This window comes from Acinetobacter sp. SFB (assembly GCF_001647545.1).
Taxonomy (GTDB): Bacteria; Pseudomonadota; Gammaproteobacteria; order Pseudomonadales; family Moraxellaceae; genus Acinetobacter.
Window position 1 is genome coordinate 519,041 of record NZ_LSZH01000011.1, and the last position, 57,671, is coordinate 576,711.

A 57,671-nucleotide genomic window follows, 5' to 3' on the forward strand; every position below is an offset into this window, starting at 1 on the left:
TCCATCATGGCAAGATTAAAGCTGGCACGGTTGTCACCATGACTTGCAGCTTTTTCAAAGTATTTACGCGCCAAAGTTTCGTCTTTTTTGGTGCCCATACCATCAGCCAGCATGCGACCGACATTCAATTGGGCAGCAGTCAGACCTTGGTCCGCAGCGGCTTTGTACCATGCAAAAGCTTGCTGTATATCTGTTTGAATATCTTTGCCGAGTTGATATTTGGTCGCCAAATAAAACTGCGCAGCGGCTTGACCAGATTTTGCTGACTTAATCAGGCTATTAATATCCATGACAGAGTATTGTGCAGCTTGACTGGAAATAGACGGTGCTGGTGCAACATAATCCGCATGGGCTTGAATGCTAAAAAAACCAAACAATAGTGTGCTTAATAATATTTTTTTCATAGTGCGCTCACTCGATAAATAGCGACTTCACCAAACAGATTCGGGACATGTTTACTGAGTAAACTACCTTGTTGATCCCCATTCACGGCGAGTCGATTAATAATCCGGATATCATTTTCAGCACAAAGTGCTTCAAAATCACGGAAAGTACATAAGTGGATATTAGGTGTGTTATACCACATATAGGGTAAAGCATTGGAAACAGGCATCATTCCTTTTAAAGCCAAGAAAGAACGCGTCTTCCAATGCGCAAAGTTTGGAAAGGTAATAATTGCTTGTTTCCCCACACGCACCATATCACGCAATAATACGTCTGGTGCATCAACTGCCTGCAAAGCCTGTGCCATCACAACATAGTCAAATGACTGGTCTGCAAAGCGGCTTAAACCGAGATTCAAGTCTTGTTGGATGATATTTAACCCTCGACTGACCGCAATTGCAATCTTTTCCTGATCAATTTCCAATCCATAGGCACGAATATTGTGCTTTTTACCCATATGAGCCAGCAGTTCACCATCGCCACAACCTAAATCGAGTACGCTTGAATCAGGTTTAATCCAGGTCTCTGCCAATTGATGATCGATACGCATTACACAGTCTCCTTAGGGGTTGTTGCAAGGTGTTCTACACCACCTAAAAATGCCCGTAATGATTTAACGTAAAGCGGAATAGGGAACAGGAACGAGTCATGGCCTTGTTCTGCATCAATATCGACATAGCTGACAGGCTTATGATTGGTGATCAGCGCATCCACAATTTCTTGTGAACGCTTCGGGGTAAAACGCCAATCCGTGGTGAATGAAACCACCAGAAAACGGCATTGGGTATTCGCCATCGCCTTGGTTAAAGACAACTCATATTCACGTGCAGGATCGAAATAATCCAGTGCTTTGGTCATAATCAGATAGGTATTGGCATCAAAGTTACGGCTGAATTGCTCACCTTGATAACGCAAATAGCTTTCGACCTGGAATTCGACGTCAAAACCATACATAAACTTGCCCGACTTTAAGTCACGGCCAAATTTCTGTTTCATGGCTTCTTCAGATAGGTAGGTGATATGACCGACCATACGCGCCAAAATGAGGCCACGTTTTGGATAGCTGTCATTTTCCAAATAACGGCCGTTATGGAAATCTGGGTCCGATAAAATCGACTGACGCGCCACTTCATTAAAGGCAATATTCTGTGCCGACAGTTTGGGTGCACTGGCAATGATCACGCAATTTTTTAGACGGTCAGGATAATCCACTGACCATTGCATGGCTTGCATCCCCCCAAGCGAACCGCCAATCACCGAGTACCACACCTCAATCTCTAAACGGTCAGACAGCATGGCTTGGGTTTTGACCCAGTCACGAACGGTGACCAAAGGAAAATCTGGACCATAAGGGCGGTTTTCATTTTCAGGATTAGGCGAGATCGGGCCGGTAGATCCACTGCAACCCCCAATGTTGTTGAGGGCAACAACAAAGAATTTAGAGGTATCAATCGCTTTGCCGGGACCAATACAGGCATCCCACCAACCTGGTTTTTTATCATCTTCATGATGATAGCCTGCAGCATGATGATGCCCGGACAACGCATGGCAAATCAGAATCGCATTGGATTTATCTGCATTAAGCGTACCGTAGGTTTCAACCATGATTTCGAAACGAGGGAGAATGCGACCACATTCAAGCTCTAACGGCTCTTCGAATGAGAACTTTTGTGGGGTAACGAGACCCACTGAGTCAGTTGGAAAAGACACAGGAATAATTCGCCTTAAATCTTTAGGATGTATAAACAAAAGGATACCACTTGAGGGTATCCTTCTAAAGTCATTTTAGTGCTAAATATTATTGCTAATACTTATACGGTAGCCACAGCAACCTGTTCTGTGCTGAGTACACCTTGCTCGATTAAACGGTTGGTGCAGGCAATGATCGCTTCGATTGATGCAGTCACAATATTGTCATGAACACCTGCACCGAATGCAGATTTACCAGTGCCTTTCACTTGAAGCTCAATTAAAGCCAATGCTTTGGCATGCGCACCCGAGCCAATGCTACGTTCTTCATAGTTCAACACATCAATTGGCAATTGTAATGCATTCAAGATGGCAGAAATTGGACCGTTACCTTCACCGCGTAATTGCTGGGTTTCACCATTAATGCCGATATCTAGCTCAATGACCTGATTGCCATTTTCATCAGACAATTTGTAGTTTTTGGTAGAATAATGACCATCTTTAGTTGCAACATAATTCTGTTTGAACAAAGCCCAAATATCTTGTGCTGAAACTTCTTTAGCTTGCTCATCCGTTACTTGCTGCACCGCTTGCGAGAATTCAATTTGTAAACGGCGCGGTAACACCACATTGTAATTTGATTCTAACAAGTAAGAAATACCGCCTTTACCTGACTGTGAATTGACACGAATCACCGCATCATAATCACGACCTAAATCTTTAGGGTCAATTGGCAAGTAAGGCATATCCCACATTTCTTGGGTTTTCTGGAACTCGAAACCTTTCTTGATAGCATCTTGATGCGAACCCGAGAATGCGGTGAATACCAAGTCGCCAGCATACGGATGACGCGGATGCACTGGCAAACCTGTACATTCTTCAACGGTCGCAATGATTTCGTTGATGTTGGAGAAGTCCAAGTTTGGTGCAACACCCTGGGTATACATATTCAAGGCAATCGCTGCCACATCGACGTTACCGGTACGTTCACCATTTCCAAATACACAACCTTCGACACGGTCAGCACCGGCCATAATTGCCAATTCTGAAGCGGCAATACCACAACCCCGGTCATTGTGACAGTGAACTGAAATGATTACGCCATCACGACGTTGAATGTTGCGGTGCATCCATTCAATTTGGTCGGCATACACATGCGGACCTGACACTTCTACTGTCGCAGGTAAGTTTAAGATCACTTTATTGGTCGGCGATGCTTCCCAGATTTCAGTCACCGCATCACAAACATCTTTTGCCACTTCTAATTCAGTCGCTGTGAAGCATTCTGGACTGTATTGGAATACAAATTCAGTATTTGGATATTGCGCTGCATATTCTTTTACTTTGGTCGCTGCATTTACTGCCAATTTTTTGGCACCGGCAACATCGACATTCAACACTTTTTCACGGAAAGTCGGGGAGTTTGAGTTGTAGATATGCACGATCGCACGTTTTGCACCGATTAAAGATTCAAAAGTACGTTGAATCAAGTGATCACGCGCCTGAACCAAAACTTCGATGTAAACGTCATCTGGAATATGATTTTCTTCAATCAATTTACGGGTGAAGTCAAAGTCAATTTGCGATGCAGAAGGGAAACCAATTTCAATATGCTTAAAGCCAATTTTTACCAACATCTGGAACATTTTAAATTTCTGTTCCATATCCATTGGTTCGAAAATCGCTTGGTTACCGTCACGAAGGTCGGTACTCATCCAAATGGGCGCTTTATTGATTTCATTATTTGGCCATTGACGGTCTGGCAAGTCTACACGTTGATACATGCGACGGTATTTTTTACTTGGATCAGCCAACATCATGAGGTAACTCCTTGTGTAGCATGCATTGCTTAAGTCGTGGATAACGGCAACGTACTACGAATATAGATTGTGTCTATTCTAGCAATTTACAAGTCTGTCACTGGAAGACATTAGTCGAAAGTTGTAATAAAACCAATGCATTCTGATGATTTAGCTTTAGCGCAGATCTTGCAAATCTATAACTAAATATTAATCCACTTATTCCGAAAATAATTTTCTATTTTTGCGTTTACAGCAGCTTTGTAGAAAATATTTTCCATTAATTTGGTTAATTGTGAAAAATATAATCGAAAGAGATCTGGTTTAATGTCACAGTTCCTGCTAAAGCCATGCTACTCTCAAATTCTTCCTTTAAAATTTTAATTACATACGCGATGCCTAAAGCACCTGCTACGGCTAAACCAGAAATATAAGGTCGAGCAATACAGACCGCTGTTGCAGCTAAAGCAGAAGCAGAGACACTGCTATAAGATATGGGTTTATATAGACCACCGAGTTTCCAGCTAAGCAGGGTGTCATGTGCTGAAAGCATGGTTGGTATAGGGGTAATCGCAAGTGTGGTTGCATCCGTATTGACAGTTAGTGCATCGTAATAATCAATACGGCCCCCCCATTTAGCTGGAAGCGTTCACCGAATTTAAGCGTATCAAACAAATAAGCAGCAGCAGTATCCGTTTCACCGTTGGTGTAGCCACCGTTATAAATAAACCGGTTAATATCTGATTTCGATCAGGATGATATAAATTTGTCGGGGGGTGATGGCGGTTTGTCCGGACATTTGTGGGGTCATGGTTTTGTTATATTGCTGTTCTTTTAGAAACTCTAGACCTGCAAACACATCATTTTCAATGGCGCCAGTTTTTAAAGTTAAATTTAAAGTCGTCTGGTTCGCCAGAATCTTATTTTCCTGATCCACCCTTGACGAGAACGGCTTAGTTTCCAGTCATTCTGATTGCTTGAACTGTTAGTACTCAGGCTATTAATCCCGGTTAATACACGTTACATATGGGTTTTGCCTAAACAGGTCATATTGGTCAGTTTTACATTTTCCGCGAACTCAGTTTCAATCTTTGCCGTGAACATATCCGCATCGACATCTTCATGATCATTTACCTGACCATAATAATTTTCACGGTTGACGTTAGGTGCTGAAGTTAAAGCTGCATCTGTATTGTAAAAATTTTTCATTGCTACGGTGGGAATACCGCCATCTGGAATATTACGTTGACGGACATGTTGCGAATAGAGATACAGGCGTGTAGGGCTATCTAAGCCAAAGGCAATTGAAGGGACAATAGCCCAGCTATTATTTTCAATATAATCGCGACCGTCCACACCGCCGTCTTGTCCCATTGCATTTAAGCGAAAAGCACTGCCATTATTAATTACCTCGTTAATGTCGGCAGTCAGACGTCCATGCTTAGCGGTCTTATAAGTTGCAGAGATTTCTCGACTATCTTCTGTCTGAGGAAGTTTTTTGGCGACGTTAATATAACCTGATGCCGATCCACGACTTGCTTCTGCACCAGAAAGACCTTTGACGACTTCAATGCCATTTTAACGTGGGTAAAATAACAGCAAAAGTGGAAACATTGTTATGGCTTGTAATGTTATGGCTTGTAATAATTAATGCGAATTATTATTAATAGTGAGAATTGCTTAATTATTATGAGGTTGGATGGGAATATGACTTAATTTAGATTTTTTTATTAGCTAAGATATTAATTTTTAAATAGAAATAAGATACTAGTAAAGTTGAATTTGACTCAAAAATAAAATTATTAAAAATCCAATACTTATAATTTAAGGGTGAGGCTACCTGATATTAAGTTGCAGCAGCCTTTTTCTTTTTTGCATTATTCAAGCTTAAAGTTCAGCCCATTTACGCATTAAATTATGATAAAGATTGGTCAGTTTGATCACTTCGTCATGTTGATCACCCAGCTGTATGCGTAAGTTTTGAATAGATTGATCTAAATTAAACAACATATGACGATTGGCTTCATCACGAATCATACTTTGTAGCCAAAAAAATGAGGCAATACGGCAGCCTGAGGTGACAGCTGTCACTTCATGCAAACTGGTCGATGGGTAGAGAATCATGTCGCCGGCCGGCAGTTTGACTTCATGGTAGCCATACGTGTCTTCAATGACTAAATCGCCCCCTTCATATTCTTCTGGCTCGCTTAAAAAAACCGTACAGGACAGATCAGTTCTTAAGCGCTCATTGGTTCCTCGGATTCGACGAATTGAATTGTCGACATGAAAACCAAAGGCTTCATTATTTTCATAGCGATTAAACAGCGGAGGAATAATGTCTAAAGGAATGGCGGCAGACAAAAATAAAGCATGCTGTCCTAATGATTCTAAAATAATGGTACTTAAATGATGGGTTAGCGGAAGATCTTCCGGAAGCTGTTGATTTTGTTTGACTGTGGCCGAAAGCGTACCCGCAGTGACTTTACCATTGACCCATTCAATTTTACTCATTTCTTCACGGAAATATTGAACTTGTTCTTTAGTCAGTACGTTAGGAATATGATGGATCACGGCAATACACCTTTGCAAGAATGAATTCTTTTAGCTATAAAAATAGCCTCATTATTATGAGGCTATTTTAGATTAAATCCATAATTAATTTATGGTTTTAATTGAACTTAGTATTTGAAGTTCAGCGATAATACTGCGCTACGACCTTCTGCTTCAGTTGCATAGTGAGATGCATATGCCTTGGTGAAGTAGCGTTCGTTAGACAGATTGTTTACGTTAAGTTGTAAATCAACATTTTTATTCACGTTATAACGCGCCATTGCGTCGTAGCGAACATAACCTGGAACAAATTTAGTATTTGCTGCATCACCATAGACTTTGTCCATTGCAATTGCGCCAACACCTAAATTAAGTTGCGGGTGTACTTGGTAAGTTGTCCAAAGTGTTGCAGAGTTTTTCGCCACGTTTTGAACTTGGTTGCCATTTGTTGGGCTTGGTACATATACCGCAGGTTGACCAGTTGCAGCAGTATTTACAAATCCAGCATCAACAATTTCACTGTCTAAATAAGTATAACCCGCCGATACAGCCCATTTATCCGTTATATTGCCGTTCGCACCAAGTTCAATACCATCCACACGAGTTTTACCAACATTACGAGTAAAACCATCAGTATCTAATGCACGTGTATTTTCTTTTTCAGTACGGAAAATAGCTGCGGTTAAATTTAACTTATTATTCAGCACATCCCATTTTGTGCCAATTTCATAAGTTTTAACTTCTTCTGGTTTTAGGTTGTTAATAGCTCTAGATTGTTCATCAGTTGTATTTCGACCAGGAACACTTATACCTTCTGAGCCATCACCTGCATCAACACCAACAGGGTTTGCAGAAGTCGCATAGCTTGCATAAATACTACTATTCTCAGTAGGTTTGAATGTTAAACCAGCTTGATAGTTAAAGAAATCATTGCTTGAGTCATAAGCTGTACCAGCTTTGATTGTTCCAGAATCTTTATTGTACTTAACATCAGTGTCAAATTTATCCCAACGCACACCCAAATCTAATAGCCACTGTGGCGTGATTTCAATATTATTTAGGGCATAGATAGACTGTGTTTTAGATATAATATTGGTTACATTTGGATTTGCTGTAATATTTCCTAACCAAGAGTCTTTAGAGTTAGGGTTAAATGCATCTGTACACCAACCATTTGAATTCGCTAAAGTACATGCGTTAGTTGTACCACTACCACCAATTATAGATGTATTTGGATCGGTAACGATGTTGGTACCACGATTAGAATCTTGTTTACTGTATTCAGCGCCCACATTAAAGCTGTGCTTAAGTGAGCCTGTATTAAATTTACCTGCTAAAGATAACTGATCAGTAAAACTATCAGTAGTTGTTAGATTGGTATTAACACGACGCCAAACTTTACCATTTGCAATATTCTTTTGACTATCATCGGGTTGAGTCCAAAGATAGTTATTATCTGATTTACTATATACCGCAGTATTACTCAATGTAATATTTTCAGTTATATCGTGCTCTAATTTAATAGTACCACTTTGATTTTCTTGTTTTTGGAAATCACGATCTAACCAGCCATAGTAAACACCTTGTTTTACATCTAGCGGTTTACCTGTCGCTGTATTATCAGAAGAATTCCAATATGGAACACCTGAATCTGGAGTATCATCAGATTTTAAGTAGTAGTAGCTTAAAGTGGCACGAGTTGGGGTATCTAAGCCAAAAGTAATGCTCGGTGCAATACCTGCACGTTTGTATTCAGCACCATCGGCTTGACCTGCTTTTTCATTGTGATGACCTAAAACTGCAACACGAGCTGCAATACCATTACCAAAATCCTTGTTACCATCTAAGGTAATACGCTGGTAATTGTCTGTACCTGCACCAACAGAACCTTCTAAAAAGTCACCTTTTTTAGCAACCTTAGAAATCATGTTGATGCTACCACCCGTTGTACCCGCACCACCCATTGCAGATGCAGAACCTTTAGTCACTTCAACCTGTTCTACGGCAAACATTTCACGGTTTTGCGAAGTTGAGCTACGCACGCCATCCACATACATTGAACTTTCAGAGTTATAACCACGAATAAATGGACGATCGCCATTTGGGTTCCCACCTTCACCCGCACCCAAAGTAATCCCAGGTACAGTACGCAACGCATCGCTTAAAGTTGTGACTTGAGTATCGGCAATCAGCTGTTTAGAAATGATAGAAACTGATTTAGGCGTATCAAGCAGGGGAGCGACAAACTTGGAATTCGCAGATTTATCTACTTTTAGTGTTTGTTCAGCTTCTGCTTGCATACGAATAGTATCAAGTTGAGCAACTTGATCTTGTGCAATTACATTCCCTGCCATGACTGAAAGTGATGACACAATCGCAGAAGATACGATTTTTTTGCGTGTTTTAATGAAGGCCATTTCTTACTCAAAATGTGTACTGTGAAAATGTATGAGAATAATAATGATTCTTATTTTGTATAACTATTGATTTTAATTGTAGTTTGCGATCATTATATTTTTATTGATCTATTTATTAAATAAAAGAATGTAGCAATATTTAGCTAAGTTTTTGATTTTAATTTTATATCTATAAAAACATTTAATTTTAGATTATTGATTGTGAATTTTAATCATGCAAGTATTGAGAACTTTTTAAGCAATTCATGATGCCGAACCGTTAATTTAATGTTACATCGTGTTTACTAGATCGAGTAGGTTGCATTTATTTGAAAGATTTTGATTTAAATATCAAAATATAGACTCATTACATGTATTTTGAATTCGAGACTCATGCCAAAAGTAAAAAGTAAGCTTAGCTTCAAAATACATGGTCTTATTTTCAGAAAATTTCTATGAGCTGAATAACTAAACAAATAAGAGGCGATTCAACTTCAATCTAGAGCTCTGTAATTAAATTACACAAAGTTCAGCCGTTTTGGCTTTAGATGATAAATATGAAAAGGATTCTAGAAAGACCACATAAAAAAATGACTTTCAATGAGCAGGATTGTGGCAAGTGAAAGCACATTTTTTCTATTGTGAACAGGACGTGATGTAACTCTAATATTGGATGCATAAATTAAATTAAAAAAAAAGAATCAAAATGAAGCAAACTTTAAAAAAATTACTATTAAAGCTAAAGCGCATACAAAATGAAGGTGTTTGGTCAGTGAAATGTGAGGAAATTGAAATAAAAACGGATTTTTATCGGAAGAAAGCTTAAAATTTAATGGTTAAATCATCCTGTTTTGTATATCTTCCAATGTTGTCATATAATATGGCACTTTCAAAATTGCAATTACTATTTCTATATCGAGGAAGCCATGCAAGTAACTTCTGAAGCGGTTTCGGGCGTTGCCCGTCGTTTAAATGTATCTGTACCGACGAGCCGTGTGAACGAGCAATTTGAAGCTCGTTTAAAACGCACTGCTAAAACTGTGAAGATCAACGGCTTCCGTCCAGGTAAAGTGCCTTTGAATGTTGTACGTCGTGAATATGGCGCGGGTATTTATCAAGAAGTTGTGAACGATGTAATTCGTGACACAGTATTCGAAGCAATTCAGCAAGAAAAAATCAATGCTGTTGGCATGCCAAACATTGATAAAGTTGAAAATAAAGAAGATGCTCTTGTTTATGAAGCAACTGTAGAAGTTTATCCAGAAGTTGAAGTGAAAGCTTTTGACGCTTTGGAAGTTGAACGTAAAACAACTGAAGTTAACGACAAAGACGTTGACCAAATGATTGAAAATCTTCAGAAACAGCGTCAAGGTTGGGCTGAAACCAAAGGCATGGCTAAAAAAGACATGCAAGTAACTTTCGATTTCGAAGGTACTGTTGACGGTGAAAAGTTTGAAGGCGGTACTGCTGAAGACTTTAAACTTGTTTTAGGTTCTGGTCGCATGATTCCTGGCTTCGAAGACGGTATTGTTGGAATGAAGAAAGGCGAAGAGAAAGTGATTGATGTTACTTTCCCTGAAGACTACCAAGCTGAAAACCTTGCTGGTAAAGCTGCACAGTTCAAAATTACTGTGAAACTGGTTGAAAAACCAAAACTTCCAGAAATTGATGCTGAATTCTTGAAAACCTTTGGTTTAACTGAAGAAGAAGGCGTTGAAAAATTAAAAGCTGACGTTCGCAAAAACATGGATCGTGAAGTGAAGAACGGTCTTCGTAATCAAGTTAAAGCTGCGACTTTTGATGCGCTTGTAGCTGCAAACGAAGTTGAAGTTCCTGAATCTATGTTGGCTCAAGAAATTGACCGTCAACGTCAACAAATGATTCAACAATTCACTCAACAATTTGGTGCTCAAGGTGCGCAAGCATTTGACAGCAGCATGCTTCCAGATGACTTGTTCAAAGAACAAGCTCAAAAAGCAGTTAAATTGGGTGTGTTGGTGAGCAAAGTTTTAGCGGATGCTAAAATTGAAGTTGATCCTGCTCGCGTTGAAGCTTACATCGACGACATGGCTTCTTCTTACGAAGACCCGACTGAAGTGATTGAATACTTCAAAAATGACAAACAGCAACGTGCTCAAATCGAAGCGGTTGTGTTAGAAGATCAAATTGTTGATCACATTTTAGCGTCTGCTAAAGTGACTGATACAGCGGTAAGCTACGAAGAATTGTTGAAAGAGCAACAAGCTCGTCAACAAGGCTAAGTTTAGCTGATCGAAAAAAGGCGCATCATGCGCCTTTTTTTATGCATTGGCTTATACTGAGCGTGGCTTGTATTAATAATGCGTATGCAAAAAATATCTGTTATTTAATTGGGAATATTTTGCAATTTCGACAATTATCCCTCATATTGTGACTATGAGTTGAGTAACAAAAAATTTAGGAATAAATAACGTATGTATGTTCCAACAATTAATAGCGCTTTAGTACCAATGGTCGTAGAACAATCGTCTCGTGGTGAGCGTTCTTTTGATATTTTTTCACGTCTTTTACGTGAGCGTGTCATCTTTATGAGCGGTGAAGTTGAAGACAACATGGCGAACTTAATTGTTGCGCAGATGTTGTTTTTAGAAGCAGAGAACCCAGATAAAGATATACACCTTTATATTAATTCACCAGGTGGGTCTGTAACTGCCGGCATGGCCATTTATGACACCATGCAGTTTATTAAACCAGATGTAGTAACTTATTGTATGGGTCAAGCGGCATCTATGGGTGCATTCTTGTTGAATGCCGGTGCAAAAGGCAAACGTTATTGCTTGGAAAATGCCCGTGTCATGATTCACCAACCACTCGGTGGTTTCCGTGGTCAAGCATCGGATATTGAAATTCACGCACGTGAAATTCTATTCATCAAAGAACGTTTAAACCGTTTAATGGCAGAGCATAGTGGTCAAGACTATGAAACTGTTGCTAGAGATACTGACCGTGACAACTTTATGACAGCACAAGCTGCTAAAGAATACGGTCTCGTGGATGAAGTGTTAAGTAAACGTCCATAATTTTCAGATTTTAATATTGGAGTAAATATGTCCGAACATCCTCAAGGACAAAAGCATTGTTCATTTTGCGGTAAAACGCAGTCTGAAGTCGGGAAACTGATTGCAGGTGAAGACGCTTACATCTGTAATGAGTGTGTGGACGTATGCTTAGATTTAGTCCAGACCAGTCAACAAGTAGAATCGGGTGATTGGGCAACTAAGCCTTTGCCAAAACCACATGAAATTCGTGCTGCATTAGATCAATATGTCATTGGTCAAGATGTTGCGAAAAAAACGCTTTCAGTTGCAGTGTATAACCACTACAAACGTTTAAAAGTCACCAATTCAGGTCATAAATCTGATGAGGCGGTAGAACTTGCAAAAAGTAATATTCTGCTGGTTGGACCTACAGGTTCAGGTAAGACTTTACTTGCACAAACTCTAGCACGTCTTCTAGATGTTCCATTTGCCATGGCAGATGCAACGACTCTAACCGAAGCAGGTTATGTGGGTGAAGACGTTGAAAACATCGTACAGAAACTTCTTCAAAAAGCTGATTACGATGTAGAAAAAGCGCAAAAGGGCATTATCTATATCGATGAAATCGACAAGATTACCCGCAAGTCTGAAAACCCGTCGATTACCCGTGATGTATCGGGTGAAGGTGTTCAGCAAGCGTTATTAAAAATGATCGAAGGTACGGTTGCTTCAATTCCACCCCAAGGTGGTCGTAAGCATCCGCAACAAGAGTTCATTCAGATTGATACTTCGAATATCTTGTTTATTTGTGGCGGTGCATTTTCAGGTTTAGAGAAAATTGTACAACAACGTCAAGAAAAAGGCGGGATCGGTTTCACTGCAGACGTGAAGAAAAAAGACGAAAGTAAAAAATTGTCCGATTTATTCCGTCAAGTGGAAGCAAATGACTTGGTGAAATTTGGTTTAATTCCAGAATTCATTGGTCGTCTACCGGTTATTGCAACTTTGGAAGAGTTGGATGAAGAAGCCCTTATGCAGATTCTGACCGAGCCAAAAAATGCCTTAACCCGCCAATACCAATATTTATTCGATATGGAAAATGTTGACTTGGTGTTTGAAGATTCTGCATTGCGTGCTATTGCGAAAAAAGCCTTAGAGCGTAATACAGGGGCACGTGGTCTGCGTTCAATCCTGGAAAATTCTTTACTTGAAACTATGTATGATTTACCAAGCCGTACCGATGTTGGTACCGTGATTGTAAATGATGCGGTGATTAGTGGTGAAGGAAAGCCAGAGTTAAAGGCAGAGCGTCAACCTAAAACAGAGACTGAAGCTGCGCCTAAAGTAGATTTTAAAGTTATAAATTCTAAATCTGCTTAACTCGCTATTCGTCTGAAACGTGCGGAAAACTGGTCTTTTCGCACGTTTTTTATTTCCAAAAATAAAACTCAATGTTAATCTCAATCACTAGGCGTGAATGCCTAAATAAAATCAACGAAGAAAATTAATGTCGCGATCAATATAGCGAAAAATTAAATGTTTAATTGAGTACAAAAATAAAAAATACGCGGTGAGGGAAAATCATGCGTGGAGTCTGTATTGCGGTCTGTGCAAGTATTATTTTAATGGGTTGTCATGGCAAGTCTGCTGTTGAACATGCTCAAGTAACATCAACCTTAAAACCTGTAGACTTTAACAGCGAACCTGGCTTTATTGAGCAGCACCGTCTGGGGATGTTTACCATTGGGGCTTGGGTCAATCAAAAATTAGGACAGCGCTTTCAGCCTGTACAAGCACAAAATGATCAAGCTGCCATTGTGTATATGTACCGCCCTGACAGTAAATGGAATCGTCAAGAAATTGTGGCATCCAGTCTTTTTGTTAATAGTGAGCGTATTCCAAGTCTCTTGAATAATCACTATTACTGGATGGAATTGCCCACAGGAACCTATCGTTTATCGAGTAGCCGTCCACTAGGTGCACAGCATTTTCAAAAGCCTAAATATTTAGATTTTACCGTGGAAGCGGGGCAGTCTTATTTTATTAAATATGATGAAGAAAATTTAAGTACCCGTCGTGAGGTTTCTGGACCATTGATGATTGTGTCTGAAAAAACAGGCTTAAACGAAATCGCATTCACCCAGTTAAAGTCGGAAAGTTATAATTTTGTGGCCCAAGATTCAAATACAGGTAAGGTACGTAAAAAAGCGCAAAAACTTAAACCGGTAAAATATGATCCTGCGGAAGATGTTCAACTGACTGCACCCTTTAAGATGTGGGATCCGCGAACGTGGTAAATACATATTTCTGAATTTGAAAAGAAAGACGAATTATTGGTTGAGTAAGAAATATTTTTTTATAGAAATAAAAAAGCACCCGAATGGGTGCTTTTTTCGCTTGGAAAATTAAACCGCAGCAGCATCAACTACTGGAATTTTACCAATTTTCGCTTGCCAGATTTTTGGTGCAGTTGCGTGAATAGAAGTACCATTCACATCTACTGCTACAGATACAGGCATATCTTCCACTACAAATTTGTAGATCGCTTCCATACCCAAGTCAGCAAATGCAACAACGTCAGCTTGACGAACAGCTTTAGATACCAGGTAGGCAGCGCCACCGACAGCCATCAAATAAGTTGCTTTGTTATCTTTAATTGCTTCAATAGCAGTAGGGCCACGATCCGCTTTACCAATCATACCGAACAAACCAGTATGTTCTAAAACTTGACGTGTGAATTTGTCCATACGTGTAGCCGTTGTAGGACCAGCAGGACCAACCACTTCATCACCAACAGGATCGACAGGGCCAACGTAGTAAATGAATTTACCTTTAAGGTCTACAGGAAGCTCTTCACCGTTATTGATCATGTCAACCATACGTTTGTGCGCAGCATCACGACCGGTATAGATTGTACCGTTAAGAAGTAATGTGTCACCTGGTTGCCAAGAGTTCATTTCTTCTTGAGTAATGTTATCTAGGTCAACGCGTTTAGAAGTAGAAGAATCCCAAGTTACAGCAGGATAGTCAGAAAGTTTAGGCGCCTGAATATGAGCAACACCTGAACCATCTAACTGGAAGTGGGCATGACGCGTTGCAGCACAGTTCGGGATCATACCGACTGGTTTGCCCGCAGCATGGCAAGGGTAATCTTTGATTTTGATATCGAGAACAGTCGTTAAACCGCCAAGACCTTGTGCACCAATACCCAAAGCATTTACTTTTTCGAAGATTTCGATTCGAAGTTCTTCAAGTTGGCTTTGTGGACCACGACGAAGCAACTCGTCCATGTTAATTTCTTCCATCAATGCTTCTTTGGCAAGCATCATGGCTTTTTCAGCAGTACCACCGATCCCGATACCGAGCATACCAGGAGGACACCAGCCTGCACCCATGGTTGGAACAGTTTTAAGTACCCAGTCCACGATTGAGTCAGATGGATTTAACATCGCAAGTTTAGATTTATTTTCTGAACCGCCACCCTTAGCAGCCACAGTAATATCGACTTTGTCACCCGGTACGAGTTTGTAGTGGATCACAGCAGGTGTGTTGTCTTTGGTGTTCTTACGACCAAAAGCAGGATCCGCTAGAACTGATGCGCGAAGAATGTTCGAGTTTTCTAAATAACCCTGACGTACCCCTTCGTTAATCGCGTCATCCAAGCTCATGCTTAAATCAAATTTAACGTCTAAACCAACTTCAAGAAATACGTTAACAATCCCGGTATCCTGGCAGATCGGGCGATGACCTTCTGCACACATACGAGAGTTAATTAAGATTTGTGCAATAGCATCTTTTGCGGCTTTGTTCTCTTCACGATCATAAGCACGGCTCATCGCTTGGATGAAGTCTTGTGGATGATAGTAAGAAATGAACTGAAGCGCATCTTTTACTGATGTGATCAAGTCATCTTGCTTGATAATAGTTGTCATATCAAATATCTCTTGAGCGGGCTGTTAGCTAGCGGGCTAAATTATAAGATAAAAAGCAAGTTCTGTGGGTGTTTTGACTGCTTTTTGGCCAAAAGTTTAATAGCGAATTTCAGCTCCAGTTCACTTTCATTTTTGTCAGGGTATCTGTCATAAATTTGAAAAAAGGCTGTCATATTTGAGGCTAAATAGAGTATTTAAAATATTTATTAAAATATTATGAGGTTGTTTTTATATTAAGTATTTGAAAAGTATAAACTAATATAGTGATTTCAAGTTGTGTAAAATATGACAGTATTGTCATAAAGTTGTCATAAAACTTTTACATAATAAGCTCATCAAATCTAGAGTGTAAGAAGCATATGATTACTGCAGTTGTTTCAGTTGTTGGTTTCTCTTTATATATCGCAGCGACATGGATTTACGGTCAAAAAGAAGATCAGGCTTAAGCTCTATCTTCTTTTTTTTTGCTTTAGTTTTTTCATTCTAATAACTTCCTATAAATTCAAATCTTCAAATGTCGATCTAAATCTGCGTATACTATTTTAACAATATGAAAACTTCGCTGATGAAAGATCACTCCTAATATGCACAAAATATAATTGAAATCTATAAAAAACATGCCCGTGCATGGACAGAATTGCGTGGTCAATTGCTTTATGAGAAAGCATGGCTCGATCATTTTCTTTCACTTATTCCAGAACACTCAACAATCCTTGATTTAGGCTGTAGTTCAGCAAAACCTATTGCTGCCTATTTAATTGCACAAGGTCATTCCGTAGTGGGTGTGGATAGTTCTGAAGTCATGATTGAAATGGCACAACAAAATTTTCCTGAACAGAGCTGGATTCAGGCAGACATGCGTCAGATAAGTTTAAGACAAAAGTTTCAAGGCATTTTAGCGTGGGACAGTTTTTTTCATCTGACTCCTGATGATCAACGAGCGATGTTTTCAATATTTCAGCAGCATAGCAAGCCCAATGCTGCATTGATGTTTAGCAGTGGGTCAAGTCATGGAGAAGCCATTGGAGAGCTGTTTGGCGACGCTTTGTATCATGCCAGTTTGTCGCCAGATGAATATACGCAGTTATTGAATGATCATGATTTTAAAGTCGTGAAAATGGTTGCGGAAGATCCCGACTGTGCCGGGCATACAGTGTGGCTGCTAAAGAAAAATTGAGTCCCATCTTTTTTATCAATATGGTCAAAGTCAAAGCTGAATTGATCAATTAATGTTTCTAATTCTATATTCAAGGTGCTATAGATCAGCTTTGCACATACCTGATCTTACTGAAAAGAATGTTGCCTATAAAAAATTCTAAAAGCATTCATGCTGATCAATGAGAAAGTCTATTATATGTAGTGCTTGTTCTTTTTCAAAATAAAACTCTTCACCCCTATCCATAGCAATTAAACGCATAATTTCATCATGAGCACTGTCATAGAATTTAGAGAAATTATGATAAATATTCAGGCATAAGCTTGCTGTCTCAACAGGATCATAGTCCGTGTTTATCCGGGTCCTAATATTTTTAAGCTCTAATTTTAAATTAAGCATGAATACAATGAGTTGTTTTCAATCTTGATGAGTTTAAAATCAGCCTATACATCATAAAAAAACCACCCGATTTTTCAATCAGATGGCTTGGAAAACTAAAATTTAAACGTTATTGAGCAGCTTGTTGCTCTGCTTGAATCGCTGTTAAGGCAATTGTGAACACAATATCATCCACCAAAGCACCACGAGACAAGTCATTGACCGGTTTATTTAAACCTTGCAGCATTGGTCCCACACTTACTACATTTGCAGCACGCTGTACGGCTTTGTAGGTGGTGTTACCGGTATTTAAATCCGGGAAAATAAACACATTGGCACGGCCGGCAACTGGCGAACCTGGTGCTTTGGATTGGCCTACACTTTCAACGGATGCTGCATCGTATTGAAGTGGACCATCAATCAGCAAATCAGGACGACGTTCTTTAGCAATGCGTGTTGCTTCAGCCACTTTCTCTACATCTGCACCTGTACCCGAAGTACCGGTTGAGTAAGAAATCATGGCAATACGCGGGTCAATGCCAAAGGCTTTGGCAGAATCGGCAGATTGAATTGCGATTTCAGCTAGTTCTGTGGCATCTGGATCTGGGTTAATTGCACAGTCACCGTAAACGTAGACTTCATCCGGTAACAACATAAAGAACACAGAGGATACCAATGAGTAATCAGGTGCGGTCTTAATCAGCTGGAAGGCAGGGCGAACTGTATTGGCAGTGGTATGTACTGCGCCCGATACCAAACCATCAACTTGATCGAGGGCAAGCATCATCGTACCGAGTACCACGGTATCTTGTAATTGCTCACGCGCTTGTAATTCGTTAATTTTACCTTTGCGCAATTCCACCATTTTCGACACATAGTTTTCACGAATGAGGTCAGGATCGATAATTTCAAGATCGTGCGGCAATTCGATATTACGCGCTTTGGCAATTTCAATCACAACTTCAGGTTTTGCCAATAACACACAGCGTGCGATACCACGCGATTGACAAATGGCAGCCGCTTGAATAGTACGTGGTTCATCACCTTCCGGTAAAACAATCCGTTTTTTTGCTGTAATGGATTTTTGAACCAACTCATGACGAAAAGCAGACGGCGATAAACGAGGCTTATAAGAACCATTTAGCAGTAGGGCAATCCAGTCTGCATTCAGGTGACTTGATACGAAACGGCTGACTTGCTCTGCGCGTTCAGTATCATCAATTGGAATTTCATTGCTTAAATTTGAAAGTCTTTGTGCCGTTTCAAAGGTACTGAGCGGTGTATGCAGAATCGGTAAACCATTTTTGATAGCAGTCTGGCAGAAAGCTAAAACCGAAGCATTTGGCTCATGGTGTTCAGTTAACACCAAGCCGGCTAGAGGAATGCCGTTGCTGCTAGCGAGGCTACTTGCCAGTAAAACATCTATACGGTCAGAGGCACTAATAATCAGTTCACCGGCCACAAATTTATTCAGTTCATGTTCAATGTTTGAGGCAATTAAACTGCTGTGCAATACACGACGCTTTGATGCTTCACCCTGGTTAATCCATTCAGCTGAAATATGCGAAGCCAGATCCGAAATTCGCGGGACACTTAAGGTGTCGCTGAAGGGCACTAAGCCAATCACTGGAAGTTTTTCGGAACCCAGATGGGGATGAGTTTTTTGAATTGCTGTAACAAATTTTTGGGTCTCACCAATCAGGCGTAAACTGGGGTCAAATGTGACCGGCACCTGAGCAGAATCTTCATGCAAGCCTTTGGTGCGCATAAACAAGATGCCCGCCATACGGGTAGAAGAGGCACCGCCAAAATAGCGTAACTGATTTTCGACTTTTTCCGCGCTCAATTCCGGCGTATTAATATCGGCATTGCTGACAATAATGACTTTGGCATCGAGTGCTTGCGCCAAAGTCGCATTCATTTCAGAAGCAAAAGCATCCCGACTGTTCGGTAGTAAGCCTTCAACAATAATCAAGTCGTGATTCTTGGCAATCTGACGATGCAGACGTACTGCTTCTTCGAGTAGCTCATCACTTTCATCTTGATTAATTTGCTGAATTAATTTGGCATAAGAAATCGGTTCAACTGTTTCACTATTTGATAAATGACGATACAGCGCTGTTGTACCATCTGGTTGTTGATTTTGTTCTTGTGAAAATGGTTTAAGAAAACCGGCTTTTACCCCTTGGCATTCCAAAGCATAGACTAAACCCAGGCTGGCTGAAGTTAACCCTACGCCTTCCCCGGTTGGAACTAATAAAATTGTTTTCATAGCTTGATTCTAAATAAAAAGGATTCAGTGATGAGCATCATAAAATGTGCGATGGCTTAAGCCATCGCAACATCTGCTTCAAACTTTTTTGCAGCGGCTTGACTCACCTCATTCACAACATTTTCAGTTTCTTGTGCAATGCGACCTTCTTCATCGGTAGGAACAACCCAGATTTGAGGACCGGTACCTGCGTCTATACGACCCTCTGTTCCGCGTTTCAAGTTGTCGTTTTGTTCTTTGCTTAAGTTGAAACCGAAGTGCGGGAGGTATGCCAATGTTTTTTCACGGATATAGGCAGAGTTTTCACCGATACCACCGGTAAAGAACAGACCATCGATACGCGGCAAGCCACAGCTTAAGGCTGCAAGAGATTTAGCGAGGCGGTAGCAGAATACTTCAATGGCAATCGCGGCATCTTCATTGCCCTGTTCAGAGGCTTCAATTAAGGTGCGCATATCATTGGATAGATTATTCGATAAACCCAATAAACCACTTTGGCTATTTAGCATTTTGTCAATTTTATAAATGTCCCAGCCTAGGTTGCTGGCCAAGAAACTATGGATACTTGGGTCAACATCACCACTACGGGTTCCCATCACGATACCTTCAAGCGGAGTGAGACCCATAGAGGTATCAACACTTTCACCATTCCAAATCGCACACGTCGAGCTGCCGTTACCGAGGTGAGCCGTTAACCAGCCGCCTTGTTTGAAGCTGCCTGCCAGTTCTGAACCGCGTTCCGATACATAGGCATGGCTTGTGCCGTGGAAACCGTAACGGCGGACATTATGCTCGGTATATAAGAATTTTGGCAATGCATAACGGAAAGCATGTTCCGGCATGGTTTGGTGAAAAGCTGTATCAAATACGGCGACTTGCGGTAAGTCGGGGAAAAGACGTTTGGTTGCTTCAATACCGACTAAATGTGCAGGGTTGTGGAGCGGGGCAAGTGGCGTTGCTTCACGAATTTTTTCAATAATATCATCAGTCAATAATTCAGCTTTGGTGAGCGTACCACCATGCACAATACGATGACCGATTGCATCGGGTTTATAATTGGCTAGACGTTCTAAACCGACTTCTAACGCTTCTTTGTGATCAGCATTCGGAATACGAATATCCACAGGTTCATTGCCTACAGTCACGCCCTTGATGCGCGCTTCAGGCGTACCCAAGTTTTCAGCCAACCCATAGATGCGGAATTCTTTATCTTCAAGCAAAAGTGCAAACTTAATTGATGAAGATCCGCAATTGATGACGAGTACTGATTTAGGCATGACGTATTCCTTAACTGAAAATTATCGTACTTGAATTGTTGTATTACCCCTGATCGTTAACCTTTATTTTGCTAGGCATCATCCGATCTATTTAATAGTTGTACCATGTTGGTTTTTATAGCCACAAGCTAGACTTTAGCAGATTAGACTTAAGCACTATCGACCGCTAAGACAATAATAATTAAAATTTGTCAGTTGATAGATTTCATTTATTAATGAAATAGTACTTAATTATAAGATATCTGTTTGGCTTTACTCTAATCTAGCATGCATGGTCAATTGTGAGCAGGGGATAAGCGTTGTTTTAATATTTACTTTTGATACTTTATTTCTGACCAACGTACAATCACATAGGCAATCAGCGCCACCATAAAAAATACCAGCATCATCCAGGCCAAGCCCTGTAGGGTTTCAATAATCGTTCGATAAATTTCCAGTACCCAGCGTTCCTGTGTGAGCTCAATGACAATTTTTTTATCATTGTCGGTATAGGTCAGTGGGGTGATGTATTTTTCCATATCGTAAATACGAATGCCGGACGATGTACCGACAACCATGCCGGCAAATTTGGTGTATTTTGCCCAGGCTTCATGAATGGGATCGTTAATGATTCGCGCCAGAATCTGATTAATAGAATGAGAGAAAATTTTCATTACCGCAAATGAAACCAGTAATGCCAATAAAAATGTACTGATCATTAAATAATAAAACATCACATTTTCCCTTTTATGATTATTTTTATCATCTTATAAAATTTAGCTTAAAAATAATGTAGTTGCTGTGTCCACCCTCATTATTGAAGCTGAACATAGCACTGATTTTATTAAGGGTTGTACTTATTGGCGAATTTGACCATCCCCAAACACCACCCATTTTTGTGAAGTCAGACCTTCAAGACCAACTGGACCACGGGCGTGAATCTTATCAGTGGAGATGCCAATTTCTGCACCTAGGCCATATTCAAAGCCATCGGCAAAACGGGTAGAGGCATTGATCATCACCGAGCTTGAATCAACGCGAGCCAAGAACTGGCGAGCAAGACTATAGTTTTCAGTAATGATGGCATCGGTATGGTGTGAACCATATTTGTTGATATGATCAATCGCCTCATCAATACCGCTGACCACTTTGACCGCCAAAATTGGACCTAAATATTCGGTGTACCAATCTTCTTCGCTGGCAGGTTTTACAGTTGAACCTAGAATGCGCTGCGTTTCGCGGCAGCCACGCAGTTCAACCTGTTTTTCTGCATAGAGTTCAGCAATGCTTGGCAAGAAGTCTTCCGCGACTTTCTCATCGACCAACAGGGTTTCCATGGCATTACATACGCCATAACGATGGGTCTTGGCATTCAGCGCGATCGGTAAGGCTTTTTGCAAATCGGCTTGTGCTTCAACAAAGACATGGCAATTGCCATCTAAATGCTTGATCACCGGAATACGTGCTTCATTGCTCACGCGTTCAATCAGCCCTTTGCCTCCACGTGGAACAATTACATCCACATATTCAGACATGGTAATCAGATGACCGACCGCGGCCCGATCAGCTGTATTGATCACTTGCACTGAAGTTTCAGGTAAACCTGAAGTTTTTAATCCATGTTGAATCGCTTCAGCAATGGCTTTATTTGATTGCAGTGCTTCAGAACCGCCACGTAAAATAATGGCATTGCCTGACTTGAGCGCAAGTGCTGCTGCTTCAAGGGTAACATTCGGACGCGATTCGTAAATCATGCCGACAACACCTAAAGGTACACGCATTTTACCGAGTTGAATTCCGGAAGGGCGGAAGGCTAAATCGGTGATTTCCCCAATAGGGTCGACCAGACTCATGACATCTTTTAAGCCGTGCAGCATGCCTTTAAAGCGTGTGGGGGTGAGTTCTAAGCGATCAAGTAATGCACTGTCCAAATTGTTGTTACGACCTTGGGTCATATCCAGTTGGTTCGCAGCTAAAATCGCAGCTTCACTGTCTTGTAAAGCAGTGTAAATTGCAGATAAAGCATTGTTTTTTATTTGGGTAGAAGCGCTTGCTAACACGCGAGAAGCTTGGCGTGCTTGTTGTCCTACCGTTTGCATATATTGTTCAATTGAATCTTGCATAGCGGTTGATCACTTAGAAATTACACTTCGATAGTAACAGTCTAGAACAAGACAATGAAGCATCTATCTGGAAAAAAGCGCTGAAAATTTTAAAGCACTCAATATTTTGAAATCCTTTTGTTTGTAAATTTAGATGAGTGGTCATGGAATAAGTTGCGTGTCAAATGATCCTCTGTATAGAATAAAAAATAGTGACATTGATGTCTGATAATTAAAGCAAATGAATGGATGCAGTGCAGAAATTCAATATTTATTTTCTTGAAAAATAAAAATAAGGCAAGATGGAGGAAGGGATATGAATTCCATGATCCAAATGGACTCGGAAGTACAAGAATCAAACACGAGTTTTGGCTTTTTTGATCTTTACCATAGAAACAGTTTTAAACAACCTGCACGTACAACGTGGATCAAGGGCTGGAAAATTGAATATATGGCGATTACTCAACCTGAAACGATTCACAACACTCCAATCGTCATTGTTGGCGGGGCATTTCAAAATTTTAACTCTTATAAATATTGTGTTGAACAATTGCTGAGTGCAGGTCCGATTATCCTCATTGATTTACCTTCTATGGGTGCCAATCAGCAAATTACCAATCGTGATACAGGGGTTTCCGCAGGAACTTTGGAATTGCCAGATTTGGCACGTATGCTCGGTGAATGGCTGGATATAGAAAATTTGTCCAAAGTTTCAGTCATGGGGATGTCTTTAGGTTCAGTAGTGGCTTCAGGCTTGGCTCATCAACGCCCTGAATTGATTGACCGGATGATTCTGATGGGCGTGATGCAAAAAACCCGTAAAAGCTGGCGTATGTTGCTGGAAGAATCTTTGCATTTAATGAAAGAACAGCGTATGGATGAGTTTGGTCAAGCGGTGATTTTGTATTTGGTCAATCATGCCAAAATGGATAAAACCCGCATGTCACCGACTGCAAAACGTTTATTCTTTAAACAGATGGCTGAATTTACTGCAACCGAGCAAGATCGCTATGAAATTAACTGTAGTCGATTATTGCGTTTAACCGATGTCCCTATTCCGCAATGTAAAGTCCTGGTCGCATGTGGGCAATATGACAGTTTTACCTTGCCGCATGAAAATGCAAATTTTGCCTTGCAATGTCCCGACATGGAATTTGCAATGATTGCCAATGCAGATCATGTGCCGCAATTACAGCGCCGTAAGGAAACCATGAGTTTGTTTGCAACTTTTTTGCAGGGTCAATCGATTGATCAGGTGGAAGGGATTATTTCAATGACACGGGCGCAGTTGTTGACTTTGGAACGTCGCGGTGAAGAACGGATTGCGGTACAAAGCCCAATGACTGTATTGACTCATCGTCATTCAGCATTGCAACTGCCTACTCATATTATTGATCTAAACTTCTTTGGGGTTTTACTTGAGTTTGCTGAAGGCTTAACTAAAAAAGCTGAACAATATCCGCGTGATTTGGCTTTGCATTTGGAAGATGATGAAGGTCAGTTTAAAATTGAATGTTTAATATTTTCAGTCGACTCAACACAAATCCGTGCCCTATTTAAACATGGCAGTTTCGAGGTGGCAGACCGTTTATTGCGTTATGTACAACGACAAAAAGAAGCGATGCTGGTACTGGAATCAGTCAGTTAAGTGCTTCCTTGCCAAAATGAAAACAGCGTTATTCAACGCTGTTTTTTTTTGCTCGCATGGATCATCCAAACCAAATCACCCAAGTGTTCATCGCTAGGTAATTGGTGGTTTTTCTGATTCTGAAAATACTGCTGAGGTTGAACAACTGTGGTCTGTTCAAAACCGGCTTGCTGGAAAAAATCTTGCGCTTGTTGAGGGTTGATGAAATGGAAACTAAATGCGCTACGCGACATCCATTTCAGTAACTTGCTGCTGGCCCAAATGAAATTGGCTAATTTATTTTTGACTGGTTCCGGGTAAACATCGGTCAGATAATGCAATTCTTTGAAGTCCTGACCATAATGGATAATTGCTTGCAGCAATTGCAATAGCATGTCTTTGTTAAAGTAGTTAATTAGTCCTTCACTAATCACCACCAATGGGCGAGTTGGGTCAAATACCTGAAATGCCTGTGCAAAATCTGCCGTGAATAAATCAACTGATAAAACCTCAGGGCTATTCACATCAATTTGTTTCAAGGCTTGAGTTTTGACTTTTGCCATAGCGGGTAAATCGAGTTCACGATAATTAATGTTGGGATACTTTTGTCGAAAGTTCCAACCGCGTGGTGATAAGCCACTGGCGATTTCAAGGACCTGTAAATCTGGATGTTGCTCAATTAATTGCGTGAGATGCTGATCAATCATACTGTGACGCTGTTTCAGCGTGGTACGCATACTGCCACCGACAAATTTTTCAGCCCAACTTTCTAAAGGATGTACCAGTTTGGCGAGCATTTTGCCTTTAGAAGTTGCAAAAACGGGATGTGAAATTCCCATGGTGTACCAAATATAGCCGGTATAATGCGCAGTAAATGAAATGTGGCGATGTTCTGAAAGCGGTTGTGTCATGTCATCCTGACCTTTTATGTTTTTGTAGTTTTAAATAGAGAAGTCATTGTTTGATAGGTTTCTCATATGACTGATTCATATCCTTTAAGAATGAAGATCAGCACATATGTACAGCAAGTCTATAACTTTATTTTTGATTATCATAAAGAAAAAGGAACACCTTGTCGTGTTCCTTCTGTCGTATTAATTAAATGAATTTTTAAAGTTTTCGATCGTATCGCGAACTTTTTGCCATTCAGTACCCAATTCTAGTGTTTCGCCAACCGTAAGTTCAGGAATTTTTCCACGCATACGCTCTAAACGCTCCTGATTGGGTAAAGGTAAGTCACAAATTCCATCTAAAGCAGTACACGCTGCCGCGCGGTCGTTACAGACCAAGCCCATGTCGCAGCCGGCTTTGAGTGCAGCCTGAATGCGGGCATCAGCACCACCGGCTACACAGGCAGCTTGCATGGTTAAGTCGTCTGAGAAAAGCACGCCATCAAAGTTCAACTCTTGACGTAATATGGTTTGAATCCAGTATGGCGAGAAACCGGCAGGGTTAGGGTCGACCTGATCGTAAATCACATGCGCTGGCATGAGCGCATCCAGTTGCGGCATGAGCTGAATAAAGGTCTGCATATCCTTATTGTAGATTTCGTCATAAGAACGTGAATCTACTGGCGCTGCCACATGCGAATCCGCTTTGACTGAACCGTGACCTGGAAAGTGTTTACCGGTATTGGCCATGCCCGCACGTTTCATGCCTTTTAAAAATGCACTTGCCAGCGGGACAATATCTTGAATATTTTTGGCAAAGCTACGATCACCTATTACATCGCTGACATCATTTAAGTCCAAGACTGGGGCAAAGCTAAAGTCGATACCCACAGCCAGAACTTCAGTTGCCATCAGCCAACCACATTGCTCAGCCAAATCAACCGCCTGTTCAGGTTCAGTTAAATACAGTTCACCTAAAAGACCCATGGCAGGAAGCAGGGTAAAGCCCTGTTTTAAGCGTTGTACACGCCCGCCTTCCTGATCCACCGCAATTAAAATGTCGGGTCTGATGCGACGCATATGATCGGTTAAAGCACGAACTTGTTGTGGTGATTTTATATTTCGCGAAAATAAAATCATGCCACCTACTTGCGGTGTTCGTAATAGTTCAATATCTTCTTGAGTAAGTTCTGTGCCAGCGATGTCTAGCATCAATGCGCCAATCATATCGGTGTCCGTGTTGGAATTTTATAAAGAAAAAACAATACCCGAATTCTGCAATGATTTGCTACATTTTGACAGTACAGAATATGATAAAACTACACGTCATACACATATTAAGTTGTTTAAGATTTTGAATATACTGCATTCATGTTGAAAAACGACGTTGCAATATTGGTCAAAGACCAAGGAATTACGAATTATTTATGAAACTTCAAACATTAGCTTGTGCAGTTGCAATTGCGACTGGCGGATTTTTCTTTTCTCATGTAGTGAACGAGGCCATTGCAGCTAATGATACAGTTGCAGTTTCTCAATCTATCCAACCCACGCAAGAACAAGCGCTGGTATCACGCCAGTTGGCGACCTTGGTTGACCGTCAGCATTACCTAAATCAGCGCTTAGATGCAGCGACCTCCAATCGAATTCTTGATTTTTATCTCGATAGCCTGGATGCAGATCATTCATTATTTTTAGCACCTGAAGTTGAACAATATAAGAAAAAGTATGGTGCAAATTTTGGTGCTGCGCTAAAAGCAGGGGATTTGTCGGGTCCATATTTAATTCATGCCCAATATCGTGAACGTTTAAAACAGTTTTATGAGTTCATGTTGGCTGAATTGAAAAAACCGCAAAACTTGAAACAAACCAATGTTTATATTGATACCGATCGGGAAAAAGCGCCTTATTTCAAATCTGCAGCAGAGCAACATGCACATTGGCAAAAAATGTTGGTGTCGCAGCTGATTAACTTAAACATTAGTAAAGAAGAAGAGGCTGCAAAGCAGAAAGCACTCAAAGACAATCCTGCTTTAGCCAATGGTCAGGACTTAACGAGTCCTGAAGATTTAACTCCAGTGCAAACTTTGACCAAGCGCTATACCCGTCAGCTTGAACGCATTAGCCGTGTTAAAAGTGATGATGTCTTGGACAAAACTTTAAATGCGATGATGTTAACCTATGATCCGCACAGTAACTATTTTCCGCCTGTCGATGCGATGGAATTAAACCGTCAAACCACCTTGCAATTAGAGGGGATTGGGGTTTCGATTCGTCCGGAACGCGGTAATGAAGATTACACCAAGATTGAAACCATTGTTGAAGGTGGGCCGGCCAGTAAATCCGGTCAGATTAAATCGGGTGATCGCATTATTGGTGTAGCACAAGACGGCGATAAAATGGTCGATGTTGTGGGTTGGGCAAGTAACGAGGTAGTGGGTTTAATCCGCGGTAAACGTGGAACCAAGGTCAGCCTGCGTTTACTCGGTCCTGGTGCATCCATGAGTCAGGCGCGTACCGTAAGTCTGGTTCGTGACGTGATTCAGGAAGAAGATGCAGGTGTACGTTCTCGTACCGTGGATATTAAGCGTGATGGTAAAAACTACACTTTTGGTGTGATTGAAATTCCATCGTTCTATTTAAACTATCGCGCGCGCCGTGCAGGCACAGATTATCGTTCGGTTTCTGAAGATACCAACAATGCTTTAAAAGCATTGGCTGCGAAAAATGTGTCCGGGATTATTATTGATTTACGTAACAATCCAGGCGGTTCACTTGAAGAAGTGGCTCGCATGTTGGGTCAAGTGATTAAGTCAGGTCCCGTGGTGCAAATTCGTGATGGCAATGGCAATGTCAGCGTGTTTGAAGATAACGATGGCGGTGCGCAAACCTATGCAGGCCCACTTGCAGTCATGGTCAACTTGGCATCAGCATCAGCCAGTGAAATTTATTCTGCTGCCATTCAGGACTATGAACGCGGTATCGTGATTGGTAGTACAACCACCGGTAAGGGTACAGCGCAAGTTCAACTGGATACTCTGGCGCATGGTCAGGCGACTTTAACACAACGTAAGTTCTATCGCGTGACGGGTGGTAGTACTCAAAATAAAGGCGTAGTGCCGGATATTAAACTGGTGGATATCTACAACGAAGAATTTGGTGAGCGTAAAGCCAAGAATGCCTTGAAATGGGATACCATTCCAACTGCTCCATTTAAGCGTGAAGGTTCTGTACAACCCTATGTACAAAATCTGGCTCAAATGTCGCAACAGCGCGTAGTGGTCGATCCGCAATTTAAGTATTTAGAAGAACGCAAAGCGATTGCCAAAAAAACCGAAGAGCAGAAGCGTGTAGTTCTTGATATTGATCAGCGTAAAGCCGAGTTGAATGCGCTGGAACAAAAAACTTTAGAGGCAGAGAATCAGCGTCGTGCAGTGACAGGTCAAAAGCCGTATCCTAATTGGGAAAGTTACCAAGCGTCTATGGATGCATTGATTGAGTCACGTTCAAAAATGAAGGCAACGCAACGTCCGGCTTTACCTGAGGAAGAAGTTTTTGTCACTGAGTCTGCCAATATCTTATTGGATTATGCGAAATTACAATCGGGTAAAGCGACTGCAAACTAAGCTGACTCATTACACGTTACTTTTTTAAATATCCAAAAAACCAGTCAGTTCGTCTGACTGGTTTTTTATTTGTCTATGTATCGCTGCTTTTAAAATTAATCATCCCTTTTAAAGAAGGTAGATAGATATACAACAAGATGTAATGCATCCGATTGGACTTTTGGTCGTCATTGGCAACCAGATTTTTTATTAGCGCTGAATTTTATGCAGAAACATGCAATGCCCTGAACCACAAGAAATATGACCGGTGTAGGGATAATGAATAAAAGTTTGATCTATCTTTCTATAATTAAATAAAAAAATTAGTAATAAAAATGAATGGAGTAATAATCACTTGACCAAAATAGAATAGTATTAGATGCTTGTTTTAATTGACTGTTTTTTTATTCCTCTTTAATTGGCAAAAAGCTTCTGTGTAAGGATAAATGAGATTAATAAAGTGGATTAAAACAAGAAAGATAACCTATACGGAAGCTTGATATGGTTCATATACATTATGATTTTAGCCTCGTGATAGGTTCAGTTATTGTTGCAGTTTTGGCCTGCTATTTTGCAGTGTCGATTGAACAATCATTATTCCGTGGCTTACGTCAACAATATGAAAAAATTCTTCTTGTGATAAGTGGAGCTATGTGGGGTGCTGCAATTTGGTGTATGCACTTTGTGGGCATACTTGCTTGTCATTTACCTGCTGAATACTCTTTTGACTACGGCTTTACTTTTCTTTCTTATGTGATCGCATTTGTTGCTTCTACCTTTGCGGTCTGGCTGACGACCCGAGCAACTTTACCATTTTTACGCCTTGTTTTAGGTGCGGTACTGATGGGCTTGGGCATCGCTGGAATGCACTATACCGGAATGATGGGTTTAGTCATTGCTCAACATGAAATTTATTATCATCCGCTCTTAGCCCTTTTTTCAATTTTGATTGCCATAAGTGGTTCAGGTTTAACCTTTTGGCTGACCTTTAAATATAAAAAATCAGTACACAAGCTGCTGTATATTAAAGCCTTTATTGCTTTCATGATGGCACTTACCATTGTCGGCATGCACTATACCGGTATGTCCTCTGCCGCTTTTTATTCTATTGATGAGAATCAGCTAATTTCGAATTATAAAAATGGACAAGGATTAATTTTATTTAGCCTGGTTTTTGTAAGCAGTTTAATACTGGTGGCTGTATTTACCGTCGCGGTATTAGAACAACGCTTGGAAGCACGCAATAGACAGCTTTCTAAAGCCAAACGAGAGCTTGCCAATCAAGCAGTTCAGGATAATTTAACCAAATTGCCGAATCGTTTATTCTTGGCTGAATATTCACATTTGTTATTTACTGAACATCGTTACAGAGATGAAAAAATTGCATTTCTTTATATTGATTTAGATCGTTTTAAAGCAGTAAATGATGTATTTGGTCATCATGTGGGTGATCAATTGTTGGTTCAACTCTCTACACGCATTCAGCGCATACTAGAAAAAAAGGAAAAACTGCTTCGTATCGGTAGTGATGAATTTTTGATGGTGCTCGAAACAGCAAATATTGAAAAAGCGATTGAAAAATCGGAACAAGTATTGCGGCTGATCCAAGACAGTTTCTTAATTGCCGGTAAAGAGATTAATATTTCGAGCAGTATCGGAATTGCAATGTATCCAGACCATGGCAATAATTTACAAGATTTGCTGATCAATGCCGATGCTGCAATGTTGATGTCTAAATATCATGGCCGAAATACCTATTCGGTGTTTAATTACAGTGTGGATCAACAAGAAGCCAAAAGCCAAACCAAACTGATCAATGATTTGTATAAAGCGGTTGAAGAACAACAATTTATTCTATTTTATCAACCTAAATTTACCACCAAAAGCCATAAAATTTGTGGTGTGGAAGCGCTAATTCGCTGGAATCACCCAAGCTTGGGGCTGTTGACCCCGAATATGTTTATCGATGGTGCTGAAAAAACCGGACTGATTATTCAAATGGGTTATTGGGCACTCGAGCAAGCCTGTAAGCAGATTCAAATCTGGGAGCAAAATGGTTCAAATTATTTCCCGCTCGCCGTGAATTTATCGGCGGTGCAATTTGAACATAAGCATTTGTTTTCAACACTGGAGCGCTTATTTGATCAGTATCAAATTAATCCCAATCATTTAGCCATTGAAATTACTGAATCGACCGCGATGCATCATATTGATGCCAGTATTCGCAGTTTTGAGCGCCTACGTCAGATGGGCATTAAACTGGCGATTGATGATTTTGGAACAGGCCATTCCAGTTTCTTGTATTTAAAGAACTTACCAGTAGATGAATTGAAAATAGATCGAGAGTTTATTCGTGATCTGTCCGTCGGTTCAAAAGATGAAATGATTTTAGAAAGTATTATCCAATTAGCGATTAAACTGGGTTTGGTGGTTACCGCAGAAGGCGTGGAAACACCATCACAGGCTGATATCCTAACCCGTTTAGGTTGCCAGCAATTGCAAGGATATCTACTCGGAATGCCAGTGAAGGTTGATCGGTTGGAAGAGAGCAAATACGCGCTACCTATTTAAGATGGGTCAATTTTGAACAAGTTTAGTTCATTTCAAAAGTTGGATGATCTGCTACAATATCGGCAAATTTTTATATTGATCAGTTCTGATCTTTTACACTGCCATTCTGCAGTAGGTATCTTTCATGAGTTTTAAAGACGAATTAGCGGCACAGGTCGCGCAGCGACGGACGTTCGCGATTATTTCCCACCCCGATGCTGGTAAAACCACCATGACAGAAAAACTGTTGTTATGGGGTAAAGCAATTCAGGTTGCCGGGATGGTCAAAAGTCGCAAGTCAGACCGTGCTGCAACGTCTGACTGGATGGAAATGGAAAAAGAGCGTGGTATTTCCATCACTACATCGGTTATGCAGTTTCCTTTTAAAAAGCATGTGATTAACTTACTGGACACCCCGGGACATGAAGATTTCTCGGAAGATACTTACCGTACTTTAACTGCAGTTGACTCGGCACTGATGGTGATTGACGGTGCCAAAGGGGTGGAAGATCGTACCATTAAATTGATGGAAGTGTGTCGTATGCGCGACACACCGATTATTTCCTTCGTCAACAAAATGGACCGAGAAATCCGCGAGCCGTTAGAATTGCTTGATGAAATTGAAAACGTATTAAAAATCCGTTGTGTACCACTGACCTGGCCAATGGGAACAGGACGTGATTTTGCCGGTGTATTCAATCTGTTAGAAGAAAAATTTTACGTTTATAAAGCCGGTTTTGGTTCGACCATTACCGATATTGAAATCCGCGATGGTTATGACTATCCAGACTTGCGTGAAAAAGTCGGTGATCTCGCTTTTGCTGCTTTTGAAGAGTCGTTAGAGCTTGTTCAAATGGCCAATGATCCGATTGATCGTGAGCTGTTCTTGCAAGGTAAACAAACACCAGTTCTGTTTGGTACTGCTTTAGGTAACTTTGCGGTGGATCATGTTCTGGATGCTTTCATTAAATGGGCACCTGAACCGAAGGCGCATCCTACCAAAGAACGTATTGTAGAAGCGACTGAAGAAGGTTTCACCGGCTTCGTATTTAAAATTCAGGCCAATATGGATCCGAAACATCGTGACCGTATTGCCTTCATGCGGATCTGTTCAGGTAAGTATGAGAAAGGTTTAAAAATGAATCATGTCCGTCTGGGTAAAGATGTGCGTATTAGTGATGCATTAACTTTCTTGGCGGGTGAACGTGAACAGCTAGAAGAAGCGTGGCCTGGCGATATCATTGGTTTACACAACCACGGTACGATTCAAATCGGCGATGCTTTTTCATCGGGTGAAGATGTTCATTTTACCGGTATTCCGCACTTTGCGCCTGAAATGTTCCGTCGTGTACGTCTAAAAGATCCGCTCAAATCCAAGCAACTGCAAAAAGGTTTGAAAGAGCTTTCTGAAGAAGGTGCAACTCAGGTCTTTATGCCGCAAATCAGTAATGACTTGATTGTGGGTGCAGTCGGTGTACTTCAGTTTGAAGTGGTGGCATACCGCTTGAAAGAAGAGTACAAGGTTGATTGCGTTTATGAGCCGGTAAACATTAATACGGTTCGTTGGGTTTCATGTGATGACGAAAAGAAATTCAACGAATTTAAGAAAAAAGCCCATGACCAATTGTCGATTGATGGGGGTGGTCATTTGACTTACCTTGCGCCAAGTCGTGTGAACTTGCAGCTCATGCAGGAGCGTTATCCGGATATCCAATTCCGCGCTACACGTGAACACTAAACATAACGAAAAATAAAACAGCTTCTTTATGAAGCTGTTTTATTATGTAGAATCATTTAGATAGATATATTTATATAGATCAGTCACTTTAGAAAAAGAGTTGTAAGCATGAACGGGAAAATAGTGGGTGCATCAGTGATCATCATGGGTCTGATGCTGAGTGCTTGCGATGCTTCAAAAAAAGAACAACCAGATCAATCACATGAAAAGGCTGAATCTCTGGTAGTGAAAACTGAGAAAGCAGAGGTTTTACCCTATTTAAATATTCAAGAACAAGATGCCAAAATAGCTTTACCCTTTTGTGAAACCAAAAACTGTATTGATTTAAGTATTCAAACGGTACATACCGAAGATGCCTGGTTAAATGACTGGATTGCCAAAAGCCAAGCCGTGGTCATTCAAGATCAGATTGGACTTAAACAGGACATGAGTTTACAGCAGGCTATTAATGCGTATGTGAAAAAGTCGGATGCATGGCAAGCTGAATTTTCCAAAAATAAAGCCTATGAACTCTCGATGTATACACGAATTGCCTATCAGCGTAATCAATATGTCTTGATGCAATTAGGGGTGGATACCAATCAGGAAGGTATTAAAGTTAAAGAACGCTATTACTTTTTTGTGGCCGATCGCAAAAAACAGAAAGCAGTGACTATATTGGCGTTGATTGAGCCTAAGCAGCAAAACAGCATGAATAGCATTGTGCAGCAGGCTTATCAAAAGTGGTTAAAAGAACAAACAGTTGAAGTAAAGCAGAAGGCGCCGAAAAAACTGTCTTGGGGACAAGTGGACTGGTTCTTTGATCAAGAAGGAATTGGTTTACATTATCGTACCCATGAAATTGTTCAGGATGGTAAACAACTGGATATTTATTTAAGCAAAGAACAAACGCAACAGTTATTGAAAGTTGATGTGTATCAGCATATGTTCTAGTTATCTGTAGTAAATACAGGCATCTAACGGAAGTCAATTTACGAAATTAAAGTTATGGGTCAGATAATGGTAAAAAATAAAACAATATTTTCAATAACGGTGCTTGCCACAGCAATTGCATTAACAGCATGTCAACCTAAGCAAAGCGAACCTAAACAGGATCAAACGGCAGCATCGGAAGCGGTTCAAGCTGAAGCTTTAAAATTGGCAGGGGATTCAGAAAAATTAACTTTAGATTTACCTGAATGTGATGGCAATAGTTGTCCGGAAATTTCGATTGAACGTCTTTCCAGTAACCAAGCCTTTATTGATAACTTTATTGACCAGAAAATCCTAAAACAGCTGGATCAAATTTTGGATATTTCGCCAAAATTGTTGAAAGAAAATCAGCAGGTAACTACCGAAAATTTAAAAGATTCAAAAGCACAGGATCAAGCTGCTGAACAGGCAGCATTATTAGCAGTTGAAACGCCAAAGCAAAAACTAGAACAACAAGTTGCACCTTATTTAGAGAATTTCTTGTCTTTGGATAAAGAATTGAAGGCGTTAAGTGCCAATCATCAAATCAGTTTAATGATTAAGCCGAAAATCTTAAATGCAGACTTGCCTTTAGCGACTGTTGTTTTGAATTCAAGTAGTTATTTAGGAGGAGCACATGGTTCTTCGTCTCAGCGCTACTATAACTTTGACTTGGAAAAGAAAAAACAGGTTGAACTGAATGATATTTTAGCGCCAAATCAAAAAGCGGCTCTGGAAAAGAAAGCGCATGAAGTGTTTAAAACCTGGGTGATAGAATCTAAGTTAGCCAACAGTGTTGAAGAATATGAACAGGCATGGAAATTCACCTTATCGGATAATTTTTACTTATCTAGTCAAGGTTTGATTTTGCAATATGGTGAATATGAAATTGGCCCGTATGTGGTGGGATTGCCACGTTTGACCATTCCTTATGATCAATTGCAAACTGTGCTGAAGAAACAGTATTTACCTCCGGTTGAAGCACCAGCAAGTAGCGCTATGGAAAAGAAAGCTCAATCTTAATGTCTTATCCACTGTTTGATACCCACACCCATTTTGATGTTGCCGATTTTGATCCGGATCGGGAACAACTGGCCTATGCTGCAAAAGCAGTGGGGGTTGAACGTTTGATTTTGATTGGTTTTGTGCAATCTCGCTTTAAAGATTTAGTTCAAACCCAGCATTTTTTAAATCACTTGCCAGATGCACCAAAAAGCTATCTAGCTCCTGGGCTGCATCCTTTTTATATTGAACAGCATCAAAGCTCACACCTTATAGATTTAGAGCAACTTTTAAAAACTGAAGAATGTGTCGCGATTGGCGAAATTGGTTTAGATACTTTCTTAAAACAGCACAAGCAGGCAGAAATATTTAGAAAACAACAAGATTTTTTCTCTGCACAACTTGAATTGGCACAACAGTTTGATAAGCCTGTGTTATTACATATCCGTAAATCGCATGCCGAAACATTAGCTATCTTAAAGCAACATCAATTTAAAGGAGGCGGTATTGCGCATGCGTTTAGTGGTGGAGTAGAAGAAGCCAAAGCCTTTATTAAGCTTGGTTTTAAAATTGGTGTAACCGGGCAAATTACCAATCCGAATGCAAAAAAATTACATGCTGTGGTTCAGGAGGTGGGTGCTGAACATCTGGTTTTAGAAACCGATTGTCCAGATATGGCGCCATTATGCTGTCAAAGCTCAACAGAACACCGCACCCGAAATACCCCGGCCAATTTGCCTTATGTTTTAGCTGGACTGGCACAGTCCCTGCATCTTGAACCCGATAGTCTCGCCTTAAAATTATGGCAAAATTCACTAATTGCTTTAAAAATTAATATCTAAAAAATGATATGAAATAACCTTTTATCTATAAATATTCGTATTTCATTGCTGGGTTTGTTATGAATATAAGAGATTGAGTTACGCTGTTTTGTGGAATATTGCAAAGATCCATCTTGTATCGTTAAAACCTGCCTATACTGTTTTAAAAATCTAAATGAAAAAAATGAGTGAATTATGCAAAGTAATAACCCTATTTTAACCCGGGTGGAAACCCAGAGTGATTTTAACCAAACCATGACTGTGCAAGGCGCGATTCAAAAATCTGTATTGCTGACTTTGATTGCTGCTGCGGTCGGTTTGTCTCTGTTTTTTTATAGCTTCATCACCCTAAATCTATCCCTTGCCTATGCCGGGGCAATGGTCGGTGCGATTGGTGGATTGATTCTGGCACTCGTCGCGACATTTAAACCCAAGACAGCACCTGTATTGGCGATTCCTTATGCCTTGTTTGAAGGTGCTTTTTTAGGCGGAATTTCAGTGATCTTTCAGGTGAAATTCCCCGGCGTACCTTTACAAGCTTTACTGGCTACTTTTATTACCACTTTGGTAATGTTCGCGTTGTATCGCTTTCAGATTATTCGTGCCACAGAAAAATTTAAAGCCGTAGTGCTATCTGCATCCATTGCGATCGCAATTGTCTTTGTGGTGCAAATTGTCATGCGTCTGGCTTTTAGCTCAAGCGTTCCTTACATTTTTGAAAGCAACTGGCTCGGGATTGGCTTTGCAGCATTTGTTGCAGTGATTGCCTCTTTAAACCTGATTCTCGATTTTGACCTGATTGAATCATCCGCTGCACAGTACGCGCCGAAAGCAATGGAATGGCTGTGTGGTATTGCCTTATTGGCGACTTTGGTCTGGATGTACTATTCATTCCTGCGTTTGCTCGGTTTATTACAGGGTGATGATTGATCATCCTTAATATGAAACGAATTTAAATAAAATGCTCCTACAGAATAGGGGCATTTTTTATGATTTTTACAGAACATACTAAAAAAGGCGCATTATGCAATTTCGCAAATGCTCCAGACTTGGCATTATGCTTGTAAATTATTTTGAGTGAGATTCACATGGCACAAGGACTATTAGCGGGTAAGCGTTTTTTAATCGCAGGTGTTGCAAGTAAGTTATCCATTGCATTTGGTATTGCTCAAGCCTTGCACCGTGAAGGTGCAGAACTCGCATTTACCTACCCAAATGAAAAATTAAAAAAACGTGTTGATGATTTTGCTACTCAATTTGGTTCAACTTTAGTTTTCCCTTGTGACGTGGCTGTCGATGCTGAAATTGATCAGGCTTTTATTGACTTGGCAAAACATTGGGATGGCTTGGATGGCGTGGTTCATTCAATCGGTTTTGCACCAGCGCATACTTTAGATGGTGACTTTACCGATGTTACCGACCGTGAAGGTTTTAACATTGCCCACGACATCAGTGCATACAGTTTTGTTGCAATGGCACGTGCTGCGAAACCATTACTCAAAGTTCGCCAAGGCTGCTTGCTGACGTTGACTTACCAAGGTTCTGAACGTGTGATGCCTAATTACAATGTAATGGGTATGGCAAAAGCATCATTGGAAGCAGGCGTGCGTTATTTAGCGTCAAGCTTGGGTAGCGAAGGTATTCGTGTGAATGCCATTTCAGCGGGTCCAATTCGTACCCTTGCGGCATCAGGCATTAAATCTTTCCGTAAAATGCTCGATTTAAATGAAAAAGTTGCGCCACTTCAACGTAATGTAACCATTGAAGATGTGGGGAATGCGGCTTTATTCCTATGCTCGCCTTGGGCAAATGGTATTACTGGCGAAATTATGTATGTTGATGCCGGCTTTAATACCGTCGGTATGAGCGCAGATTTGATGGCTGATGCTGAATAAAAAATGCATTAGGTTCTCTCTCCCTATGTGGGAGAGGGCTAGGGTGAGGGATTGCTTCCCCCCTCATCCCGACCTTCTCCCAAAGGGAGAAGGGGAAATATGGCATTAAAAAAGACCGCATAGGCGGTCTTTTTTATTAGGCAGGCTTATATGATTAAGCTTGACCTTCAGCAGCAACTTGAGCACGTTGCATATTCGCTTCGAATTCAGCATCGAAGTTAATTGGAGTAAGCAACAATTGCGGGAAGCTTCCTTTCGTTACCATGTCATTTACAGCTTCACGTAAGAATGGGAACAAAATATTTGGGCAATATGCACCCAAAATATAAGGAAGACGTTCTTCTTCAACGCTATCAATCAAGAAAATCCCGGATTGGGTTACGTCAACGATGAATGCTGTTTCACCTGCATTATTCGCTTGAACAACCACTTGTAATGCAACTTCATAATGGGTCGCATCAATTTTTTCTGCCGAAGAAGACAAATTGATATTTAATTCAGGCTGCCATTCTTTGGTAAATACTTGCGCGCCAGGGACTTCAAAAGAAATATCTTTAGTATAAATGCGTTCAAGTGCTAATTGCGGTTGAGCTTGTTGTTCACTCATTTTTTAATCCTTAATATGAGGGTGACTTAATAAAAGTGTTAAGCCAATAATTCGTTGAGTTTTCCTTCACGCTCTAAAGCATAAAGTTGATCAAAACCACCGATAAATTGGTCGTTAATAAAAATTTGTGGAACAGTACGGTGATTGGTACGTTGCATCAATTCCATACGTACTTCAGGCGCTTCTTTAGATAAATTAATTTCTTTATATGCAACGCCTTTACGCTCAAGAAGTTGTTTTGCGCGAACGCAGTAAGGGCATACAGTTGTTGAATAAATTACTACTTCAGCCATTAAGATATCTCCTTAAGCGAATTATTTACTTTTAATGAGCGGTAAGCCTTGGACTTTCCAATTATTCACACCGCCATCTAAACGGTAGCTATCAGCATGACCGACCTGTTGCAGAGCTGTACCTGCGATTTGACCGAGGTTACAAATAAACACCAGTGGACGCTCCGAAGATTTTAACTCTTCAAGATGGCTTGTAATTTGGCTATACGGAATATTACGGCTACCGCTGATATGGCCTTCACGAAAGTCTTTCGCATCGCGTAAATCAATCAGCAGAGCATTTTTAGCTTTGACTAAGATACCCAAAGACTGTGGTGAAATCTTACGACCATTGCGTTGTCCTTCTAAAACGAAGAACAAAACGATGAGAACCCCAAGTGTTCCAAACAAGAAAGGGTGATTCCCCATAAATTCCAACCAACGTTCCACAAGTCACCTAAATACAATTTTAAATTGCGTAGAGTATAGCTCATAAATATGGCGATCAAAATCGCCGCTTCAAGGGCTAAGGGTTAAGAAAAACTAATTTTTTTGCTGTGCTTCAGCAATTTCATCGCCTAAACGTAAATAACTGTCTAAACGACGCTGTAAAATTTCACCATTCGCAGCTGCCTGACGCAACGCACATTGTTTTTCATGCTTATGGGTACAGTTACGGAACTGGCAATGTCCCAGCAGATTTTCTATTTCAGGAAAACCTCGCTGAACTTTGTCTGGGTTCAAATGCCATAAACCAAATTCGCGAATTCCGGGGGAGTCAATCAGTGCGGCACCTTCACCGAACGCAATTAAACGCGTAGAGGTGGTGGTGTGCTGACCCAGTGCAGAGTTTTCGGAAATGATATTGGTCTTTTGCGCAGCATTGGGAACCATGGCATTAATCAGCGAGCTTTTTCCGACACCAGACTGTCCCACAAAGGCAACAGTTTCACCCGCTAAACGATGGGCCAATTCCGATAAATCACCATCAGATTGAGTTTGCATTACTTCATAACCTAATGCTTGATACTCTTTCATCAAGTTTAAAATCGGATCATTTTCTTTAATTAAATCAGCTTTGTTCAACACCAAAAGTGCAGGAATTTCTGCATCGGCACACGCCACGATATAACGGTCAATCAGGCTGGGTGCAACTTCGGGGAAGGATGCAAACACAATCACAATTAAACTGACATTGGCTGCGACCGGTTTAACTTTATGGTAACGGTCAGGACGGGTTAGCAGCGATTGACGTGGATGAATCGCAGTAATAATCCCTAGTCCGGTATTCGGGTCAGCCTGCCATTTAACCCGGTCACCGGTGACCAGTGCTTCTAAATTGGTCCGGGTATGACAGCGCCAGACACTGCCGAGTTCAATCGGCTTCCAGAACGGATCTGGCTCACCTGCAGGTACTTCAGGTTTGATCGGATGCTCATCAGGCGTTGATAGGGCTTGAACCTCAAGTTGACGACCATAGTGCTGTACCACCAAGCCTTCTAAATCACTTGAAGTGTCGAGTTCTTCTTGACGTGTTTGCTGTTGTTTCTGAATGCGACGTTGCTGCTGTTCAGTTAAACGACGTTTACGAATTAAAGCCATTCATATCCTAAAAAAACCATGAACTAAGAGATGTCAAAAATAGCATGAAGCGGGGTACGAGTTACAGCATCGACGCAATAAATTTGCTACTATAGCGGTTTTTAAGCCTAATAAGATTGCACATTTATGAGCAGCACTCCTGATACCCGCCTCATTTGGATTGACCTTGAAATGACAGGTCTCGATACTGATAACGACCAAATTATTGAAGTTGCAACTATTGTGACGGATGATAACCTCAATATTTTGGCGGAAGGCCCTGTGCTTGCTGTTCACCAGTCAGATCGCGTGCTCAATGCGATGGATGAGTGGAATACCCGTCAACATGGACAATCAGGTCTGATTGAACGTGTACGCCGTAGTAAACTCACGGCGCAAGATGCGGAACAACAAACCTTAGAGTTCCTGAAAAAATGGGTGACACCAAAATCATCCCCGATGTGTGGTAATTCTATTTGCCAAGACCGCCGTTTTTTGCACCGTTTAATGCCGGAAATGGAACAATTTTTCCATTACCGTAATTTGGACGTGTCTTCAGTGAAAGAGTTGGCAAAACGCTGGCGCCCAGAAATCATGAGCGGCTTGAAAAAGAATGCCTCGCATTTAGCCATGGATGATATTCGTGATTCGATTGTTGAACTCAAATATTATCGTCAGTATTTCTTTATTACCAATTAAGTAAAAATTGAAAAAAAGAGGCGAAAGCCTCTTTTTTTATAACTAAAAAATGCTTTCTCAATTGTATGAACATTTTTTATATTTATTTCATCCATTAGAAAATGCTGACGATATAGATTATCGAAAATAGCCAGAATTTGATAAAATGCGCCGGTGTTTTTTAGATACCCGATGACGAATGACTGATCTTCCTGAAGATGATGAATATGAGCGCCGCTTTGCAGGTGTGGAAAAAATTTATGGAGATGAAGCTTTCCGTCAGTATGAGCACAGCCATGTGATGGTAATCGGGATTGGCGGTGTCGGTTCGTGGGCGGTTGAAGCTTTGGCACGTACCGGTATTGCTGAGCTGACGATCATTGATATGGATGTGGTTGCTGCATCCAATATTAATCGTCAGTTGCCTGCCATGAGTTCGACCTTGGGGCGTGAAAAAATTGAGGTGATGGCAGAGCGTTGTTATTCGATTAACCCACGGATTAAAATTAATCTGGTGGATGACTATTTAACACCTGACAATATCAAACAACTTTTAGAAAACAAACCTGATGTGGTTCTAGACTGCATTGATGATGTCAAAGCCAAATTGGCCTTAATTCTGCATTGCAGATTCAATAAAATTCCTTTAATTGTGTCTGGCGGGGCAGGCGGTAAGCTTGATCCTTTAAAAATTCGTGTTGCAGATTTGTCTAAAACTGAACAAGATCCGATGTTAGCCAAGTTACGTACTCAGTTACGCGCCAAAGGGATTGGTAAAAAGCCCAAAGAGAAATTTGGTATTACCTGCGTGTATTCGATTGATAATTCCTTATCAAACGCAGATGTGTGTCCAAGTGCCGGCTTGCGTTGCGGCGGTTATGGGTCGGCAGTCGTAGTTACTTCTAGCTTTGCCATGGTTGCAGTTTCAGAAGTTTTGAAGAAGCTGACGGTTAAGAAAGTGAAAATGGAAGTATCCAAATCGTGATGTAAACCCGCGTCTGTTGATCTTTGAGCTGAGCATTGAATACATTTGGACACTCCTCTTAAATTTCTGCAGACCTTCTTGCTATACACAAAAATTAAAATAATTTAACAGGATACATTTAACTTGGTTGAAAATGCCCCAGACATTTTCAACGCTGCTCAAACCTATAACTATTTCATCTTTAAGACATAGATAGCTTTAGCATTGATTTTCTATTCAAGTTTTAGATTTTAAATAGATAAATATCTATATTAACTTAATCATTCAGCCTAGTCTTTTACACCTATTCAGCGAGTTTTCTACTGTGTTAAAACTCTAAACATACAGTCGATTTTTCAACTCTCTTGCTTAGCACATTCTTTTTCGTTGTTTCTTATGATCTTTAAGTCAATCTTTTATTATTCAAATGTATAAGTTGAGTAAGGTGGCATATTCAAAGTGAAAAATATCACTAATCTAGAAAACAGTTGAAGATATAAAATTAAATAATTTCTTATTTCTAAAGTTTAGCTTCAGGAGAAAAGTCATGACCGATCATCATAATCGCGAAAAATTATGGGAACTGATCAAGGAAGTACGCTATGCAATGATCAGTCACACCACTGAAACGCAAGAATTACATTCACAACCCATGACCATGCTGAATTCTGACAAGACTGAAAAGATCAGTGAAGGTCATAATCTTTATTTTATCTTGAAGGACACCAATGATCTGGTCAGTGCTGTGAATTCTGGGCGTAATCAGATTGGACTGTCTTTTACCAAACCGACTGACGGTATTTATGTCTCGATCAGTGCCCATGCACATCTCAGCACCGATCCAGCCTTGATTGATCTGCTCTGGAACCCTTGGGCTGAGAACTGGTTTACAGGTAAGGATGACCCAAGTGTGCGCGTATTGGTTGCTGAAGGTGTCAGCGCAGAATACTGGAACGTGACTGACAATAAAGTAACTCAGCTATTTAAATTAATTAAAGGCAGTGTGACCGGCCATGCGGGTGAAGTAGATTCGGATCACAAAAAACTCGATTTATAATCTGTCCGTATTTCGGGTCGAAAAATATAGCTTAAGCGTTTTAGGCTAAGTATGAAGAACACGTATAGAGTAGAGCAAAATACGTGTTCTTTTTTTTCTATTAAGTAAAATGATTTTTTTAGTATCTTTAAAAAATTAGAGCCCAAAATAATAAGCCAAGAGACAAATCACAATAGTTAACAAAATCAGTTTAATTACACCCGATGCGCCGACCTTATGATGCGTAGGGGCTGTATGGGTTTTTAAATGGGGTGAAGTAAAGGGTATGGTGGGAGCAGCATCTAAAGGATTGGCAATTTCTACTTTGCTCAGTTTTGCAGACTGATAATGATTGGCGACTTTAACAATAAATTTTGTCATCAAATCATCCAGTTTTTGCGAAAAGTGACGCAGATTCAGCTGTTCTTCAGGTGTCAGTTCACTGCCATCAGCATGATAGGGGTGCTGCTGTTGGTGTTTAATATAGGTCGATAGTGCGTCTAAACGATGTAATGTCTTGTGAGCATAATCCGCCTGATATTCACTTGGAAGCAAAGGTAAATATTTACTTTCCAACAGAGGCGTGCCATCAGCATTTTCAGTGTCAGCTTGAGTGAGACCGTAATAAGGAAAATCCCGGTTTGCCGGTTCACTCATGCCTTGGGCAAATTTGCTATCAAACAGTTCGTTATCGGTATAAGCCTGAATATCATCCCAATTCGGTTGTTGTAAATCGGCATCTAGACGTTTTGCAAGTTTGGGATTGAGCTCGAAACGCCAGAATGTTTCCTGACGGCATTGTTCCTGTTGCGGTTTAGGCGCTTCATAGTCATTGTCAGCGCTATACCATTCGGGTAGTTCTTTACCAAAAATCCATGCGGTCTTTTTATGATGTTCATGGCTGACAATAAAATGTGGAATCGGTAGTAGTTCTACATTCGCATTTGGGTTTTTTTCGTCCACCAAAAGACTTGAGCTATGTAGGCTAATACGGTGACAACCTTGTTTTTTCAGACCTTCAAGCCAAATTTGAAAATGTTGCGCAAGTAAATGTTGTGACATGAGATCACGGAAACGCAAGTTATGCTGGTTAAAAATGGAATGCTGTACCCAATAATTAAAGCTTAAATTCTGGCTGAGATATTCATTACCATAGCTGACCAAGGTCAATTGTTGTTTCCAGATTGGATCGAGTGCCATTTTTTATTGATCTCACGAATAATGCCTTTATCTTATACTTTTTATAAATCTGGATGCCAATCTAATTTTCCTCTCTACAGAACTTCATCAATACGTTCAAAAACTGTTAGAATATGGGGTTTTATTATATTTTTAAATTGTTGCTTTGAGAGTTACTATGTCACTGGAAGCCCTGACCACTGAAGCGCTCGCTGCAATTGCAGCAGCTCAAGACCTTGCTACACTCGATCAAGTACGAGTGCAATTTACAGGGAAGAAAAGCCAGCTCGCGGAACAATCGAAGGCACTGGGTAAAATGGAGCCTGAAGAACGTAAAGTTTTTGGGGCGAAAATTCATGCTGTACGTGAGGCCATTACTGGTGCATTAACAGCGCGCCAGGCGGAATTACAAAAAGCTGCACTAGAACAAAAACTTGCTAGCGAAATGATCGACATTACCTTGCCAGGTCGTGGTCAAAGCGTGGGAAGCATCCACCCTGTGACTCAAGTGCAAGAGCGTATTTGCCAGTTCTTTACCAAAGCAGGTTTTACGGTTGCGACCGGTCCTGAAGTTGAAGATGATTATCACAACTTTGAAGCATTGAATATTCCCGGTCATCACCCTGCACGTGCCATGCATGACACGTTCTATTTTGATGTAAATCATTTACTACGTACGCATACTTCTGGTGTTCAGATCCGTACCATGGAAACTCAACAACCACCAATTCGTATTGTCTGTCCTGGTCGTGTATACCGTTGTGACTCGGATCAAACCCATTCGCCAATGTTCCATCAAATTGAAGGCTTATACATTGCGGAAAATACCAGTTTTGCGGAACTGAAAGGTTTACTGATTAACCTGTTAAATGAATTTTTCGAAAAAGATTTAACTGTTCGTTTCCGTCCATCTTACTTTCCGTTTACTGAGCCGAGTGCGGAAGTGGACATTATGGATGAACGCGGTCGTTGGTTAGAGGTTTTGGGCTGCGGTATGGTACATCCGAATGTACTTCAAGCTGCGGGCATTGATCCTGAAAAGTATAAAGGTTTTGCTTTTGGTCTGGGTGTGGAACGTTTCGCAATGCTTCGCTACGGTGTGAATGATTTGCGTATGTTCTTCCAAAATGATGTGCGTTTCTTACGCCAATTTGCTTAAACGAATTTATTAACCTCTCCCTGACCTCTCCTAAAAGAAGAGGGGGTTTTCAATATGAAACAGGGGAATCTCTTTGAAAAATAGAGAGTTAGAGGGGATTCAAAAAATTAGATTTATAGGTTTTTATAGAAATGAAAATTAGCGAAAATTGGTTACGCACGTGGGTCAACCCAGCTATTGATAGTGAAAAACTGTCTGATCAGTTGACTATGCTGGGTCTTGAAGTTGATGAGTTGGCTCCAGCAGCTAAACCATTTACCGGTGTCGTTGTGGGTGAAGTTCTGACTGTGGAACAACATCCTGATGCAGACCGTTTACGTGTGACTACAGTAAATATCGGTTCGGGAGAGCCATTACAGATTGTCTGCGGTGCACCAAATGTCCGTGCAGGGATGAAAGCCCCTGTAGCAACCATTGGTGCAGTATTGCCGGGTGATTTCAAAATCAAGAAAGGCAAGCTTCGTGGTGTTGAATCACAAGGCATGCTGTGCGGTGCTTCTGAAATTGACCTTGAAGATAAACTTGATGGTTTATTGGAATTACCAAGTGATGCACCCGTTGGTGTAAACATCCGTGAATATCTAAATCTTGATGACCACGTCATTGATATCAGCATCACGCCAAACCGAGGTGACTGCTTCAGTATCCGGGGTATTGCCCGTGAAATTGGTGTGATTAATCAATTGCCTGTGACAGCACCTGAAATAAAAGAAGTTGCTGCAACCATTACCGATGTTAAAAATGTGGTTGTTGATACAGACGGCTGTCCGCGTTACTTAGGCCGTGTGATTAAAAACGTCAATACCAAAGCGCCCACACCTGAATGGATGGAACGTGCGCTAGCTCGTTCCGGTATCCGTCAGCACAGTATTTTGGTCGATATCACCAACTATGTATTGATTGAACTGGGCCAACCGCTTCATGCTTTTGATGCTGCTAAAGTTCAAGGTTCAGTGCATGTACGTCAGGCCACTGCTCAAGAGAAACTGGTTCTTTTAAATGAACAAGAGGTTGAGCTCACTGAAGATGTGATGGTAATTGCCGATGATGAAAGAGCATTGGCAATTGCCGGCATCATGGGTGGCTTGTCTTCATCAGTGACTGATGCTACCACTGAAATCTTTCTGGAATCTGCATTCTTCGCGCCATTACACATCGCAGGTCGTGCACGTCGTTATGGTTTACATACCGATGCATCACAGCGTTATGAACGCGGCGTAGACTTTGAATTGCCAAGTATTGCTATGAACCGTGCCTCACAGCTTATTGCTGAATTGGCGGGTGGCGAGTTTGGTCCAATTACGGTTGCAGAAAAGGTTGAGCTTTTACCAATACGTGACGCGATTGAATTGAACCAAGTTCAAGTCGATCAATTACTAGGTTATAAAGTTGAAAGTGACTTTATTACTGATTCATTACAACGTCTTGGTTGTATCGTGACGGTGAAAGCACCAGGTGAGTGGAGCGTTATTCCGCCTTCACATCGCTATGATATGGCTATTTATCAAGACCTGATTGAAGAAGTTGCCCGTATTCACGGTTATGACAATATTCAAATCAGCCTGCCTGTGATCGATGTCAAACTTGCAAAGTATCAAGATCAGTTTGAATTACCGCAACTTCGTCAAACCTTGGTGACTTTAGGTTATCAAGAAGCCATCAGCTTTAGCTTTGCCGATGCCAAACTTGAAAAGCAGTTGAATCCAAATGTTAATTCATTGATGTTAGCAAATCCGATCTCAAGTGAATTGGCTGCGATGCGTTCGACTTTGTTATCAAGTTTGATTCCATGCGTGCAATACAATATTAACCGTCAACAAAGCCGCGTACGTTTCTTTGAGTTAGGTTTACGTTTTGATTATCAAGATGCAAAAAGCATTCATGATCTGAAACAAATCCCGACTTTGGCATTAATTGCCGTGGGTGCTAAAACGGCTGAATCTTGGCATGTGAAAGCACGGCCGATGGATTTCTTCGATCTTAAAGGTGAGGTTGAGGAAATTTTCGCTGCTGGACGTGTCAAAGTTGAATATGTTCGTTCAGAACGTGCATGGTTACATCCGGGTCAATCTGCTGAAATTTTAGTAGATGGCAAGTCTGTCGGTTACCTGGGTCGTTTACATCCATCTTTGGAAGATGAGCTTGATTTAGGCATCACTTGGGTGGCAGAACTCGATCAACAGGCTGTTTTGCAAACTTATGTATCTAATTTTACAGAATTATCACGTTTTCCATCGGTTAGACGTGATATTGCGCTTTTAATTAGTGATAAGATTAATGTTAGCGAAATTCAGCAACTTATCGGAAAAACGGGTGGAGCGTTATTAAACTCGACCTGGTTGTTTGATGTGTACACTGGACAAGGTGTCGAACAGGGTAAACGCTCATTGGCATTTGCACTTTTATGGCAACACCCATCCCGTACACTTGAAGATGCTGAAATTAAATCGGGTATGGATCAAATAATCGAAGTGTTGCAAAACACTTATCAGGCGACATTGAGGGCTTCATGACAGCATTAACAAAAGCAGAAATGGCTGATCATTTAAGTGAGCTCACGAGTTTAAACCGTCGTGAAGCAAAACAAATGGTCGAGTTGTTCTTCGATGAGATTAGCCAAGCGCTAATCTCAGGCGAACAAGTAAAACTTTCGGGGTTCGGTAACTTTGAGTTGCGTGATAAACGTCAACGTCCAGGTCGAAATCCGAAAACGGGTGAAGAAATTCCAATTTCTGCACGCCGTGTAGTCACATTCCGTGCAGGGCAGAAATTCCGCCAGCGCGTAGGAAATGAGCAGATCGATTGATCTGCTTTTTTTATTTTAAAATATGTAAAACTCTATCACTTGAGTGACAGGGAAGTAGATTAGCTATGACTGGAAGTCATGTTGTAGCTGAAAATAAGATTGGGTAATTTATATTTTACTGATCTTTATCTTAAGCATAAAAAAAGAGAGCCAAATGGCTCTCTTTTTTACTTAATAATCGTAAAGATTATTGAGCTTTAGCAGTAGAAGCAGCAGCAGTAGCATCAGCAGCAGCGTCAACAGCAGTAGAAGCAGCATCAGCAGCTTGAGAAGCAGCAGCGTCAGCAGCAGGAGCAGCTTCAACAGTAGCAGCAGAAGCAGCAGCTTCAGCTTCAGAAGCAGCAGCTACAGCTTCAGATGCAGCAGAGTTAGCGTCAGCAGCAGCTTCTTCAGTTTTTTTAGCACAACCAACGAAAGCTAAAGTAGTAGCAACTGCAGCAGCAATAGCGATTTTTTTGAATAACATGGCATCACTCTCTAAAATATGAGATAAAAAAAAACCTTTGTTAGCCTGTTGAGTGCTTTTATTCTTCCTAATATTTGTTAGGCAGTAACAATGCAAAGGCAGTCTAACTGGTCTGCAAATATGCTATCACTGCGCATTTTTAATTACTACTAGGGTGCGAGCAAAAAATGCAAAAAATGATGAAAAATGAGCAGTTTATTAACAGAAAATAACAATCAACTAGAGGGTTTATATTGGAGAAGCACTAAATAACTTGCTAAAAAATATCATTTTTTTTATCTGATTATTTTAATAATCATGAACTTGCATAAAAGTTTACAAGAAAAAAGCTCAATTGTGTCTTTATGTAAACAAAGTCAACCAAATAAAAAGGCTATCGTTATAGATAGCCTTTTATATACAACATAATAATGAATCGAATTAATTGGTTGCTTTACCTTTCATTTGATCGAAGAAATCATCATTGGTTTTGGTTTCTTTCATGCGATCAAGCAAGAATTCCATTGCCACCAATTCATCCATAGGATGAAGTAACTTACGAAGAATCCATACTTTACGTAAGTTATCTTCGCTCATGAGACGTTCTTCACGGCGTGTGCCTGATTTCTTGATATTCATCGCAGGGAATACGCGTTTTTCAGAAATACGACGATCAAGAGTGATTTCTTGGTTACCGGTACCTTTGAATTCTTCGTAAATTACGTCATCCATTTTACTGCCGGTTTCAATCAAGGCTGTAGAAATAATTGTTAGTGAACCACCTTCTTCAATATTACGTGCTGCACCGAAGAAGCGTTTTGGACGTTCAAGTGCATGTGCATCCAGACCACCCGTCAGTACTTTGCCAGATGAAGGAATAACAGTGTTATATGCACGTGCTAAACGGGTAATCGAATCAAGCAAAATCACGACATCTTTTTTGTGTTCAACCAGACGTTTTGCTTTTTCAATGACCATTTCAGCCACTTGTACGTGACGAGCGGGTGCTTCATCGAATGTGGATGCAATCACTTCACCACGGACAGTACGCTCCATTTCGGTAACTTCTTCTGGGCGTTCGTCAATCAGAAGAACGATCAGGAATACTTCCGGATTATTACGAACAATCGACTGTGCGATGGTTTGCAATAGCATGGTTTTACCGGCTTTAGGTGGTGCAACAATAATTGAACGCTGGCCTTTACCAATTGGCGCAACCAGGTCAACCACACGTGAAGTTAAATCTTCAGTGGTACCGTTACCTAGCTCCATAATTAACTGTTCAGTTGGGAACAATGGAGTTAAGTTTTCGAACAGGATTTTGTTACGTGAGTTTTCAGGCGTGTCATAGTTAATTTGATTAACTTTTAATAAAGCAAAATAGCGTTCGCCTTCTTTCGGTGGGCGAATCGTACCTGTGATGGTGTCACCTGTACGTAAGTTAAAGCGACGAATTTGAGACGGGCTGACATAAATGTCATCAGGACCTGCAAGATATGAACCTGATGCAGAGCGTAGGAAGCCAAAACCATCAGAGAGAATTTCTAAAACACCATCACCAAAAATCTCTTCGCCATTCATTGCATGGCGTTTTAAGATGGCAAAAATGATGTCTTGCTTACGGTTACGAGCCATTCCTTCTAGGCCCATAAACTCGGCAATCTTGATGAGTTCGCCAATCGGTTTTTTCTTGAGTTCAGTTAAATTCATAGGGGGTCAGATAGAATCAAAATTCTGGAATAGAGATGAGGAAAGGGAGCAACATTCAGCCGCTTGCACGCAATAAAAGTAACGTAATTGTATTTGCACAATAACAATTCAGAGGTCTGATTCATTGTTTCGAAGAAAAAAGTGTAAAACAATTTCTGTTGCCGAGCGGCGATCTTATGTGTTGTGTCTTTTAAGAAAATTGCGGATTGAAAATCCTTTATTCCTTGAACATGCAATATAAGAGAGAATACAGCTTTTGTCAATTTATAGACGAAAAAAATACGCTATCCGGAAATAGCGTATGGGATTAAATTGTACTGTTTTTAAATTAGATGTTTTCTTCAATAAATGCAGTCAATTTAGATTTTGGTGCAGCGCCTACTTGTTGCGCAACTACTTCACCATTTTTGAACATCAATAATGCAGGAATGTTACGGATGTTGTAATTCACGGCAGTTGCTTCGCAAGCAGTTACGTCAACTTTAACAACCTTCATTTTGCCTTCGAATTCTGTAGAAAGCACTTCTAATACAGGTGCAATCGCCTTACATGGTGCACACCAACCTGCCCAGAAATCTACAAGTACAGGAACGTCAGATTGTAAAACGTCAGCTTCGAAGTTTGCATCAGTTGTGTTTACGATATTGCCAGACATGGATATGCTCCAAATAAAATTTTAAGTTAGTTCTATAACTATAAGTATTACATAGCCTCATTTAACTATGTAGTGGGATATGTAGATTTTCAAACATTATAGTGAGTTTGTCTAATTGATGCTGACGATATTGGTAATCGTGTCATGCAATTGTCAATGATAAAAACATAAAAACTGATTCATTTGAGCTGATAAATGGCTTTTAAATTGTATGTATGTGAATTACTCTAAGCATAATTCTTATAGGTTCGTTGAATAATGTCGGATTTTTTGATTGATGAAGAGTTACTTGCTGCCATCGATATGGGGTCGAACAGTTTTCATCTTGCTATTGCGCGTGTAGATCATGGCGAAGTAAAGAAAGTTGCTTCAATGTCAGAAAAAGTACAGTTGGCTGCAGGTCTGGATGAAAATAAAAACCTGACTGAAGCCGCCCAGCAACGTGGTTTGGCTTGTTTGGCACGCTTTGTCGGACGGCTAAGTTCAGTACAAGCGAACCGTATGCGAATTGTAGCGACCAATGCTTTACGTCAAGCCAAAAATGGTCATGAATTTATTCAAAAAGCCGCAGAAATTTTACCCAAGCCGATTGAAATTATTGCTGGTCGTGAAGAAGCCCGTCTGATTTATTTGGGCGTCTCGCATACTATGGCCAATAGTGGTCGTCGTCTAGTGATCGACATTGGTGGTGGTTCAACAGAGCTTATTATTGGCGAGGAATTCGAGCCGATTCATACCGAATCTTTACAAATGGGCTGTGTGGCATTTACCAAAGCTTATTTTAGTGATGGCGAGATTAACCAGAAAAATTTTGATAAGGCGGTCGTTGCTGCACGTAAAGAACTTTCAGGTATTGCCAATACCTATAAAACAGCGGGTTGGGATACGGTGGTCGGTTCAAGCGGTACCATTAAAGCCTGTCGTCAAATTACTGTAAATATGGGCTGGAGCGATGCGCAAGAGAACTTGACTCGCGAAGGTCTGGAAAAACTTAAAGAAAAATTACTCAAATTTAAACATATTTCTGAAGTGGATTTTGATGGTTTAAAAGAAGACCGCCGAGCAGTTTTGCCAGCTGGGGTTGCCATTTTATATGCGGTATTCGATGTACTAGAGTTGAACAAACTGGTGTATTCCGATGGTGCATTACGTGAAGGCGTGATGTATGACTTGCTGGGCCGTTTCCAGCATGAAGATATCCGCGACCGAAGTGTGCAAGCTTTGATGGGACGCTATAACGCAGATCCCAAGCAGGCTGAACGGGTGGTGAAAACTGCCCAGCATTTGTTTGATGGAGTTGCTAAGCCACTGAATTTAAACAGTGAAGACAGTGATTTATTGCGTCGTGCTGCATATTTACATGAAATTGGCTTGGCGATTAGTCATGCAGGTTATCACCGTCATGGGGCGTATTTGTTGCAACATTCAGATATCGCCGGCTTCTCGCAAATTGACCAAAACCATCTTTCCCACTTAGTTGCACATCATCGTCGTAAGCTACGTAATGATAGCCGCGTAGATGTAATGAGAGTGGGTGGTAGCAAATTAGTTTACTTAAGTCTATTGCTTCGTCTTGCAGTTTTACTGAATCATAGTCGTAGCGATGAGATGCTTCCTGCCATTGAATTAAGTGTCGACAATGAGCAACAATGGCATCTAAGCGTTTCTGGCGATGCCAAACAATGGCCTTTGCTTGTAGCAGACTTGCATGATGAACAGGTGCAGTTTAAGCATTGGGATATTGAATTGAATATTCAGTCGGAACAATTTATCTATTAACAAGTTATTGGTTAACAAGCTATTGTTAGTTTTGGGATAATGGTCGACCTATGAAAAATAAAGCTGCTAAATCTAAGGCATGGACAACGGTTCAAATTGCACGTCATCCGGAACGTCCGCAATTTTTGGATTATGTTGGTGAAATTTTCACTGAATTCGATGCTTTACATGGTGATCGGTTATTTGGTGATGATGGTGCAATGATCGGTGGTTTGGCACGTTTTAATGGTCAGCCAGTCATGATTGTTGGGCAACATCGTGGCCGTAGCACACGTGAAAAATTGCAGCATAACTTCGGGATGAGTAATCCTGAAGGTTATCGCAAATCACAGCGCTTGCTGGATATGGCGGAACGTTTTAACCTGCCAGTCTTTACTTTTATCGATACCATGGGTGCATATCCTGGGGTAGGTGCAGAAGAACGTGGTCAGGCAGAAGCGATTGCCACCAGCCTTGCACAACTTTCAAGTTTGAAAGTTCCTGTGATTGCTACCGTATTGGGTGAAGGCGGTTCAGGTGGTGCGTTGGGTATTGGTGTAGCAGACCGTGTGGTGATGCTGTCTCACAGTATTTATTCAGTCATTTCACCGGAAGGTTGTGCATCCATTTTATGGAAAACAGCTGAAAAAGCCGAACAAGCCAGTGAAGCCTTGGCATTGACTGCTGAAAAACTCAAAAAAATGGGTATTGTGGAATATGTGGTTGATGAAGGTGAAGGTGCACATTTGCAGCCTGAAAAAGTCATGCAAGACCTTAAAGATGTGTTACAACAGGCTTTAGAAGAATTGCAATCGATGGATGCGAATGAGAGATGCGAAGCACGTTACCAGCGTTTAATGAAGTTTGGCAGCGACAATTTAGGTCTGGCGTCTTAAATCAAATCCAGTGCTTTCCTACAGGAGGCACTTTTTTAATTGGATGTAGTGGCGGCATGGATTCCATGCTGCTTTTGCATTTAATGTCTTATTTATATCCTGAAAAAATCCGTGCCATCTATATAGATCACCAGCTGCAAGCAATAAGTGCAGATTGGGGGCAGTTTGTGTCTGAACAATGTGCAGCACTAAATGTCCCATGTCTGGTTGAAAAGGTGGATGTGCAGCAAGGCAATTTGGAACAGCAGGCACGTACCGCACGTTATCAAGCCTATTCAAAACATCTAAAACCGAATGAAATTCTGGTTCTGGCGCATCACCAGCAAGATCAGGCTGAAACCTTAATGTTGCGTTTGCTCTCGGGTGCAGGGGTGCAGGGGTTGGCGGCCATGAAATCAGTCGATGTGCGTGAGCAATTCACCATTTGGCGACCACTGCTGGATATCTCGCGTGAGCAAATTTGCCAATGGGCAACTCAACTGAATGTGCAAAATATTGAAGACCCCACCAATTTGGACACCCATTATGATCGCGCCTGGTGCCGTCATGAATTATGGTCAGTCTTACAAAATCGCTATCCTAAAATGCAGCAGGCACTTAGTCGCACCAGCTATTTAATGCAAGATGCGGATGAAATTTTGTACGAAGTGCTGCAGCAAGATTTAGCACATTGTGGATCGGCAACTGAACTCGATTTAAAAAAATTATCTCAATTATCAAAACCACGTCAAAGACAACTGTTATCCGTCTGGATGAAAGGGCAGGATACCTATCGCCCGAGTTTTGAAATGGTGGAACGCCTGTTGCAGGAAGTGATCGCATCGAAGTCGGATGCACAGGCTGCCTTGCACTACAATCAATATTATTATGTGCGTTATCAGCAAAAGCTTTATCGTTTAAGTGCAGAAGAATATCGGGCTGAAAAAAATAAAAAGCATGTTTTCGAACAAACCGTCTGTCTGGAATTAGGTCAAACAATAAATGTCGTTTCAGGGCAGTATGTTGCTGAAAAAGCAAAAATTGGATTATCAGCCTTATTGTTGGGCAAAGAATTAAATCTGGTGCTGCGCCAAGGGGGAGAAAAAATTCATTTGTATGGACGAGTGGGGACTTGGCCTTTAAAAAAAGCCATTCAGGAAGCACAAATTTTTCCTTGGCAGCGTTATACAATTCAAATATTGAGCATAGATAATGTTATGCTTGGTGCTTTTACACCGAAAGGGTTTTGGTTAGCTCAATCTGAATATTGTGAAGTCGGGGGTTGGCAGCCAAATTTAATCTCTTCGTTAAAAAATTCTAAGTCGAGTATTGATTCATGAGTGCAGCTTTAAATTGTAATATTTGTTTTATTGGTGGCGGTAATATGGCTCAAGCCTTAATTGGCGGGCTCATTTCGCGTGGTTTGCCAGCAACACGTATTACAGTTTCTGATCCGGTGGAAGAAGTACGTCTTTTATTAGAAGAAAAAGATGTGCAGGTCACCGATGACAATATTGCTGCCATTCGTGATGCCGATATCGTCCTTTTTGCGGTGAAGCCACAAGTATTGGCGAGCGTATTAAAACCGCTTAAAGGTTTGTTCGATGGAAAATTGGTGATGTCGATTGTTGCGGGGGCTGAAATTGTAACCATCGCAAATCTGCTAGACACCGATCGAATTGTTCGGGTAATGCCGAATACGCCTGCTTTGGTACAAACAGGGGCACATGGTTTGTATGCCAATGATGCGGTGGATAGTAAAGACCGTGAGCTTGCAAGCCAGGTTTTAGCAGCAACCGGTTTAACCCTTTGGGTGAATACGGAAGCACAGATTGATGCAGTGACTGCAGTGTCGGGTTCGGGTCCGGCATATTTCTTTTATATGATGGAAAGCATGATTCGTGCAGGGAAAAACTTGGGACTGGATGAGAAAGTGGCGACAGCCCTGACTTTACAAACGGCTCTAGGTGCTGCGCAAATGGCGATTACCAGTGCCAACACACCTGCTGAGTTGCGTAAAAACGTCACCTCTCCAAACGGTACCACACAGGCTGCACTTGAAGTCTTTGATCGTGCACAAATCTCACAAAATATTCAGGCCGCTTTGGCTGCAGCTCAAAAGCGCAGTCAAGAACTTGCTCAAGAGCTAAGTGAAAGTAGCAAATAACTCGTTTTTATTTAGGAAAGTTCCAGTATGGGTGCAAACTCTGCGCTAATTTTTGGCATTATCATTAACGTAGCGATTTTGCTCGTGTTCTTCCGTTTTCTCATGCAGTTGGCAGCGGTGAATGCTTATAATCCGGTGGTCATGTCTACGGTAAAAGCCACGAAAATCGTTGATGTCTTTGGTCGTATTTTTCCCACTGTAGGGAAAGGTCGTGTGAATCTAGCGGCTTTAGCGTTGGTGGTAATTTTATATTTACTCAAGATTTTTGGGGTGATGTATTTATCCGGTGCCATGCCGAACAGTCCTGTGCATTTGGTGATTTTGACTTTTGTCACCATGATTCAGGACTTGATTCGTTTCTGTCGTTATTTAATTTTTGCGACGATTATTTTAAGTTGGGTGGTGATGTTTACACAGTCTCGCTCACCTTATATTGAAGTGGTTCAAGAACTGGCAGAACCATTATTGGCGCCATTTCGTCGTATTTTGCCAAATATGGGGATGATTGACTTATCTCCAATCATTGCATTTTTAACGTTGTATATTGCTGAAATCATCATGAATCAAGTGGCGATTGTGCTTTTGACCGGGCTTTAAAATTTGCGCAATAAAAAAGGACTCGATCGAGTCCTTTTTTATTAGAAAAAATTCCTCTCCTTTGGGGAGAGATGAAGAGATGGTTAAATTTTTTTGCGAATAACCCTCATCCAGCCTTCTCCATAGGTTAATAATGCCAGAGAAGGAGTTTTAACAACGAGAAGGCATTATTTAATACAAGATTAATGTGCCTCATCCCAATTCATACCTTTGCCGACTTCTACAATCAGTGGAACGGAAAGCTGGACAACGGATTGCATGACTTCCGCCAGTTTCGCTGCCAGTTCATCGGCAATGTTGGCATCAACTTCAAACACCAATTCATCGTGTACCTGTAACAACATTTTGGCCTGATCTTTCGGTAGCATTTTATCGACTTCAATCATTGCCATTTTAATGATGTCGGCTGCACTGCCTTGAAGCGGTGCATTAATTGCAGCGCGTTCAGCGCCTTTACGCACCATCATATTTCGTGCATCAATATCCGGTGTATAAAGGCGACGACCTAAGATGGTTTCCACAAAACCTTGTTCTAAAGCCACCTGACGCGTACGTTGCATATATTCGTAAATGCCCGGATAACGATGGAAATATTGCTTGATATAGTCTTGCGATTCTTGGCGAGTAAAGCCCAGTTGACGGATTAAGCCAAATTCAGACATGCCGTATAAAAGACCGAAGTTAACGGCTTTAGCTTGACGACGTTGGTCATGGGTCACATCTTCTAGCGCCACACCCAATACTTCAGCAGCCGTACGACGATGCACATCTTGACCATGCTTAAAGGCATCGACCAAAGCTTCATCCTGAGAAAGATGCGCCATTAAACGCAATTCAATTTGTGAGTAATCGGCTGCCAGCAAGACCCGACCTTCAGGTGCAATAAAAGCTTTACGAATCTGACGACCAATTTCTTCACGAATTGGAATATTTTGCAGGTTGGGATCAGTCGATGACAAACGACCGGTTGCGGTTAAAGCCTGATGATAACTGGTATGTACCCGGCCGCTGTCATTGTTGGCCTGTTTTTGCAAACCATCGGTATAGGTGCTTTTCAGTTTGGACAGACCGCGGTATTCTAAAATTAAGGCAGTAATCGGATGGTCAATTTT

Annotated in this window: 47 protein-coding genes and 2 pseudogenes (2 of these 49 running past the window's edge); 25 read left to right on the top strand and 24 right to left on the bottom strand. The window is 40.9% G+C overall.

Annotated elements, in window-relative coordinates; all coding sequences use genetic code 11:
- The 8 genes and pseudogenes from AY606_RS06980 to AY606_RS07020 form a co-directional block, all read right to left on the bottom strand.
- Window positions 1–404, bottom strand: partial view of a tetratricopeptide repeat protein gene (locus tag AY606_RS06980; protein ID WP_067866480.1) — the 5' portion only. The gene continues 184 nt to the left of window position 1, outside the view; 404 of the gene's 588 nt are visible here — the first part of the coding sequence; its start codon is at window positions 402–404; its stop codon lies beyond the left edge, outside the window.
- Window positions 401–994 carry a methionine biosynthesis protein MetW gene (gene metW, locus AY606_RS06985; protein ID WP_067866482.1) on the bottom strand — a complete coding sequence of 198 codons (594 nt, stop codon included), beginning with the start codon at window positions 992–994 and terminating at the stop codon, window positions 401–403. Before metW ends, AY606_RS06980 begins: the two co-directional genes overlap by 4 nt.
- Entirely contained in the window at window positions 994–2,154 is a 1,161-nt protein-coding gene (gene metX, locus AY606_RS06990) for a homoserine O-succinyltransferase MetX (protein WP_067866483.1), read from the bottom strand. The genes metW and metX overlap by 1 nt, the downstream gene beginning before the upstream one ends.
- 101 nt (window positions 2,155–2,255) lie before the next feature.
- A complete protein-coding gene (gene leuA, locus AY606_RS06995) occupies window positions 2,256–3,953 on the bottom strand; it encodes a 2-isopropylmalate synthase (protein WP_067866486.1) in 1,698 nt (565 codons plus the stop codon).
- Between the two features lie 268 nt (window positions 3,954–4,221).
- A pseudogene (locus AY606_RS16270) lies at window positions 4,222–4,407 on the bottom strand (alpha-hydroxy-acid oxidizing protein); the annotation flags it as partial.
- Window positions 4,402–5,504 (bottom strand): annotated as a pseudogene (locus AY606_RS16595) (TonB-dependent receptor domain-containing protein); the annotation flags it as partial. The pseudogenes AY606_RS16595 and AY606_RS16270, both read right to left, overlap by 6 nt.
- A gap of 315 nt (window positions 5,505–5,819) precedes the next feature.
- The gene (locus AY606_RS07015; protein ID WP_067866493.1) at window positions 5,820–6,503 is read right to left on the bottom strand and encodes a Fe2+-dependent dioxygenase; all 684 of its coding nucleotides are present in this window, start codon (window positions 6,501–6,503) and stop codon (window positions 5,820–5,822) included.
- Between the two features lie 107 nt (window positions 6,504–6,610).
- A complete protein-coding gene (locus tag AY606_RS07020; RefSeq protein ID WP_067866494.1) occupies window positions 6,611–8,899 on the bottom strand; it encodes a TonB-dependent receptor in 2,289 nt (762 codons plus the stop codon).
- Between the two features lie 905 nt (window positions 8,900–9,804).
- Here AY606_RS07020 and tig point away from each other — a divergent pair.
- From tig to AY606_RS07040, 4 genes are all read left to right on the top strand, one after another.
- The gene (tig, locus tag AY606_RS07025; protein ID WP_067866496.1) at window positions 9,805–11,139 is read left to right on the top strand and encodes a trigger factor; all 1,335 of its coding nucleotides are present in this window, start codon (window positions 9,805–9,807) and stop codon (window positions 11,137–11,139) included.
- A gap of 192 nt (window positions 11,140–11,331) precedes the next feature.
- The gene (clpP, locus tag AY606_RS07030; RefSeq protein WP_067866498.1) at window positions 11,332–11,937 is read left to right on the top strand and encodes an ATP-dependent Clp endopeptidase proteolytic subunit ClpP; all 606 of its coding nucleotides are present in this window, start codon (window positions 11,332–11,334) and stop codon (window positions 11,935–11,937) included.
- Between the two features lie 27 nt (window positions 11,938–11,964).
- The gene (gene clpX, locus AY606_RS07035) at window positions 11,965–13,275 is read left to right on the top strand and encodes an ATP-dependent protease ATP-binding subunit ClpX (protein WP_067866500.1); all 1,311 of its coding nucleotides are present in this window, start codon (window positions 11,965–11,967) and stop codon (window positions 13,273–13,275) included.
- Window positions 13,276–13,478: 203 nt separating this feature from the next.
- Entirely contained in the window at window positions 13,479–14,192 is a 714-nt protein-coding gene (locus AY606_RS07040; protein ID WP_067866502.1) for a DUF2846 domain-containing protein, read from the top strand.
- A 108-nt stretch (window positions 14,193–14,300) separates the two neighbouring features.
- On the opposite strand, the gene AY606_RS07045 is transcribed toward AY606_RS07040, so the two are convergent.
- A complete protein-coding gene (locus AY606_RS07045) occupies window positions 14,301–15,827 on the bottom strand; it encodes a fumarate hydratase (protein WP_067866504.1) in 1,527 nt (508 codons plus the stop codon).
- Window positions 15,828–16,464: 637 nt separating this feature from the next.
- Here AY606_RS07045 and AY606_RS07050 point away from each other — a divergent pair.
- A complete protein-coding gene (locus tag AY606_RS07050; protein WP_502692113.1) occupies window positions 16,465–17,004 on the top strand; it encodes a class I SAM-dependent methyltransferase in 540 nt (179 codons plus the stop codon).
- A 487-nt stretch (window positions 17,005–17,491) separates the two neighbouring features.
- On the opposite strand, the gene pta is transcribed toward AY606_RS07050, so the two are convergent.
- The 4 genes from pta to AY606_RS07075 all read right to left on the bottom strand — a co-directional run bounded on the left by pta (window position 17,492) and on the right by AY606_RS07075 (window position 23,012).
- Window positions 17,492–19,633, bottom strand: a complete 2,142-nt coding sequence (gene pta, locus AY606_RS07060; protein ID WP_067866511.1) for a phosphate acetyltransferase — start codon at window positions 19,631–19,633, stop codon at window positions 17,492–17,494.
- Window positions 19,634–19,689: 56 nt separating this feature from the next.
- Window positions 19,690–20,910 carry an acetate/propionate family kinase gene (locus AY606_RS07065; protein WP_067866513.1) on the bottom strand — a complete coding sequence of 407 codons (1,221 nt, stop codon included), beginning with the start codon at window positions 20,908–20,910 and terminating at the stop codon, window positions 19,690–19,692.
- 311 nt (window positions 20,911–21,221) lie between these two features.
- On the bottom strand, window positions 21,222–21,623 hold the full coding sequence (locus tag AY606_RS07070; protein WP_067866515.1) for a hypothetical protein: 402 nt from the start codon (window positions 21,621–21,623) through the stop codon (window positions 21,222–21,224).
- A gap of 123 nt (window positions 21,624–21,746) precedes the next feature.
- Window positions 21,747–23,012, bottom strand: coding sequence for a glutamate-5-semialdehyde dehydrogenase (locus tag AY606_RS07075; RefSeq protein ID WP_067866517.1), 1,266 nt, complete (start codon window positions 23,010–23,012; stop codon window positions 21,747–21,749).
- Window positions 23,013–23,307: 295 nt separating this feature from the next.
- Here AY606_RS07075 and AY606_RS07080 point away from each other — a divergent pair, with 295 nt between their 5' ends.
- Complete coding sequence (locus AY606_RS07080) at window positions 23,308–24,639, top strand: alpha/beta fold hydrolase (protein WP_067866519.1); 1,332 nt, start codon at window positions 23,308–23,310, stop codon at window positions 24,637–24,639.
- A 32-nt stretch (window positions 24,640–24,671) separates the two neighbouring features.
- Here the strand turns inward: AY606_RS07080 and AY606_RS07085 are convergent, their stop codons facing one another.
- Both AY606_RS07085 and nagZ read right to left on the bottom strand, forming a co-directional pair.
- Window positions 24,672–25,529, bottom strand: coding sequence for a class I SAM-dependent methyltransferase (locus tag AY606_RS07085; RefSeq protein ID WP_067866521.1), 858 nt, complete (start codon window positions 25,527–25,529; stop codon window positions 24,672–24,674).
- A 183-nt stretch (window positions 25,530–25,712) separates the two neighbouring features.
- A complete protein-coding gene (gene nagZ, locus AY606_RS07090; RefSeq protein WP_067866522.1) occupies window positions 25,713–26,735 on the bottom strand; it encodes a beta-N-acetylhexosaminidase in 1,023 nt (340 codons plus the stop codon).
- 200 nt (window positions 26,736–26,935) lie between these two features.
- Here nagZ and AY606_RS07095 point away from each other — a divergent pair, with 200 nt between their 5' ends.
- From AY606_RS07095 to AY606_RS07130, 8 genes are all read left to right on the top strand, one after another.
- The gene (locus AY606_RS07095) at window positions 26,936–29,134 is read left to right on the top strand and encodes a carboxy terminal-processing peptidase (RefSeq protein ID WP_067866524.1); all 2,199 of its coding nucleotides are present in this window, start codon (window positions 26,936–26,938) and stop codon (window positions 29,132–29,134) included.
- Window positions 29,135–29,614: 480 nt separating this feature from the next.
- Window positions 29,615–31,684, top strand: a complete 2,070-nt coding sequence (locus AY606_RS07100) for a putative bifunctional diguanylate cyclase/phosphodiesterase (protein WP_067866526.1) — start codon at window positions 29,615–29,617, stop codon at window positions 31,682–31,684.
- A gap of 124 nt (window positions 31,685–31,808) precedes the next feature.
- Window positions 31,809–33,401 carry a peptide chain release factor 3 gene (locus tag AY606_RS07105; RefSeq protein ID WP_067866528.1) on the top strand — a complete coding sequence of 531 codons (1,593 nt, stop codon included), beginning with the start codon at window positions 31,809–31,811 and terminating at the stop codon, window positions 33,399–33,401.
- Between the two features lie 108 nt (window positions 33,402–33,509).
- Complete coding sequence (locus AY606_RS07110; protein ID WP_067866530.1) at window positions 33,510–34,334, top strand: hypothetical protein; 825 nt, start codon at window positions 33,510–33,512, stop codon at window positions 34,332–34,334.
- Window positions 34,335–34,400: 66 nt separating this feature from the next.
- A complete protein-coding gene (locus AY606_RS07115) occupies window positions 34,401–35,375 on the top strand; it encodes an RsiV family protein (protein WP_067866532.1) in 975 nt (324 codons plus the stop codon).
- A complete protein-coding gene (locus AY606_RS07120) occupies window positions 35,375–36,196 on the top strand; it encodes a TatD family hydrolase (RefSeq protein WP_067866534.1) in 822 nt (273 codons plus the stop codon). The genes AY606_RS07115 and AY606_RS07120 overlap by 1 nt, the downstream gene beginning before the upstream one ends.
- A 174-nt stretch (window positions 36,197–36,370) precedes the next feature.
- Window positions 36,371–37,105: a Bax inhibitor-1/YccA family protein gene (locus tag AY606_RS07125; RefSeq protein ID WP_067866536.1), complete on the top strand. Its 735-nt coding sequence runs from the start codon at window positions 36,371–36,373 to the stop codon at window positions 37,103–37,105.
- Window positions 37,106–37,263: 158 nt separating this feature from the next.
- Window positions 37,264–38,070 (top strand): enoyl-ACP reductase FabI, encoded by an 807-nt coding sequence (locus AY606_RS07130; RefSeq protein ID WP_067866538.1) that lies wholly within the window; start codon window positions 37,264–37,266, stop codon window positions 38,068–38,070.
- A 154-nt stretch (window positions 38,071–38,224) separates the two neighbouring features.
- Here AY606_RS07130 and secB read toward each other — a convergent pair whose 3' ends face one another.
- From secB to rsgA, 4 genes are all read right to left on the bottom strand, one after another.
- Window positions 38,225–38,677, bottom strand: coding sequence for a protein-export chaperone SecB (gene secB, locus AY606_RS07135; RefSeq protein WP_067866540.1), 453 nt, complete (start codon window positions 38,675–38,677; stop codon window positions 38,225–38,227).
- A 38-nt stretch (window positions 38,678–38,715) separates the two neighbouring features.
- Window positions 38,716–38,970 (bottom strand): glutaredoxin 3, encoded by a 255-nt coding sequence (grxC, locus tag AY606_RS07140; protein WP_067866542.1) that lies wholly within the window; start codon window positions 38,968–38,970, stop codon window positions 38,716–38,718.
- Window positions 38,971–38,991: 21 nt separating this feature from the next.
- Window positions 38,992–39,399: a rhodanese-like domain-containing protein gene (locus AY606_RS07145; RefSeq protein WP_067866544.1), complete on the bottom strand. Its 408-nt coding sequence runs from the start codon at window positions 39,397–39,399 to the stop codon at window positions 38,992–38,994.
- Between the two features lie 93 nt (window positions 39,400–39,492).
- Window positions 39,493–40,551 (bottom strand): small ribosomal subunit biogenesis GTPase RsgA, encoded by a 1,059-nt coding sequence (gene rsgA, locus AY606_RS07150; protein ID WP_067866546.1) that lies wholly within the window; start codon window positions 40,549–40,551, stop codon window positions 39,493–39,495.
- Window positions 40,552–40,677: 126 nt separating this feature from the next.
- Here rsgA and orn point away from each other — a divergent pair, with 126 nt between their 5' ends.
- The 3 genes from orn to AY606_RS07165 all read left to right on the top strand — a co-directional run bounded on the left by orn (window position 40,678) and on the right by AY606_RS07165 (window position 43,229).
- Window positions 40,678–41,229 (top strand): oligoribonuclease, encoded by a 552-nt coding sequence (gene orn, locus AY606_RS07155; RefSeq protein WP_067866548.1) that lies wholly within the window; start codon window positions 40,678–40,680, stop codon window positions 41,227–41,229.
- A gap of 178 nt (window positions 41,230–41,407) precedes the next feature.
- Window positions 41,408–42,193, top strand: coding sequence for a tRNA threonylcarbamoyladenosine dehydratase (locus AY606_RS07160; protein ID WP_067866550.1), 786 nt, complete (start codon window positions 41,408–41,410; stop codon window positions 42,191–42,193).
- A gap of 526 nt (window positions 42,194–42,719) precedes the next feature.
- Entirely contained in the window at window positions 42,720–43,229 is a 510-nt protein-coding gene (locus AY606_RS07165) for a pyridoxamine 5'-phosphate oxidase family protein (protein WP_067866552.1), read from the top strand.
- Between the two features lie 135 nt (window positions 43,230–43,364).
- On the opposite strand, the gene AY606_RS07170 is transcribed toward AY606_RS07165, so the two are convergent.
- Window positions 43,365–44,408, bottom strand: a complete 1,044-nt coding sequence (locus tag AY606_RS07170) for a hypothetical protein (protein ID WP_067866554.1) — start codon at window positions 44,406–44,408, stop codon at window positions 43,365–43,367.
- Between the two features lie 157 nt (window positions 44,409–44,565).
- On the opposite strand from AY606_RS07170, the gene pheS reads away from it, so the two are divergent.
- The 3 genes from pheS to AY606_RS07185 all read left to right on the top strand — a co-directional run bounded on the left by pheS (window position 44,566) and on the right by AY606_RS07185 (window position 48,352).
- Window positions 44,566–45,546, top strand: coding sequence for a phenylalanine--tRNA ligase subunit alpha (gene pheS, locus AY606_RS07175; protein ID WP_067866556.1), 981 nt, complete (start codon window positions 44,566–44,568; stop codon window positions 45,544–45,546).
- A gap of 131 nt (window positions 45,547–45,677) precedes the next feature.
- On the top strand, window positions 45,678–48,059 hold the full coding sequence (pheT, locus tag AY606_RS07180; RefSeq protein ID WP_067866558.1) for a phenylalanine--tRNA ligase subunit beta: 2,382 nt from the start codon (window positions 45,678–45,680) through the stop codon (window positions 48,057–48,059).
- Window positions 48,056–48,352, top strand: a complete 297-nt coding sequence (locus AY606_RS07185; protein ID WP_004649746.1) for an integration host factor subunit alpha — start codon at window positions 48,056–48,058, stop codon at window positions 48,350–48,352. The genes pheT and AY606_RS07185 overlap by 4 nt, the downstream gene beginning before the upstream one ends.
- Before the next feature lie 187 nt (window positions 48,353–48,539).
- Here the strand turns inward: AY606_RS07185 and AY606_RS07190 are convergent, their stop codons facing one another.
- From AY606_RS07190 to trxA, 3 genes are all read right to left on the bottom strand, one after another.
- Window positions 48,540–48,818 carry a hypothetical protein gene (locus AY606_RS07190; RefSeq protein WP_067866560.1) on the bottom strand — a complete coding sequence of 93 codons (279 nt, stop codon included), beginning with the start codon at window positions 48,816–48,818 and terminating at the stop codon, window positions 48,540–48,542.
- 420 nt (window positions 48,819–49,238) lie between these two features.
- The gene (gene rho / locus AY606_RS07195) at window positions 49,239–50,507 is read right to left on the bottom strand and encodes a transcription termination factor Rho (RefSeq protein ID WP_067866562.1); all 1,269 of its coding nucleotides are present in this window, start codon (window positions 50,505–50,507) and stop codon (window positions 49,239–49,241) included.
- Window positions 50,508–50,835: 328 nt separating this feature from the next.
- Complete coding sequence (gene trxA, locus AY606_RS07200; RefSeq protein WP_067866564.1) at window positions 50,836–51,162, bottom strand: thioredoxin; 327 nt, start codon at window positions 51,160–51,162, stop codon at window positions 50,836–50,838.
- Between the two features lie 258 nt (window positions 51,163–51,420).
- On the opposite strand from trxA, the gene ppx reads away from it, so the two are divergent.
- From ppx to AY606_RS07225, 5 genes are read left to right on the top strand one after another with little or no spacing between them, the layout of a single operon-like run.
- Window positions 51,421–52,941 (top strand): exopolyphosphatase, encoded by a 1,521-nt coding sequence (gene ppx / locus AY606_RS07205; protein WP_067866566.1) that lies wholly within the window; start codon window positions 51,421–51,423, stop codon window positions 52,939–52,941.
- A gap of 50 nt (window positions 52,942–52,991) precedes the next feature.
- A complete protein-coding gene (locus AY606_RS07210; protein ID WP_067866568.1) occupies window positions 52,992–53,816 on the top strand; it encodes an acetyl-CoA carboxylase carboxyltransferase subunit alpha in 825 nt (274 codons plus the stop codon).
- Complete coding sequence (tilS, locus tag AY606_RS07215; RefSeq protein ID WP_081408370.1) at window positions 53,753–55,135, top strand: tRNA lysidine(34) synthetase TilS; 1,383 nt, start codon at window positions 53,753–53,755, stop codon at window positions 55,133–55,135. Before AY606_RS07210 ends, tilS begins: the two co-directional genes overlap by 64 nt.
- Window positions 55,132–55,962, top strand: coding sequence for a pyrroline-5-carboxylate reductase (gene proC, locus AY606_RS07220; RefSeq protein ID WP_067866570.1), 831 nt, complete (start codon window positions 55,132–55,134; stop codon window positions 55,960–55,962). Before tilS ends, proC begins: the two co-directional genes overlap by 4 nt.
- Before the next feature lie 27 nt (window positions 55,963–55,989).
- Window positions 55,990–56,559, top strand: a complete 570-nt coding sequence (locus AY606_RS07225; RefSeq protein ID WP_067866572.1) for a YggT family protein — start codon at window positions 55,990–55,992, stop codon at window positions 56,557–56,559.
- A gap of 182 nt (window positions 56,560–56,741) precedes the next feature.
- Here AY606_RS07225 and polA read toward each other — a convergent pair whose 3' ends face one another.
- Window positions 56,742–57,671 carry the 3' portion of a DNA polymerase I gene (gene polA, locus AY606_RS07230; protein ID WP_067866574.1) on the bottom strand. Its footprint extends 1,836 nt past the window's final position, so 930 of the gene's 2,766 nt are visible here — the last part of the coding sequence; its start codon lies beyond the right edge, outside the window; the stop codon is at window positions 56,742–56,744.

Bases quoted from the DNA above. Each gene is read 5' to 3' on its own strand.
- metW (WP_067866482.1), bottom strand. From the start codon at position 994: ATGCGTATCGATCATCAATTGGCAGAGACCTGGATTAAACCTGATTCA.
- leuA (WP_067866486.1), bottom strand. From the start codon at position 3,953: ATGATGTTGGCTGATCCAAGTAAAAAATACCGTCGCATGTATCAACGT.
- AY606_RS07020 (WP_067866494.1), bottom strand. From the start codon at position 8,899: ATGGCCTTCATTAAAACACGCAAAAAAATCGTATCTTCTGCGATTGTG.
- tig (WP_067866496.1), top strand. From the start codon at position 9,805: ATGCAAGTAACTTCTGAAGCGGTTTCGGGCGTTGCCCGTCGTTTAAAT.
- clpP (WP_067866498.1), top strand. From the start codon at position 11,332: ATGTATGTTCCAACAATTAATAGCGCTTTAGTACCAATGGTCGTAGAA.
- clpX (WP_067866500.1), top strand. From the start codon at position 11,965: ATGTCCGAACATCCTCAAGGACAAAAGCATTGTTCATTTTGCGGTAAA.
- AY606_RS07040 (WP_067866502.1), top strand. From the start codon at position 13,479: ATGCGTGGAGTCTGTATTGCGGTCTGTGCAAGTATTATTTTAATGGGT.
- AY606_RS07045 (WP_067866504.1), bottom strand. From the start codon at position 15,827: ATGACAACTATTATCAAGCAAGATGACTTGATCACATCAGTAAAAGAT.
- pta (WP_067866511.1), bottom strand. From the start codon at position 19,633: ATGAAAACAATTTTATTAGTTCCAACCGGGGAAGGCGTAGGGTTAACT.
- AY606_RS07065 (WP_067866513.1), bottom strand. From the start codon at position 20,910: ATGCCTAAATCAGTACTCGTCATCAATTGCGGATCTTCATCAATTAAG.
- AY606_RS07070 (WP_067866515.1), bottom strand. From the start codon at position 21,623: ATGTTTTATTATTTAATGATCAGTACATTTTTATTGGCATTACTGGTT.
- AY606_RS07075 (WP_067866517.1), bottom strand. From the start codon at position 23,012: ATGCAAGATTCAATTGAACAATATATGCAAACGGTAGGACAACAAGCA.
- AY606_RS07080 (WP_067866519.1), top strand. From the start codon at position 23,308: ATGAATTCCATGATCCAAATGGACTCGGAAGTACAAGAATCAAACACG.
- AY606_RS07085 (WP_067866521.1), bottom strand. From the start codon at position 25,529: ATGACACAACCGCTTTCAGAACATCGCCACATTTCATTTACTGCGCAT.
- nagZ (WP_067866522.1), bottom strand. From the start codon at position 26,735: ATGATTGGCGCATTGATGCTAGACATCGCTGGCACAGAACTTACTCAA.
- AY606_RS07095 (WP_067866524.1), top strand. From the start codon at position 26,936: ATGAAACTTCAAACATTAGCTTGTGCAGTTGCAATTGCGACTGGCGGA.
- AY606_RS07100 (WP_067866526.1), top strand. From the start codon at position 29,615: ATGGTTCATATACATTATGATTTTAGCCTCGTGATAGGTTCAGTTATT.
- AY606_RS07105 (WP_067866528.1), top strand. From the start codon at position 31,809: ATGAGTTTTAAAGACGAATTAGCGGCACAGGTCGCGCAGCGACGGACG.
- AY606_RS07110 (WP_067866530.1), top strand. From the start codon at position 33,510: ATGAACGGGAAAATAGTGGGTGCATCAGTGATCATCATGGGTCTGATG.
- AY606_RS07115 (WP_067866532.1), top strand. From the start codon at position 34,401: ATGGTAAAAAATAAAACAATATTTTCAATAACGGTGCTTGCCACAGCA.
- AY606_RS07120 (WP_067866534.1), top strand. From the start codon at position 35,375: ATGTCTTATCCACTGTTTGATACCCACACCCATTTTGATGTTGCCGAT.
- AY606_RS07125 (WP_067866536.1), top strand. From the start codon at position 36,371: ATGCAAAGTAATAACCCTATTTTAACCCGGGTGGAAACCCAGAGTGAT.
- AY606_RS07130 (WP_067866538.1), top strand. From the start codon at position 37,264: ATGGCACAAGGACTATTAGCGGGTAAGCGTTTTTTAATCGCAGGTGTT.
- secB (WP_067866540.1), bottom strand. From the start codon at position 38,677: ATGAGTGAACAACAAGCTCAACCGCAATTAGCACTTGAACGCATTTAT.
- grxC (WP_067866542.1), bottom strand. From the start codon at position 38,970: ATGGCTGAAGTAGTAATTTATTCAACAACTGTATGCCCTTACTGCGTT.
- rsgA (WP_067866546.1), bottom strand. From the start codon at position 40,551: ATGGCTTTAATTCGTAAACGTCGTTTAACTGAACAGCAGCAACGTCGC.
- orn (WP_067866548.1), top strand. From the start codon at position 40,678: ATGAGCAGCACTCCTGATACCCGCCTCATTTGGATTGACCTTGAAATG.
- AY606_RS07160 (WP_067866550.1), top strand. From the start codon at position 41,408: ATGACTGATCTTCCTGAAGATGATGAATATGAGCGCCGCTTTGCAGGT.
- AY606_RS07165 (WP_067866552.1), top strand. From the start codon at position 42,720: ATGACCGATCATCATAATCGCGAAAAATTATGGGAACTGATCAAGGAA.
- AY606_RS07170 (WP_067866554.1), bottom strand. From the start codon at position 44,408: ATGGCACTCGATCCAATCTGGAAACAACAATTGACCTTGGTCAGCTAT.
- pheS (WP_067866556.1), top strand. From the start codon at position 44,566: ATGTCACTGGAAGCCCTGACCACTGAAGCGCTCGCTGCAATTGCAGCA.
- pheT (WP_067866558.1), top strand. From the start codon at position 45,678: ATGAAAATTAGCGAAAATTGGTTACGCACGTGGGTCAACCCAGCTATT.
- AY606_RS07185 (WP_004649746.1), top strand. From the start codon at position 48,056: ATGACAGCATTAACAAAAGCAGAAATGGCTGATCATTTAAGTGAGCTC.
- AY606_RS07190 (WP_067866560.1), bottom strand. From the start codon at position 48,818: ATGTTATTCAAAAAAATCGCTATTGCTGCTGCAGTTGCTACTACTTTA.
- rho (WP_067866562.1), bottom strand. From the start codon at position 50,507: ATGAATTTAACTGAACTCAAGAAAAAACCGATTGGCGAACTCATCAAG.
- trxA (WP_067866564.1), bottom strand. From the start codon at position 51,162: ATGTCTGGCAATATCGTAAACACAACTGATGCAAACTTCGAAGCTGAC.
- ppx (WP_067866566.1), top strand. From the start codon at position 51,421: ATGTCGGATTTTTTGATTGATGAAGAGTTACTTGCTGCCATCGATATG.
- AY606_RS07210 (WP_067866568.1), top strand. From the start codon at position 52,992: ATGAAAAATAAAGCTGCTAAATCTAAGGCATGGACAACGGTTCAAATT.
- tilS (WP_081408370.1), top strand. From the start codon at position 53,753: ATGCGAAGCACGTTACCAGCGTTTAATGAAGTTTGGCAGCGACAATTT.
- proC (WP_067866570.1), top strand. From the start codon at position 55,132: ATGAGTGCAGCTTTAAATTGTAATATTTGTTTTATTGGTGGCGGTAAT.
- AY606_RS07225 (WP_067866572.1), top strand. From the start codon at position 55,990: ATGGGTGCAAACTCTGCGCTAATTTTTGGCATTATCATTAACGTAGCG.